This is a genomic window from Aeromonas sp. QDB03 (assembly GCF_027707985.1).
Classification (GTDB): Bacteria; Pseudomonadota; Gammaproteobacteria; order Enterobacterales; family Aeromonadaceae; genus Aeromonas; species Aeromonas hydrophila.
In genome coordinates, this window is record NZ_JAPCJG010000016.1 from 1 (window position 1) to 56124 (window position 56124).

Annotated in this window: 52 protein-coding genes; 30 read left to right on the plus strand and 22 right to left on the minus strand. The window is 62.0% G+C overall.

Annotated features, from left to right (window positions below; translation table 11 throughout):
* Window positions 1-123: 123 nt before the first annotated feature.
* Window positions 124-378, minus strand: coding sequence for a hypothetical protein (locus tag PG900_RS21660; protein ID WP_016348944.1), 255 nt, complete (start codon window positions 376-378; stop codon window positions 124-126).
* A 93-nt stretch (window positions 379-471) separates the two neighbouring features.
* On the opposite strand from PG900_RS21660, the gene PG900_RS21665 reads away from it, so the two are divergent.
* The 13 genes from PG900_RS21665 (at window position 472) to PG900_RS21725 (ending at window position 14539) form a co-directional block, all read left to right on the plus strand.
* Window positions 472-1737 (plus strand): cytosine deaminase, encoded by a 1266-nt coding sequence (locus tag PG900_RS21665; protein ID WP_270802271.1) that lies wholly within the window; start codon window positions 472-474, stop codon window positions 1735-1737.
* Window positions 1738-1824: 87 nt separating this feature from the next.
* Complete coding sequence (gene crcB, locus PG900_RS21670; RefSeq protein WP_016348946.1) at window positions 1825-2202, plus strand: fluoride efflux transporter CrcB; 378 nt, start codon at window positions 1825-1827, stop codon at window positions 2200-2202.
* A gap of 65 nt (window positions 2203-2267) precedes the next feature.
* Window positions 2268-3020 (plus strand): bifunctional demethylmenaquinone methyltransferase/2-methoxy-6-polyprenyl-1,4-benzoquinol methylase UbiE, encoded by a 753-nt coding sequence (gene ubiE, locus PG900_RS21675; protein WP_270802269.1) that lies wholly within the window; start codon window positions 2268-2270, stop codon window positions 3018-3020.
* 8 nt (window positions 3021-3028) lie between these two features.
* Entirely contained in the window at window positions 3029-3637 is a 609-nt protein-coding gene (locus PG900_RS21680; protein WP_270802267.1) for a ubiquinone biosynthesis accessory factor UbiJ, read from the plus strand.
* Window positions 3637-5277: a ubiquinone biosynthesis regulatory protein kinase UbiB gene (ubiB, locus tag PG900_RS21685; RefSeq protein WP_270832260.1), complete on the plus strand. Its 1641-nt coding sequence runs from the start codon at window positions 3637-3639 to the stop codon at window positions 5275-5277. Before PG900_RS21680 ends, ubiB begins: the two co-directional genes overlap by 1 nt.
* Window positions 5278-5317: 40 nt before the next feature.
* Window positions 5318-5566: a Sec-independent protein translocase subunit TatA gene (tatA, locus tag PG900_RS21690; protein ID WP_011704119.1), complete on the plus strand. Its 249-nt coding sequence runs from the start codon at window positions 5318-5320 to the stop codon at window positions 5564-5566.
* Between the two features lie 3 nt (window positions 5567-5569).
* A complete protein-coding gene (tatB, locus tag PG900_RS21695; RefSeq protein ID WP_270832261.1) occupies window positions 5570-6013 on the plus strand; it encodes a Sec-independent protein translocase protein TatB in 444 nt (147 codons plus the stop codon).
* Window positions 6010-6765 carry a twin-arginine translocase subunit TatC gene (gene tatC / locus PG900_RS21700; RefSeq protein WP_011704121.1) on the plus strand — a complete coding sequence of 252 codons (756 nt, stop codon included), beginning with the start codon at window positions 6010-6012 and terminating at the stop codon, window positions 6763-6765. Before tatB ends, tatC begins: the two co-directional genes overlap by 4 nt.
* Before the next feature lie 111 nt (window positions 6766-6876).
* Complete coding sequence (locus tag PG900_RS21705) at window positions 6877-7662, plus strand: TatD family hydrolase (RefSeq protein WP_270832262.1); 786 nt, start codon at window positions 6877-6879, stop codon at window positions 7660-7662.
* Between the two features lie 3 nt (window positions 7663-7665).
* The gene (gene hemB / locus PG900_RS21710; protein WP_270832264.1) at window positions 7666-8685 is read left to right on the plus strand and encodes a porphobilinogen synthase; all 1020 of its coding nucleotides are present in this window, start codon (window positions 7666-7668) and stop codon (window positions 8683-8685) included.
* Window positions 8686-8907: 222 nt separating this feature from the next.
* Window positions 8908-10950: an oligopeptidase A gene (gene prlC / locus PG900_RS21715; RefSeq protein ID WP_270832265.1), complete on the plus strand. Its 2043-nt coding sequence runs from the start codon at window positions 8908-8910 to the stop codon at window positions 10948-10950.
* Window positions 10951-11154: 204 nt separating this feature from the next.
* On the plus strand, window positions 11155-13698 hold the full coding sequence (locus PG900_RS21720; protein WP_044798790.1) for a sensor domain-containing phosphodiesterase: 2544 nt from the start codon (window positions 11155-11157) through the stop codon (window positions 13696-13698).
* 94 nt (window positions 13699-13792) lie between these two features.
* The gene (locus tag PG900_RS21725) at window positions 13793-14539 is read left to right on the plus strand and encodes a class I SAM-dependent methyltransferase (RefSeq protein ID WP_270832266.1); all 747 of its coding nucleotides are present in this window, start codon (window positions 13793-13795) and stop codon (window positions 14537-14539) included.
* Window positions 14540-14598: 59 nt separating this feature from the next.
* Here PG900_RS21725 and PG900_RS21730 read toward each other — a convergent pair whose 3' ends face one another.
* The 4 genes from PG900_RS21730 to rhlB form a co-directional block, all read right to left on the minus strand.
* The gene (locus PG900_RS21730) at window positions 14599-14868 is read right to left on the minus strand and encodes a Rho-binding antiterminator (protein WP_043165731.1); all 270 of its coding nucleotides are present in this window, start codon (window positions 14866-14868) and stop codon (window positions 14599-14601) included.
* A 24-nt stretch (window positions 14869-14892) separates the two neighbouring features.
* Window positions 14893-15867, minus strand: a complete 975-nt coding sequence (locus PG900_RS21735; RefSeq protein WP_270832268.1) for a DUF4382 domain-containing protein — start codon at window positions 15865-15867, stop codon at window positions 14893-14895.
* A 195-nt stretch (window positions 15868-16062) separates the two neighbouring features.
* Window positions 16063-17553, minus strand: coding sequence for a guanosine-5'-triphosphate,3'-diphosphate diphosphatase (gppA, locus tag PG900_RS21740; RefSeq protein WP_270832269.1), 1491 nt, complete (start codon window positions 17551-17553; stop codon window positions 16063-16065).
* A gap of 14 nt (window positions 17554-17567) precedes the next feature.
* Complete coding sequence (gene rhlB, locus PG900_RS21745) at window positions 17568-18857, minus strand: ATP-dependent RNA helicase RhlB (protein ID WP_139706075.1); 1290 nt, start codon at window positions 18855-18857, stop codon at window positions 17568-17570.
* A 113-nt stretch (window positions 18858-18970) separates the two neighbouring features.
* Between rhlB and trxA the strand changes: the two genes are divergently transcribed.
* The 5 genes from trxA (at window position 18971) to fre (ending at window position 24251) form a co-directional block, all read left to right on the plus strand.
* On the plus strand, window positions 18971-19297 hold the full coding sequence (gene trxA, locus PG900_RS21750) for a thioredoxin TrxA (protein WP_005307306.1): 327 nt from the start codon (window positions 18971-18973) through the stop codon (window positions 19295-19297).
* Between the two features lie 207 nt (window positions 19298-19504).
* The gene (gene rho, locus PG900_RS21755) at window positions 19505-20770 is read left to right on the plus strand and encodes a transcription termination factor Rho (RefSeq protein ID WP_005307308.1); all 1266 of its coding nucleotides are present in this window, start codon (window positions 19505-19507) and stop codon (window positions 20768-20770) included.
* Between the two features lie 106 nt (window positions 20771-20876).
* Complete coding sequence (locus tag PG900_RS21760) at window positions 20877-21884, plus strand: hypothetical protein (RefSeq protein WP_270832272.1); 1008 nt, start codon at window positions 20877-20879, stop codon at window positions 21882-21884.
* A 30-nt stretch (window positions 21885-21914) separates the two neighbouring features.
* On the plus strand, window positions 21915-23384 hold the full coding sequence (ubiD, locus tag PG900_RS21765; protein WP_101150834.1) for a 4-hydroxy-3-polyprenylbenzoate decarboxylase: 1470 nt from the start codon (window positions 21915-21917) through the stop codon (window positions 23382-23384).
* A gap of 168 nt (window positions 23385-23552) precedes the next feature.
* A complete protein-coding gene (fre, locus tag PG900_RS21770; RefSeq protein ID WP_016348960.1) occupies window positions 23553-24251 on the plus strand; it encodes an NAD(P)H-flavin reductase in 699 nt (232 codons plus the stop codon).
* A gap of 129 nt (window positions 24252-24380) precedes the next feature.
* Here the strand turns inward: fre and ubiK are convergent, their stop codons facing one another.
* Window positions 24381-24638 carry a ubiquinone biosynthesis accessory factor UbiK gene (gene ubiK / locus PG900_RS21775; RefSeq protein WP_005307315.1) on the minus strand — a complete coding sequence of 86 codons (258 nt, stop codon included), beginning with the start codon at window positions 24636-24638 and terminating at the stop codon, window positions 24381-24383.
* Window positions 24639-24939: 301 nt separating this feature from the next.
* Here ubiK and PG900_RS21780 point away from each other — a divergent pair, with 301 nt between their 5' ends.
* Window positions 24940-27366, plus strand: a complete 2427-nt coding sequence (locus PG900_RS21780) for a VolA/Pla-1 family phospholipase (RefSeq protein ID WP_270832273.1) — start codon at window positions 24940-24942, stop codon at window positions 27364-27366.
* Window positions 27367-27495: 129 nt separating this feature from the next.
* Here the strand turns inward: PG900_RS21780 and glpG are convergent, their stop codons facing one another.
* Together glpG and glpE are read right to left on the minus strand one after the other, a co-directional pair.
* Entirely contained in the window at window positions 27496-28329 is an 834-nt protein-coding gene (gene glpG, locus PG900_RS21785) for a rhomboid family intramembrane serine protease GlpG (RefSeq protein ID WP_011704134.1), read from the minus strand.
* Window positions 28326-28649 (minus strand): thiosulfate sulfurtransferase GlpE, encoded by a 324-nt coding sequence (glpE, locus tag PG900_RS21790; RefSeq protein ID WP_270832275.1) that lies wholly within the window; start codon window positions 28647-28649, stop codon window positions 28326-28328. Before glpE ends, glpG begins: the two co-directional genes overlap by 4 nt.
* Window positions 28650-28719: 70 nt before the next feature.
* Between glpE and PG900_RS21795 the strand changes: the two genes are divergently transcribed.
* Entirely contained in the window at window positions 28720-29406 is a 687-nt protein-coding gene (locus PG900_RS21795; RefSeq protein ID WP_270832277.1) for a LysE family translocator, read from the plus strand.
* Here PG900_RS21795 and PG900_RS21800 read toward each other — a convergent pair.
* From PG900_RS21800 to PG900_RS21825, 6 genes are all read right to left on the minus strand, one after another.
* Window positions 29403-30236, minus strand: a complete 834-nt coding sequence (locus tag PG900_RS21800) for an AraC family transcriptional regulator (protein WP_270832279.1) — start codon at window positions 30234-30236, stop codon at window positions 29403-29405. The genes PG900_RS21795 and PG900_RS21800 overlap by 4 nt on opposite strands.
* Before the next feature lie 3 nt (window positions 30237-30239).
* The gene (locus PG900_RS21805) at window positions 30240-30941 is read right to left on the minus strand and encodes an ABC transporter ATP-binding protein (RefSeq protein WP_011704138.1); all 702 of its coding nucleotides are present in this window, start codon (window positions 30939-30941) and stop codon (window positions 30240-30242) included.
* Window positions 30942-30951: 10 nt separating this feature from the next.
* Window positions 30952-31725 carry a high-affinity branched-chain amino acid ABC transporter ATP-binding protein LivG gene (gene livG / locus PG900_RS21810; protein ID WP_024945484.1) on the minus strand — a complete coding sequence of 258 codons (774 nt, stop codon included), beginning with the start codon at window positions 31723-31725 and terminating at the stop codon, window positions 30952-30954.
* A 204-nt stretch (window positions 31726-31929) separates the two neighbouring features.
* A complete protein-coding gene (locus tag PG900_RS21815) occupies window positions 31930-33198 on the minus strand; it encodes a high-affinity branched-chain amino acid ABC transporter permease LivM (protein WP_270832281.1) in 1269 nt (422 codons plus the stop codon).
* 97 nt (window positions 33199-33295) lie between these two features.
* Entirely contained in the window at window positions 33296-34222 is a 927-nt protein-coding gene (gene livH / locus PG900_RS21820; protein WP_011704141.1) for a high-affinity branched-chain amino acid ABC transporter permease LivH, read from the minus strand.
* 64 nt (window positions 34223-34286) lie between these two features.
* A complete protein-coding gene (locus PG900_RS21825) occupies window positions 34287-35408 on the minus strand; it encodes a branched-chain amino acid ABC transporter substrate-binding protein (RefSeq protein ID WP_016348967.1) in 1122 nt (373 codons plus the stop codon).
* 435 nt (window positions 35409-35843) lie between these two features.
* Here PG900_RS21825 and PG900_RS21830 point away from each other — a divergent pair, with 435 nt between their 5' ends.
* Window positions 35844-36848, plus strand: coding sequence for a substrate-binding domain-containing protein (locus tag PG900_RS21830; protein ID WP_011704143.1), 1005 nt, complete (start codon window positions 35844-35846; stop codon window positions 36846-36848).
* Window positions 36849-36917: 69 nt separating this feature from the next.
* Here the strand turns inward: PG900_RS21830 and PG900_RS21835 are convergent, their stop codons facing one another.
* Window positions 36918-38237: a 6-phospho-alpha-glucosidase gene (locus PG900_RS21835; RefSeq protein ID WP_024945483.1), complete on the minus strand. Its 1320-nt coding sequence runs from the start codon at window positions 38235-38237 to the stop codon at window positions 36918-36920.
* Window positions 38238-38239: 2 nt separating this feature from the next.
* Window positions 38240-39826: an alpha-glucoside-specific PTS transporter subunit IIBC gene (locus tag PG900_RS21840; RefSeq protein ID WP_270832283.1), complete on the minus strand. Its 1587-nt coding sequence runs from the start codon at window positions 39824-39826 to the stop codon at window positions 38240-38242.
* A gap of 284 nt (window positions 39827-40110) precedes the next feature.
* Here PG900_RS21840 and PG900_RS21845 point away from each other — a divergent pair, with 284 nt between their 5' ends.
* A complete protein-coding gene (locus tag PG900_RS21845; protein ID WP_010635556.1) occupies window positions 40111-40818 on the plus strand; it encodes a GntR family transcriptional regulator in 708 nt (235 codons plus the stop codon).
* Window positions 40819-40897: 79 nt separating this feature from the next.
* Here the strand turns inward: PG900_RS21845 and norR are convergent, their stop codons facing one another.
* On the minus strand, window positions 40898-42421 hold the full coding sequence (norR, locus tag PG900_RS21850) for a nitric oxide reductase transcriptional regulator NorR (RefSeq protein WP_270832285.1): 1524 nt from the start codon (window positions 42419-42421) through the stop codon (window positions 40898-40900).
* A 170-nt stretch (window positions 42422-42591) separates the two neighbouring features.
* On the opposite strand from norR, the gene norV reads away from it, so the two are divergent.
* From norV to PG900_RS21875, 5 genes are all read left to right on the plus strand, one after another.
* Window positions 42592-44076: an anaerobic nitric oxide reductase flavorubredoxin gene (norV, locus tag PG900_RS21855; protein WP_017410837.1), complete on the plus strand. Its 1485-nt coding sequence runs from the start codon at window positions 42592-42594 to the stop codon at window positions 44074-44076.
* Entirely contained in the window at window positions 44073-45239 is a 1167-nt protein-coding gene (gene norW / locus PG900_RS21860; RefSeq protein WP_270832286.1) for an NADH:flavorubredoxin reductase NorW, read from the plus strand. Before norV ends, norW begins: the two co-directional genes overlap by 4 nt.
* Before the next feature lie 51 nt (window positions 45240-45290).
* Window positions 45291-45632 carry a DUF1971 domain-containing protein gene (locus PG900_RS21865; RefSeq protein WP_041218431.1) on the plus strand — a complete coding sequence of 114 codons (342 nt, stop codon included), beginning with the start codon at window positions 45291-45293 and terminating at the stop codon, window positions 45630-45632.
* A gap of 120 nt (window positions 45633-45752) precedes the next feature.
* On the plus strand, window positions 45753-46970 hold the full coding sequence (locus PG900_RS21870; RefSeq protein WP_041218430.1) for a 4Fe-4S binding protein: 1218 nt from the start codon (window positions 45753-45755) through the stop codon (window positions 46968-46970).
* 288 nt (window positions 46971-47258) lie between these two features.
* Entirely contained in the window at window positions 47259-48485 is a 1227-nt protein-coding gene (locus PG900_RS21875) for an aromatic amino acid transporter (protein ID WP_041218429.1), read from the plus strand.
* Window positions 48486-48576: 91 nt separating this feature from the next.
* On the opposite strand, the gene PG900_RS21880 is transcribed toward PG900_RS21875, so the two are convergent.
* Window positions 48577-49056 carry a DM13 domain-containing protein gene (locus tag PG900_RS21880; protein WP_270832287.1) on the minus strand — a complete coding sequence of 160 codons (480 nt, stop codon included), beginning with the start codon at window positions 49054-49056 and terminating at the stop codon, window positions 48577-48579.
* A gap of 113 nt (window positions 49057-49169) precedes the next feature.
* A complete protein-coding gene (locus PG900_RS21885) occupies window positions 49170-49574 on the minus strand; it encodes a pre-peptidase C-terminal domain-containing protein (protein WP_041218428.1) in 405 nt (134 codons plus the stop codon).
* Window positions 49575-49802: 228 nt separating this feature from the next.
* On the opposite strand from PG900_RS21885, the gene PG900_RS21890 reads away from it, so the two are divergent.
* Together PG900_RS21890 and PG900_RS21895 are read left to right on the plus strand one after the other, a co-directional pair.
* Window positions 49803-50309: an AAA family ATPase gene (locus PG900_RS21890; RefSeq protein ID WP_041218427.1), complete on the plus strand. Its 507-nt coding sequence runs from the start codon at window positions 49803-49805 to the stop codon at window positions 50307-50309.
* Between the two features lie 792 nt (window positions 50310-51101).
* Entirely contained in the window at window positions 51102-51476 is a 375-nt protein-coding gene (locus tag PG900_RS21895; protein WP_152608384.1) for a hypothetical protein, read from the plus strand.
* Window positions 51477-51677: 201 nt separating this feature from the next.
* On the opposite strand, the gene glyS is transcribed toward PG900_RS21895, so the two are convergent.
* Together glyS and glyQ are read right to left on the minus strand one after the other, a co-directional pair.
* Window positions 51678-53747, minus strand: coding sequence for a glycine--tRNA ligase subunit beta (gene glyS, locus PG900_RS21900; RefSeq protein ID WP_270832290.1), 2070 nt, complete (start codon window positions 53745-53747; stop codon window positions 51678-51680).
* Window positions 53748-53756: 9 nt separating this feature from the next.
* Window positions 53757-54680, minus strand: a complete 924-nt coding sequence (glyQ, locus tag PG900_RS21905) for a glycine--tRNA ligase subunit alpha (protein WP_005339464.1) — start codon at window positions 54678-54680, stop codon at window positions 53757-53759.
* Window positions 54681-54889: 209 nt separating this feature from the next.
* On the opposite strand from glyQ, the gene PG900_RS21910 reads away from it, so the two are divergent.
* Complete coding sequence (locus PG900_RS21910; protein ID WP_270832291.1) at window positions 54890-55471, plus strand: DNA-3-methyladenine glycosylase I; 582 nt, start codon at window positions 54890-54892, stop codon at window positions 55469-55471.
* 62 nt (window positions 55472-55533) lie between these two features.
* Here PG900_RS21910 and PG900_RS21915 read toward each other — a convergent pair whose 3' ends face one another.
* Window positions 55534-56094 (minus strand): cysteine hydrolase family protein, encoded by a 561-nt coding sequence (locus tag PG900_RS21915; RefSeq protein WP_257686158.1) that lies wholly within the window; start codon window positions 56092-56094, stop codon window positions 55534-55536.
* Between the last annotated feature and the right edge of the window lie 30 nt (window positions 56095-56124).

Sequence of the window (56124 nt, forward strand, 5' to 3'; positions counted from 1 at the left end):
TGATATGGCTCAGTTGGTAGAGCGCATCCTTGGTAAGGATGAGGTCCCCAGTTCGACTCTGGGTATCAGCACCATTAAATATTAAAGCCTCCCAATCGGGAGGCTTTTTTGTATCCGCTTTTCTCAGTTTACCGAAATCTGCCTGGCATCGAGATAGAACCGAGCCTGTCCTGAGGCTTCTATCTGAATGGCTGCCACCAGTCGTTCATTGCGGGTGTATTCCCACTGCTTGTCGATCGACGTCAAGGGTGGCTTGTTGATACCCAGTGTCTGCAGATACTCGTGAAACAAGCCTGCGCTGCCGATCTCGGTCAATCCTGCTTTCATCCCAATCAACTCCCTTTTATTGTTGCTGTTTATCAATAGTAACAATCTCATATGTATTCAATATGAACGCTTTTCTATCAAATTGATCCAAGCTAAGTTGTGGATTGAAAAAGCCGTTGGTGTTTGAAAAAAGGAAGCAAAAACATGCTGATAAAGAACCTGCGTCTGGTCGGCAGGGAGGGGATGTGGCAGATCCTCTGCCAGGATGGCCTGATCCGTGCCATCGAACCCATGAGCACCCATCTGCTCGCAGCCCATGAGCTTGATGGTGAGGAGGGGCTCGCCATCGCCCCTTTTATCGAGCCTCACATCCATCTTGATACCACCCAGACGGCCGGTGAGCCGAGCTGGAATCTCTCCGGCACCCTGTTCGAGGGGATCGAACGCTGGGCCGAGCGCAAGGCACTGCTGACCCACGAGGATGTGAAGCAGCGGGCTATCCAGACGCTGAAGTGGCAGATCGCCAACGGCATCCAGTTCGTCCGTACCCACGTGGATGTCTCCGACCCCAACCTGGTCGCCCTGAAGGCGATGCTGGAGGTGCGGGAGGAAATGAAGGAGTGGGTGGATCTGCAGATAGTGGCCTTCCCACAGGAGGGGATCCTCTCCTACCCCAACGGCAAGGTGTTGCTTGAAGAGGCTCTCAAGCTGGGCGCCGACGTGATAGGCGCCATTCCCCATTTCGAGTTCACTCGGGAATACGGGGTCGAAAGTCTGCACTACGTGTTCGATCTTGCCGAGAAGTATCAGGTTCTGGTGGATGTGCACTGCGACGAGATCGATGACGAGCAGTCCCGCTTCATCGAGACGCTGGCGACCCTGGCCTACGAGCGCGGCATGGGCCAGCGGGTGACCGCCAGCCACACTACCGCCATGCACTCCTATAACGGCGCCTATGCGTCGCGCCTGTTCCGGCTGCTGAAGATGGCAGATATCAACTTCGTCGCCAACCCGCTGGTGAACATCCACCTGCAGGGGCGCTTCGACAGCTATCCCAAGCGTCGCGGCATCACCCGGGTGAAAGAGATGCTGGAAGCCAACATCAATGTCTGTTTCGGCCATGACGACGTGTTCGATCCCTGGTATCCCATGGGCACCGCCAACATGCTGCAGGTGCTGCACATGGGGCTGCATGTCTGCCAGATCATGGGCTACGAGCAGATCAACGACAGCCTCAAGCTGATCAGCAGCCACAGTGCACGCACCCTGAACGTGCAGGATCGCTGCGGCATCGAGGTGGGCAAACCGGCCAACCTGCTGATCCTGCCCGCCGAGAACGGCTTTGATGCGGTGCGCCGCCAGGTGGCGGTGCGTTACTCCGTTCGTGGTGGCCGGGTGATTGCGCAAACCACGCCATCCCGCACCTCGATTCATCTCGCTCAGGTCGAGCCGGTCGACTTTCACCGTTGATGCGGGCGATGTCGATTAATTGCCCTGCTGTCCCCCGGGCCTGACATTTTGCATAATGTCGGCCCGATACTATGGAGGCGTGCTCCCATGCAAACCTGGTTATATGTTGCCGCCGGCGGGGCCATCGGCGCCTGTCTGCGCTTTGGTATCGCCGAACTGATGGCGCTGCTGTTGGGACGTCATTTCCCCTATGGCACCCTGATGGTCAACGTGGTCGGCTCCTTCATCATGGGCATTGCCTTTGCGCTGATCAGCCATGGTCATGTGGTGGAGCACCCGCTGAAACCGCTGCTGATGGTGGGTATCCTCGGCGCCCTGACTACCTTCTCCTCCTTTGCGCTGGATACCGTGGTACTGGCCCAGCAGGGGGCCTATCTGAAAGCCGCCCTCAATATCGGCCTCAACCTGTTTCTCTGTCTGGCCATGGTAGTGCTGGGGATGCAGTTGGTCGCCAGCCGGGTTTAAGGTGTCCGCACGCCATTGGCTCTGGTAAACTGGCGGCCATTCTTTGCTCTATGGGTGTTTAAGGGATGTCAGAACAGACTACGACAACGCATTTTGGCTTTAAAACCGTGGCCTCGACCGAGAAGGAAACCCTGGTCGCCGGCGTCTTCCATTCGGTGGCAGCCAAGTATGATCTGATGAACGATCTGATGTCGTTCGGCATCCACCGCCTGTGGAAGCGCTTCACCATCGACTGCTCCGGCGTACGCAAGGGTCAGAAGGTGCTGGATCTGGCCGGTGGTACCGGCGATCTGACCGCCAAGTTCTCCCGCATCGTCGGCGAGACCGGTCAGGTGGTGCTGGCGGACATCAACGACTCCATGCTCAAGGTGGGCCGCGACAAGCTGCGCAATCAGGGAGTGGCCAACAACGTCTCCTACGTACAGGCCAATGCCGAGGCGCTCCCGTTCCCTGACAACCATTTCGACGTCATCACCATCGGCTTCGGCCTGCGCAACGTCACCGACAAGGACAAGGCGCTCGCCTCCATGTTCCGGGTGCTCAAGCCGGGTGGCCGCCTGCTGGTGCTGGAGTTCTCCAAGCCGGTCAGCGAAGTGATCGCCAAGCTGTACGATCTCTACTCCTTCAAACTGCTGCCGAAAATGGGCGAAATCGTTGCGAACGACAGCGAAAGCTACAAATACCTGGCGGAGTCGATCCGCATGCATCCGGATCAGCAGACTCTGGCAGGCATGATGGAGAATGTCGGTTTCGAGCAGGTTGAGTTTTACAACCTGACCCAGGGCGTGGTCGCCCTGCACCGCGGTTACAAGTTTTAAGGTCGCCTATGCCGATGGATGCCATGGTCACCGCGGTGATCGAAACCAGCCTCAACCAGCTGCTGACGCTCGACAAGCAGAGTCCGGAGCGGCTGCGCAAATTGACGGGCAAGGTACTCAAGCTGGAGCTGCGCGAGCTCAAGCCACTCTGGTTTGTCTTCTCCGAGCGCCGGCTGGATGTGCTGGCCAAATTCGAAGGGGAGGCCGATGCGGTGCTGAGCCTCTCCCTGACCGCGCTCGGCCTGCTCAAGGATCCCTCCGCCCTGACCCGCTACATCCGCGAGGAGAAGCTGGATCTGAGCGGCGACCCTCAGCTGGTGCAGGCGTTCAGCGTGTTGTTGGGCGAGCTGAATATCGACTGGGAAGAGGAGCTGTCCCGTTATACCGGCGATGTGCTGGCCCACACCCTGCTGCGCGGTGCCAGTCAGGCACGCCGGCTGCTGGGACGTGAATTGTGCCGCAGCCAGCGTCAGCTGGCCGAATACCTGACCGAAGAGATCCGGCTTGCGCCGGGTCCGCTGGAAGTGGCCAGCTTCAACGACGATGTTGAGTTGCTGGCCCAGCAGATGAAAGCGGTCGAGCTGCGGCTGGCCCGCTTCGAGCAGCAGGTAGCCTGATGACCCCGAAGGAGTTCAAGCGCCTCTATCGCATCATCAGCATCCTGCTGGAGCAAGGCATCGACGAGCTGGTGCCCGCCCGTTACCAGCCCTGGCCCGGCCGGCTGGCCCGTCGCAGCCTGTTCTGGCTCAAGAACAAACGTCAGGGGCTGAATCGCGGTGCCCGCATCCGGCTCGCCTTCGAGGAGCTCGGCCCCATCTTCATCAAATTCGGTCAGATGCTTTCGACCCGGCGCGATCTGCTGCCGCCGGACATCGCCGAGGAGCTGGCACTGCTGCAGGACAGGGTGCCCCCCTTCTGTGGTCAGGCGGCCCGCCGCCAGATCGAGGCGAGCCTGGGTTGCACCATCGAGACCCTGTTTGACGATTTCGACGAGACACCGCTGGCGTCGGCCTCCATCGCCCAGGTGCATACCGCCCGGCTGAAGGAAAACGGCCGCGAGATCGTCATCAAGGTGATCCGTCCCGACATCGAGCCGGTCATCGAGGCCGACCTGCGGCTGATGCAGGCGCTGGCCCGTCTGGTGGCCCGTTTCGTGCCCCAGAGCGGACGACTGCGCCCCATCGAGGTGGTGGAAGAGTATCGCAAGACCATCCTCGACGAGCTCAACCTGATGCGGGAGGCGGCCAACGCCATCCAGCTGCGCCGCAACTTCACCGGCTCCGAGGCGCTCTACGTGCCCGAGGTGTTCACCGAGCACTGCCGCGAGCAGGTGCTGGTGATGGAGCGGATCTACGGCATTCCGGTCTCCGACATTGCGGCGCTGGAGGCCAACGGCACCAACATGAAGCTGCTGGCCGAGCGCGGGGTGGAGGTGTTCTTCACCCAGGTATTCCGCGACAGCTTCTTCCACGCCGACATGCACCCGGGCAACATCTTCGTCTCCTACGAACATCCGGAAAACCCACTCTGGATCGGCATTGACTGCGGTATCGTCGGCACCCTCAACCGGGAAGACAAGCGCTACCTGGCCGAGAACTTCCTCGCCTTCTTCAACCGTGACTACCGCCGGGTGGCCGAGTTGCACGTGGAGTCCGGCTGGGTGCCGCCCGATACCAAGGTGGACGAGTTCGAGTTCGCCATCCGCACCGTGCTGGAGCCCATCTTCGAGAAGCCGCTGTCCGAGATCTCGTTCGGCCACGTGCTGCTCAACCTGTTCAACACCGCGCGCCGCTTCAACATGCAGGTGCAGCCGCAGCTGGTGCTGTTGCAGAAGACCCTGCTCTATGTGGAGGGGCTGGGTCGCCAGCTCTACCCGCAGCTCGATTTATGGCAGACCGCCAAGCCCTATCTGGAAAACTGGATGTACCAGCAGGTGGGACCCAAGGCGGTGTGGAATGCCATCAAGGAGAAGGCGCCATTCTGGGCGGAAAAGCTGCCGGAACTGCCGGAGCTGGTCTACGAGACCCTGCGCCAGACCCGTCATCAGCAGCGCCACTTCGACCAGATGTTTGCCGATTTTCGCCGGCACAGTCGCCGCCAGGGTCAGGCTCGCTACCTCTTAGGGGTTGGAGCCAGCCTGCTATTGGCCGGTGTATTCTTGCTGACCCAAAAACAACACATTGAGTGGGGACAAATCAGCCTCGCCGGCGCCGGGTTATGCTGGCTGTTGGGTTGGTTGCGAACCCGTTCTCATTAAATAAACTGCGCCAGCAGGCGCCTGTTCTGGAGAGAAAGTCATGGGTGGTATCAGTATTTGGCAATTGTTGATCATCGCAGTCATCGTCGTGCTGCTGTTCGGTACCAAGAAACTGCGCGGCATCGGCGGTGATCTGGGCGCCGCGGTCAAGGGCTTCAAGAAGGCGCTGTCCGACGAGCCAGAGACCAAGTCCGAGCAGAAGGATGCCGAATTTCCGCCGAAACAGCTGAACGAAGCGGCCGGTCAGCCTAGCGATGCTGCCAAGCAGAAAGATAAAGATCAGGCCTAAGCCATGTTCGATATCGGTTTCTGGGAGCTGGTTGTCATTGGTGTCGTCGCCCTGGTGGTGCTCGGCCCCGAGCGGCTGCCCGTGGCGATCCGTACCGCCAGCCACTGGATCAGACTGATCCGCAGCACCGCCAACTCGGTCAAGGCCGAGCTGGAGCAGGAGCTCAAGTTGCAGGATCTGCACAACGACCTGAAGAAGGCCGAACAGTTGCAGATGAACAACCTGAGCCCCGAGCTGCAGGAGTCTATCGAGCAGCTGAAAACGGCCGCACAATCGGTGACCCGTCCATACGAACAACAAAATACCATCCAGCCAGCGCCGGCCGCCGCCGAGGTGAAGGAGGAGCCAGTTGCCCCCGTCAGTGTGGCGACACCTGATGAGGAGCCTACCGTGATCCCCGCCGCAATTGCCCAGCCGAGTGCCGAACAAGGGGAGGTGAAGCCATGAGTCAGGCCGAGCAACCCCTGATCAGCCATCTGGTCGAGCTGAGAACGCGCCTGCTGCGCTCCATCTCTGCCATTCTGCTGGTGTTCATCGCGCTGATCTACTTCTCCAACAACATCTACGACTTCGTGGCCCAGCCGCTGCTGAGTCAGTTGCCGGAAGGGACCAGCATGATAGCGACGGATGTGGCGACCCCCTTCCTGACGCCGATCAAGCTGACCCTGGTGGTCTCCTTCTTCGTGGCGATCCCCTATCTGCTCTATCAGGCCTGGGCCTTCATCGCCCCCGGTCTGTACCAGCATGAACGGCGCCTGATCATGCCGCTGGTCGCCTCCAGTGCCGTGCTGTTCTACGCCGGCATGGCGTTCGCCTACTACGTGGTATTCCCGCTGGTGTTCGGTTTCTTCACCAGCACCGCGCCCGCCGGGGTGACGGTGGCGACCGACATCGCCAGCTATCTGGACTTCGTACTGACCCTGTTCTTCGCGTTCGGGGTGGCGTTCGAAATTCCGGTGGCCACCATACTGCTGTGCTGGACCGGGGTGACCAGTCCCAAGAGCCTGCGGGAGAAGCGTCCCTACGTTATCGTCGGGGTGTTCGTGGTCGGCATGCTGTTGACGCCGCCCGATGTCTTTTCCCAGACCCTGCTCGCGATCCCCATGTGGGGTTTGTGGGAGATAGGTCTGTTCTTCGCCCGCTTCTACGTGAAAGAAGAGAGCGAAGAGAAGCAGGAACAGACTGAAGAGGGGAGCTAAGGCTCCCTTCCTCTTTTCATGCTCCCGTTCGAGGCGTATGGTAAGGCCCCATCGAGTAGATGGTTTTCAAATACCTGATATGTCTTCCTTTTGTTCGGACCCGCTGACCCCATGATCGACATAGGTGTAAACCTGACCAGCAGCCAGTTTGCCGATGAACAGGCCGATCTGGTGGCCCGCGCCCGCGCCGCGGGGGTGGAGGCGCTGATCCTGACCGGCACCGATCTGGTCGGCAGCCGCGAGAGCGCCACCCTTGCCGCCCGTTGGCCGGGTTACTGTTTCTCCACCGCCGGGGTCCACCCCCACGATGCCAAAAGCGTCGATGAGGCGACCCTGCCAGCCCTGCGCGAGCTGGCGGCCTTGTCGCAGGTGGTGGCCATCGGCGAGTGCGGTCTCGATTACAATCGCGACTTCTCCCCCCGTCCGGTGCAGGACGCGGTATTCGACGCCCAGCTGGCGCTGGCCGCCGAGCTCGGGATGCCGGTGTTTCTCCACTGCCGCGATGCTCACGCCCGTTTCATCGAGATCCTGCGCCCCTGGCTGCCCAGACTGCCGGGGGCCGTGCTGCACTGCTTCACCGGCTCCGACGAGGAGTTGGACCAGTGTCTGGCGCTGGGGCTGCATATCGGGGTGACCGGCTGGCTCTGCGACGAGCGTCGCGGCCAGTTGCTGCGCGAGCAGGTGGCCCGCATTCCGGCCGGCCGGCTGATGATCGAGACCGATGCCCCCTATCTGGTGCCGCGGGATCTGAAGCCCAGACCAAAACGCAACGAACCCGCTTTTTTGCCGCACATCGCCCAGGTGGTGGCGGCCTGCCGTGGTGAAGCGCCCGAGGCCTTGCTGGCCCACACCCGGGCCACCTCCGCCGCGTTCTTCCAACTTCCTCTTCAGGAGTGATTCATGGCTACAACTCTTCCAGGCGCCTTTCCGGGTCGCCGTCTGCGCCGGGTGCGCAAACATGATTTCAGCCGTCGTCTGGTGCGCGAGAACGTACTGACCGCCAACGATCTCATCTATCCCGTGTTTGTGCTGGAGGGGGAGAACCGTCGTGAGGCCGTCACCTCCATGCCGGGGGTGGACAGGCTCTCCATCGATCTGCTGCTGAAAGAGGCTGCCGAGCTGGTTGCGCTGGGCGTACCGGCCATCGCCCTGTTCCCGGTCACCCCGCTGGAGCAGAAGAGTCTGCTGGCGGAAGAGGCTTACAACCCGGACGGTCTTGCCCAGCGGGCGACGCGCGCCCTCAAGACGAGCTTCCCGGAGCTCGGGGTCATCACCGACGTGGCGCTCGATCCGTTCACCACCCATGGTCAGGACGGCATCATCGATGACGAAGGCTATGTGCTGAACGACATCACCACCGAGATCCTGGTGAAACAGGCGCTCTCCCACGCTGCTGCCGGGGTCGATATCGTGGCACCGTCCGACATGATGGACGGCCGCATCGGCGCCATCCGCGCAGCGCTGGAAGAGAACGGCTTCATCAACACCCAGATCATGGCCTACTCCGCCAAGTACGCCTCCTGCTACTACGGTCCGTTCCGCGACGCGGTGGGCTCTGCCGGCAACCTCGGCAAGAGCAACAAGGCCACCTACCAGATGGATCCGGCCAACAGCAACGAAGCCCTGCACGAGGTGGCGCTGGATATCCAGGAAGGGGCCGACAGCGTGATGGTCAAGCCGGGCATGCCCTATCTGGACGTGATCCGCCAGGTGAAGGATCAGTTCGGCGTACCGACCTTCGCCTATCAGGTGAGCGGCGAGTACGCCATGCACATGGCGGCCATTCAGAACGGCTGGCTGAAGGAGAAGGAGAGCATCATGGAGTCCCTGCTCTGCTTCAAGCGGGCCGGGGCCGATGGCATCCTCACCTACTTTGCCAAGCGGGCTGCCCAGTGGCTGCAGGAAGACGCCAGCCGCTGATGCAGCTTGCCTGATGTCACCGACAATGCCGGCCCCTGGGCCGGCATTGTCGTCTCTGGCATCCGGATCGCTGCTTTAATGAGCAGATCTCGGCGAAAAGTGGACAACAGGCCGCGCTCTGGCAGGCAAAGGCTTGATTAATGAGGTTTCTGCCTACATCTTAGGTAGTCCAAGCAAGCTTCTGGACGGCAGGGGCTGTAGAGAATTTAGAGGTATCGCAGGATGAACAACCCTTTGCTGACAATGGACTCGCTGCCCCCTTTCAGCCAGATCCAGCCCGATCAGGTACAGCCTGCCGTGACGCAGGCCATCGCCGATTGCAAACAGAAGATCAGCGATGTGCTGGCCCAGCGCGACCCCCACACCTGGGACAGCCTGATCGCCCCGCTGGAAGAGGTCAACGACCGCCTGGCGCGGATCTGGTCACCGGTCAGTCACCTCAACTCCGTACTCAACAGCGAAGCGCTGCGCGCGGCCCACGACGCCTGCCTGCCGCTGCTGTCTGAATTCCAGACCTATGTCGGCCAGCACGAGGGGCTCTATCAGGCCTATCGCGAACTGGCCGAGAGCGACGACTTCCCGCTGCTGAGCGGCGCCCAGCGCAAGGAGATCCAGAACACCCTGCGCGATTTTCGCCTGTCCGGTATCGGCCTGCCCGCCGAGGCGCAGCAGCGCTACGGCGAGATCCAGGCCCGCCTCTCCGAGCTGGCCTCCCGTTTCAGCAACAACGTGCTGGATGCGACCCAGGGCTGGAGCAAGCTGGTGACCGACGAGGCCGAGCTGGCCGGTTTGCCGCAGAGCGCACAGGCCGCCGCTCGCCAGCTGGCCGAGCTGAAGGGCAAGGAGGGTTGGCTGTTCACCCTGGACATCCCCTCCTACCTACCGGTGATGATGTATGCCGACAACCGCGCGCTGCGTGCCGAGCTGTATGAGGCCTTCACCACCCGCGCCTCGGATCAGGGCCCCAACGCCGGCAAGTGGGACAACTCCGCCATCATGACCGAGCTGCTTGCCCTGCGCCGCGAGCTGGCCCAGCTGCTCGGCTTTGCCAACTACGCCGAGCTGTCACTCGCCACCAAGATGGCGGACAAGCCCGAGCAGGTGGTGAACTTCCTGACCGATCTGGCGGCCAAGTCCCTGCCGCAGGGCAAGGCCGAGCTCGAAGAGATCCGCGCCTTCGCCGCCGAGCAACACGGTCAGGGCGAGCTGGCCGCCTGGGATCTCGCCTACTACGCCGAGAAGCTCAAGCAGCACAAGTTCTCCATCTCTGACGAGCAACTGCGCCCCTACTTCCCCGCCAGCAAGGTGGTGAAGGGGCTGTTCGAGGTGGTCAAGCGGGTGTTCGGCATGAAGGTGCGCGAGCGCCTCGGCATCGACACCTGGCACCCGGACGTGCGCTTCTACGACATCTTCGACGCCGAGGACGAGCTGCGTGGCAGCTTCTACCTCGACCTCTATGCCCGCGAGCACAAGCAGGGCGGCGCCTGGATGGATGTCTGCCTGGGTCGTCGCTACCGTCAGGATGGATCCTTGCAAAAGCCGGTGGCCTACCTGACCTGCAACTTCAACGGCCCGGTGGACGGCAAACCCGCCCTGTTCACCCACAACGAAGTGGTCACCCTGTTCCATGAATTCGGCCACGGCATTCACCACATGCTGACCCGTATCGACGTGGCCGGCGTGGCCGGTATCAACGGCGTGGCCTGGGACGCGGTGGAGCTGCCGAGCCAGTTCCTCGAGAACTGGTGCTGGGAGTCCGAGGCGCTGGCCTTCATCTCCGGCCATCACGAGACCGGCGAGCCGCTGCCTGCCGATCTGCTGGAGAAGATGCTGACCGCCCGCAACTTCCAGGCGGCGATGCAGATGCTGCGCCAGCTGGAGTTCGCCCTGTTCGACTTCCGTCTGCACCAGGAGTTTGACCCGGCCAGCGCGGATCAGATCCCGACGTTGCTGGATGAGGTGCGCAGCCAGGTGGCGGTGATGACCCCCCCTGCGTTCAACCGCTTCCAGCACAGCTTCTCCCACATCTTCGCCGGTGGTTATGCGGCGGGCTACTACAGCTACAAGTGGGCCGAGGTGCTCTCTGCGGATGCCTTCTCCCGCTTCGAGGAGGAGGGGATCTTCAACCCGGCCACCGGCCAGTCCTTCCTGAAGAACATCCTGGAAAAGGGTGGCTCCAAGGAGCCGATGGAGCTGTTCCGAGCCTTCCGTGGCCGCGAGCCTCAGGTGGATGCGCTGCTCCGCCACAGCGGGATTGCCGCGTGAGTTTGCGGGCCCCGGCTGGCGTGAGCTTCAAGCAGGTACAGTTTTGCCACATAGTGGGATCACAGCGTGATTTTTGAGATAAAAAGGGACCTTTTGGTCCCTTTTCTCAAGGCTTTTTAATATCTTGCGGATAGCATGTTTGCACTGTCCCCGGCTCTTCAGTAGAGTCGGGTCCTACCTTCCAAGGAGAGAAAGAACCTTGCCATGAGGCGAGCACTCGAGTCTGTCTATCAAATCATCTCAAGTCTGTCTCATTCGAGTGGTCAGGGATATTTCGATACCTTTGTGAGTGAAATCGCAGCAGCGGTCGGGGCCGACTTCGTCCTGATTTCAGGCAGGGATCAAGCGGGGCTCTCTTTCAAGGTGCACGCCGCCCACCCCGCCTCTCTCGACATCACCAACTTCAGCTTTCCGGTCAGCGCCACCCTGGGGGAGATCACCCTGCAGGAGGGAGAGACCTGGTTCAGCGATCGGGTACAGCAGCTGTTTCCCCATGCCGCCGTGTTGCAGGCCTGGCACATCCAGGCCTATGCCGGCATCGCCCTCAAGAGTGCCCAGGGCGAGACGGTCGGCATCTGCAGTGTGCTGTTCAAGCGGCCGCTCACCAACATGGACAAGGTGATGGGCCTGTTGCGCCTGCTGGCCCCGCTGGCCGGGCGTGAACTGGCGCTGATGCTGCAACAGCCGGCACCGCCCCAGCCCGAGTACCACGACTTTCTGCACACCATGATGTCCCACGCGCCGGTGGGGATCGGCAAGCTCGATCTGAACGGCAAGATCCTCTGGACCAACCCGGCCATCGAAAAGATGCTGGGCTACAGCCAGAGTGAGCTGCTGCACCGCACCGCCGCCGAGCTCAATCACCCGGAAGACTGGCTGCGCAGCGCCGCCTGTTATGAAGAGCTCAAGCGTGGCGAGCGTACCGCCTTCACCCAGGAGAAGCGCTACCTGCACCGGGATGGTCAGGTGCTATGGGGGCGGGTCACCGTCACCCTGGTGCGGGACGATCAGCTGCAGCCCGACTACCTGATGGTGGTGCTGGAGAACATCGATCCCCTCAAGCGCCACGCCGAACAGCTCAAGCTCTCCCACCGGGTCTATGACAATCTCTCCGAGGCGATCCTGGTGTGCGACGCCGACAGCCGCATCATCTCGGTCAACCCGGCGTTCGAGCAGATCACCGGTTACAGCGAGGAGGAGGTGTGCGGCCAGCGCCCCAGCATGCTCAAGTCCGGGCTGCACGATCAGGCCTTCTACGCCGACATGTACCACGCGCTGGAGCGGGTGGGGGTGTGGCGTGGCGAGGTGTGGAACAAGCGCAAGAACGGCAAGCTCTATCCCCAGCAGCTGATGATCAGCACTCTGCGGGAAGGGGGGCGCATCAGCCAGTACATCGCCATCTTCAGCGACCTCTCCCAGACCAAGCTGGCGGAGCAGAAGATCGCCGCCCAGGCCAACTATGACAACCTCACCGGGCTGCCCAACCGCTGGCTGTTCGGCCGTTGCCTGAGCCGCTTCTGCGAGCGGGGCGAGCGCTTCGCGCTGATGGTGCTCGATCTCAACAACTTCAAGGCGGTCAACAACAGCATGGATCACCACGCCGGTGATGCCCTGCTGCGGGAGGTGTCGGATCGGCTGGTGAGCCGGGTGCGCACCGAGGACCTGGTGGCCCGCATCGGCGGTGACGAGTTCGCCTTCCTGGTGCCCGGCATCGTCAACCGTCGTCAGGCCGAGGTGTTTGCCAAGCAGGTGATTGGCGGCTTCGCCCGCCCCTTCATGCTGGCCAACCAGCACCTCTACGTGACCGCCACCATCGGCATCACCCTCTGCCCGGGCGATGGTCTGGAGAGCGACGAGCTGCTGCGCAACGCCGAGCAGGCACTGTTTGCCGCCAAGCGGCAGGGACGGCTGCTCGGCAGCTATTGCGCCTCCATGCGCGAAGAGGTGCGCCAGCGCCACCAGATGCAGCAGGACTTGGCGGAGGCGATTAAGCTCGAGCAGCTGACCATGGCCTACCAGCCGATCTGGGACAACCGCAGCGGCCGGGTCGCCAAGCTGGAGGCGCTGGTGCGCTGGTATCACCCGCACTGGGGCCAGGTGTCGCCGGCGGACTTCATTCCGCTGGCGGAGGAGGCGGGGCTCATCCAGGGGCTGGGGGCGCTGGTGCTGTGGCAGTCGTGCCGGGATCTGGCGCGGCTGCAGCAATCCGGCTTCCCGGATCTGCAGATGTCGATCAATCGCTCCACCCTGGAGTTCCAGACCATCGATCCGGAGGCGAGCGAGTGGCTCAAGGTGATCCACCACTTCGGGCTGGACCCGGCGGACATCGTTATCGAGATCACCGAGTCTCTGCTGATGGAGACCAGCGATCAGCACAGGGTGCGGATCGATGCCCTGCGCGAGGCGGGCTGCAAGCTGGCCATCGACGACTTCGGCACCGGCTATTCGGCGCTCAACTATCTGCGCAACTTTCCGGTGGATCTGGTCAAGATCGACCGGGCCTTCGTGCGCCACATCCCGTTCAATGAACAGGACCGGCTGCTGCTGGACGGCATCATCAACATAGTGCACAACCTCGGCATGCAGGTGGTGATCGAGGGGGTGGAGACCCGCGAGCAGCTCAACTTCCTCTGCCAGAAGGGGTGTGCCTTCACGCAGGGCTATCTGCTGAGCCGGCCGCTGGCCTACGACGACCTCACCGAGTATCTGCAACTCAACGACAAGAGCATGTTCCTGCAGACCAGCTAGTCTTTCCGCCGCCCTCCTTCGGCCGGAGCCCCTACAGCGACCTTCGGGGGCTGTGGTACACTCCGCCCACTGATACCGCCACACAGTCGATACCATGCAGATCCTCCTCGAAGACCCCGCCAAGGCGCCCCAGGCAGCAGCCCTGGCCAGCCAGCTCGGCCAGACCGACCTTCCCCAGTTTGCCCTGGTGTTCACCGCAACGCGGCTGGAGCTGCGCAAGCTGGACGAGCCCAAGCTGGGGGCGGTCTACGTGGACTTCGTCGAAGGGGCGGTTGCCCATCGCCGCAAGTTCGGCGGCGGCCGTGGCCAATCCATCGCCAAGGCGGTGGGGCTCAAGGCGGGTGCCATGCCGAATGTGGTGGATGCCACCGCCGGGCTGGGGCGCGATGCCTTCGTTCTGGCTTCTCTTGGCTGCAAGGTGACCATGATTGAGCGCAGCCCCGTGGTGGCCGCCCTGTTGCAGGACGGGCTGGCGCGGGCCGCGCTGGATCCCGAGATCGGCCCCTGGGTGCGCGAGCGGATGCAGTTGCTGCACGGCCCGGCGGTGGAGACCTTGTTGGGGCTGAGCGAGCGGCCCGACGTCATCTACCTCGACCCCATGTTCCCCCACAAGCAGAAGTCGGCGCTGGTGAAAAAAGAGATGCGGGTGTTTCAGTCGCTGGTGGGGCCGGATCTTGACGCCGATGCCCTGCTGCCGGCGGCGCTCGCCATGGCGGACAAGCGGGTTGTGGTGAAACGGCCGGACTACGCCGGCTGGCTCAACGAGCACAAGCCGAGCATGGCCATCGAGACCAAGAGCAACCGCTTCGATGTCTACGTGATGGCGGCGCTGGCGGGATAACGCCGCACGCGAGGGGTAAAAGAAGAGGGCCAACCCGGCGGGGTTGGCCCTCTTGCCATCTATTGGCCGTCGGCTGGGGCCGGCGGAGCAAAGCGGATGAGCTTTTCCTCCCCCTGCCAGCTGAGCGCCATGGTGGCCAGCTCCGCCAGGCTCAGTCGCTCGCCACCGTGCAGCAGCAGGTACTCGACCCCTGCTCTGGCCTCGATGGTGCGGATCCTGTCCGCCCACTGGCGGCCATCTCGGCCGGTGAGGGTGACCGGCAGCTGCCAGCTGGCGGCGATCTCCAGCCAGTCGTAAAGATCGCAACTGATGGGTTGATAGGTGCTCATGTGCGGGTGCCCTCTGGTCGACGGTTACTGGAAGTTGATGCTGGTGGTGGGCGCCACCACCGCCTGGGCTTTCTGCACCTGTTCCAGTTGCAGCGGGTCGCCGGCCAGCGCCGGATCGTCCTCGTTGCCATTGCAGACCAGCGCCAGATCGTAGCTGCCGAGATTAACAAATCCCAGTTCGTAACCAAAGCCGCCACCGCTTTGCGGCAACACGGGCGCGCTGGCATAGAAGCCGTTGTCGTTGTCTGCCATGTCGGGGTAGTTGTCATCGCTTCTGGGCTGGTAGAAGTAGACGAAGGCCTTGTCGGTCAGCTGGCCGCCGCACAGCCCGGCCGCGACCGTGCCCTTGACGGTGGTGACCTGGGTGTTGTTCACCAGCCGCACCCCTCTGGGCTTGAGCTTGTAGTACTGCTCGTGGCCCGGCAGCACCATGGCCTGGCGCAGGTCGAACTCGGTGGTGAAGGCGCTGAGGCCGTTGGCGGCGATAGTAAAGGCATCCAGCTTGAGTTCGCTGCTGGGCACCTCCAGCGGCTTGATCACCCCATCATCCCGTTTGACGTAGGAGTAGGGGGTGCCGTCCAGAAACTGGTTGGCAACCTCCCATCCGTCCAGCACCCGCAGCCGCATCTGGCTGTAGTCGCCGGGCACCACGCTCTGGCTGGCCAGCAGCGGGCGGCTGACGGAACCCTGGTAGTGCAGCAGGTCGATGTAGGTGAACAGCGGCCGGCCCGCACTGTCGAGCGGGATAGTCTCGCCGCTCGGGGTGCAGCCATCGTCCTGGGCCGAGGTGAGAAAACTGGCAGTGGTCCAGCTCTGCTCGGTGCCGGCGACGGGGTGGATGCTGATGTTGGCGACGGCGATGCAGACCTTGCTGACGGCATCCACCGGGGCATCGGAGAAGGCCAGCGACAGCTGGGCCTGTTGCGGGCTGTTGCTGTCGCCGCCGCCTCCACAGGCGGTGAGCAGGGCGGTCAGGCCGATCAGGGTCAAGGGTTTCATGGCGTCCATTCCGGTTGTGAAGACAACCCTACTCTAGTCGAGCGGCGCTAATGGCGCAGGTGGCAGCCAGCGGGAAAAGGACGAGGTCGGTGCGCCAGCCCAATGAAATCAAGGGTCAGCTTTGAACGGCGCCAGTCATGGCTGCGAAAGAGATTGTCGGAGCGGCAGGGTAGGCACTGATTGGGCGAGGCCCAATCAGGCTTCCAGCAGCCGGGTGGGCCAGCCCATCTTCTGCTGGCGTTCCACCTCGAAGCGCAGCTCGCTGGCGCGCAGGTAGTGCTCGTCCAGCCAGCCGCTCGGCAGGGTCAGGGTCAGTGCATCCTCATCGGCTTCGAGGGTGAAGCGGGGCACTGTGCCCTGGGTGCGGCGCATGCAGAGGATCAGGGCGATGCGCAGGATGCGGGCCAGCCGGATCGCCTGGCGACCGGTGACGGCGCCCTGTTTCTCCAGCGGTTCCAGCTTGAATTCGTCCCGCTGGTTGAACAGCAGGGCCGACAACAGCTTCTTCTGGGCCGGGGTGAAGCCAGGCATGTCGATGTTGTCGATGATGTAGGCGGCGTGTTGCGGCGCCTTCTTGTACTCGATGCAGAGGCCGATCTCGTGCAGCAGGGCCGCGTAGCGCAGGATCGGGCGACCGTAGCGTTTCGAGAGTCGCCAGGCCGGCTGCAGCTGGTTGAACGCCTCGACGGCGGTGTCGCGCACCCGTTCGGCGTGCTCCTTGTCCAGCTGGTAGCGGTTGATCAGGCTGTCGGCGGTGCGATCGCGGGCATCACAGTCGTGATTGTTGCCGAGCAGGCCGTAGATCAGCCCCTCGCGCAGGGCGCCACCCGCCAGGGTCATACTCTCGATGTTCAGGGTTTCGAAGATGGCGATCAGGATGGAGAGACCGGAGGGGAACACGGTCAGCCGTTCGGCCGCCAGTCCTTCCAGTTGCAGCTGGTCGAGCTTGCCGCAGGCGATGGCCTGACCCATCAGCTCCTGGAGCTTGGGCAGGGTGACCCGCTCGCTCTTCCCCTGCGCCAGCATGATCTCTTGCAATGCCTGCACCGTGCCGGAGGCGCCGACACAGGTACGCCAGCCGAGCACGCGGTAATCTTCCGCCACCTTCTCCAGCACCGCCTTGGCGGCGGCGATGGCCTGCTTGAAGCGGGCCTCGGAGAGCTCGCCGTCACCGAAGTGGTTGTTGAGCCAGGTGACGCAGCCCATGTGCAGGCTGTTGAGCAGTTTCGCTTCGCTGTGCTCGCCGATCACCAGCTCGGTGCTGGCGCCGCCGATGTCGATCACCAGCCGGTTGCCTTCCCCGGCCGAGGTCCAGGAGACCCCCTCATAGATGGTCTTGGCCTCTTCCTCGCCCGAGATGATCTCGATGCTGTGGTTGAGCACCCGTTCCGCTTCGCTGAGGAACTCGTCGACGTTGGTGGCAAGGCGCAGGGTGGCGGTGCCCACTACCCGGATGTTGTCGGCCGGAATGTCCTGCAACTGTTCGGAAAACAGGCGCAGGCAGTCCCAGCCCCGCTCCATGGCGGCACGGCTGAGACGAAACTCCGGATCGAGCCCGGCGGCGAGGCGAACCTTGCGCTTGACCTTGGTGACGGTGCGCAGGGCACCGGCGACCTCGCGCACCACCAGCATATGAAAGCTGTTGGAGCCGAGGTCGATGGCGGCATAGAGCGGCGAGTTGTGCAACTGGGCCAGTCCTTTCAGCTCTTGCGGGGCGGACGACGGCGGTTGTTGCTGTTGCCACCGCCCTGGCGATCGCGCATGTTGCGGTTCACCGGCTGACGGTTGCGGAACACCCGCTTCGGTGCGGTCACGTCATCCAGCAGCGCCTCGCGGTCATACTTGCTGACCGGGATCGGGTGGTGAATGTACTCCTCGATGGCCGGCAGATTGAAGGCATAGTCTTCACAGGCCAGGCTGATGGAGTGACCGCTCTTGCCGGCACGACCGGTACGACCGATGCGGTGTACGTAGTCTTCGGCGTCGTCGGGCAGGTCATAGTTGAAGACGTGGGTCACGTCCGGGATGTGCAGACCGCGGGCGGCCACGTCGGTGGCAACCAGGATGTCGACTGCACCCTTGGTGAACTCTTCCAGGATCTTCATCCGCTTCTTCTGCGGTACGTCACCGGTCAGCAGGCCGACGCGGTGGCCGTCATTCTCCAGCCAGGCATGAACGTCTTCACAGACGTGCTTGGTGTTGGCGAAGACGATGGCTTTTTCCGGCCACTCCTCTTCCATCAGGGAGAGCAGCAGCAACATCTTGTCTTCGTTGGAGGGGTAGAACAGCTCCTCCTTGATCCGCACGCCGGTCATCTGCTCCGGCTCGATCTGCACATGTTCCGGGTGGTTCATGTGTTCGTAGGCCAGCTCCTGCACCCGCAGGGAGAGGGTGGCGGAGAACAGCATGCTCAGACGCTCGGTAGCGGGCGGCATGCGGCGGAACAGGAAACGGATGTCCTTGATGAAGCCGAGATCGAACATGCGATCCGCTTCGTCCAGTACCACGACCTGGATGTTGCCGAGATCGATGACCTTGGACTTGAAGTAGTCGATGATGCGGCCGGTGGTGCCGATCAGAATGTCGACCCCTTGCTCCAGCACGGCCAGCTGCTTGTCGTACCCTTCACCACCGTAGGCGAGGCCGAGCTTGAGGCCGGTCGAGGCGGACATGCTCTCCGCATCGTTGTAGATCTGGACCGCCAGCTCCCGGGTCGGGGCCATGATGATGGCGCGCGGCTGGTTGATGAGGCGCGGCTTGGTCAGCGGATGGGTCAACAAATAGTTGAAGGTGGCTGCCAGGAAGGCAAGGGTTTTGCCGGTCCCTGTCTGGGCCTGACCGGCGAGGTCATGACCTTCTACCAGCAGTGGCAGAGACAGTGCCTGGATGGGGGTGCAATAGTGAAATCCCTTTGATTCCAGACCAGCCAGAACTTCGGGTTCGAGGCCCATTTGGGCGAATTTGTCGGTCGTTAAATGTGTTTTGCTCATGGCGGTAGGTTATCAGGTTAGGCTTGCAATAATAAACAGGATCATTTCAAATAGGGCAACTATTGCCTTTGTTGATACGTCAATAAAGCCTTAATTACTGACTGGAGTTGGAGATGAGTGACAAGATTGTTCAGCTGAGCGATGCCAGCTTCGAGGCAGATGTAATCAAAGCCGATGGCGCCGTTCTGGTCGACTTCTGGGCCGAATGGTGTGGTCCGTGCAAGATGATTGCCCCGATCCTGAACGAAGTCGCCCAAGAGTATGCCGGTCGCGTGACCGTGGCGAAATTGAACATCGACCATAACGCCGACACTCCGCCCAAGTATGGCATTCGTGGTATTCCGACCCTCTTGCTGTTCAAGAATGGCGAAGTGGCAGCGACCAAGGTCGGTGCCCTGTCCAAGACTCAGCTGAAAGAGTTCCTGGACGGTAACCTGTAATAATCAAAGAGGAGCGCATTGCAATAATGCGCTCCTTCTGTTTTATCACCTAGACGCTCACCCCGATTGGTGCTAATTTATCGCTCGTTTGCTAACCTTTTTGCCTGACTCTTTGCTCACACATCAGCCTGGCAAATCAAATCCGATCAGCATCAATCCAGCAGACTGTCTCCTCATTTCAATCCTTGCTTACAGACTTTCACCACTATGAATCTGACTGAATTAAAGAACACTCCTGTGTCCGAGCTGGTACAGCTTGGCGAATCCATGGGGTTGGAAAATCTGGCTCGGGCGCACAAGAAAGACATTATTTTCGCGATCCTCAAGGCGCACGCCAAGGGTGGCGAGGATATCTTTGGCGACGGTGTGCTGGAAATCCTGACCGATGGTTTCGGCTTCCTGCGTAGTGCAGACGGCTCCTACCTGGCCGGCCCGGACGACATCTATGTCTCCCCGAGCCAGATCCGCCGTTTCAACCTGCGTACCGGCGATACCATCTCCGGCAAGATCCGGCCGCCAAAAGAGGGCGAGCGCTACTTCGCTCTGCTCAAGGTCAACGAGGTCAACTACGACCGTCCGGAAAACTCCCGCAACAAGATCCTGTTTGAAAACCTCACTCCGCTGCACGCCAACGAGCGTCTGCGCATGGAGCGTGGCAACGGTTCCACCGAAGACATCACTGCCCGCGTACTGGATCTGGCTTCCCCGATCGGTAAAGGCCAGCGCGGCCTCATCGTCGCACCGCCCAAGGCCGGTAAGACCATGCTGCTGCAGAACATCGCCCAGAGCATCGCCTACAACCACCCTGACTGTGAACTGATCGTCCTGCTGATCGACGAGCGTCCGGAAGAAGTGACCGAGATGCAGCGCATGGTGAAGGGTGAAGTGATCGCCTCCACCTTCGACGAGCCGGCTTCCCGTCACGTCCAGGTCGCCGAGATGGTGATCGAGAAGGCCAAGCGCCTGGTCGAGCACAAGAAGGACGTGGTGATCCTGCTGGATTCCATCACCCGTCTGGCCCGTGCCTACAACACCGTCATCCCGTCATCCGGCAAGGTTCTGACCGGTGGTGTGGACGCCAACGCCCTGCATCGTCCGAAGCGCTTCTTCGGTGCCGCGCGCAATGTTGAAGAGGGCGGCAGCCTGACCATCATCGCCACCGCGCTGATCGATACCGGCTCCAAGATGGATGAAGTCATCTACGAAGAGTTCAAGGGTACCGGCAACATGGAACTGCACCTCTCGCGCAAGATTGCCGAGAAGCGCGTCTACCCGGCCATCGACATCACTCGCTCCGGCACCCGCAAGGAAGAGCTGCTGACCACCGGCGACGAGCTGCAGAAGATGTGGATCCTGCGCAAGATTGTGCACCCGATGGGCGAGATCGACGGCATCGAGTTCCTGATCGACAAGTTGGCCATGACCAAGACCAACGACGAGTTCTTCGACGCCATGCGGCGCCAGCAGAAGTAACCGACTCGAAAATCATCAAACCGCGGCCCAGGTCGCGGTTTTTGTTTATCTATTTTACGGTCGCCTGAGTAGTATGAAACCTCGATGTCACAAGGATAGGGACGTCATGAAGCATGTACTCCTGATAATGCTGAGCTGGCTGCTGGTGCTGCCGGTCGGGGCTGCCGAGACGCAGCCGCCCCGGACGGCACTGGTGGCCGACGAGGGGCTGCAGGGTCACCTCGACTATCTGACTGGCCGGCTGCAGCTGGGGCAGTTTGCCGCCATCGACACCCTGCTGGACTCCCTGGCGGTGGGGCAGCGGGAGTATCTGTTGTGCCAGCTGCTGGCCACCCTCAATAGCCAGCCCAGAGCCACCAGTCCACAACTGCTGGCCTGGGTGCGCGCCCAGTCGTTCAAGGCCCCCAGCTGGCTGGTGGAAAAAGAGGTGGACGGCTTTCTGGTGCAGCAACCCGCCTATGACTTTGCCGCCGCCGCGCGGCAGGTGTTGAGCCGCTGGCAGCAGCAGGCCTGGCAGGACAACTATCGCCAGCAGCTGGAAGAGGGCACGTTCGAGTTCAAGCAGATCTACAACAGCCGCAATCCTGATCTGGCCCAGCAGCAGCAGGCGCTGCTGACCGTACTCGATCGGCAGCCGCTCCCGCTCCTGGAACGGGAGGCGCACACGCTGGCCACCATGAGCATCTTCCTGCCCGACAACCGGCTGCTGCGGCTGCTGGCCGAGCGTACCGGTGACAGCGCCCTCTATCAGAAGCTGTGGCATCAACCGGTGGATCACGACAGCGTGGCCGCGCTCGCCAGCGTGAGCCGTTTTCATCAGGGCCAGGCGGCCAGCGATCTGCTGATTGCCGCCAGTCGCAATGCCCGTCTCAAGCTGCCCGCTCTGCAGCAACTCAGTCAACTTTCGCCGCTGCCGGACACGGCCCAGCAGTTCCTGCTGGCGGAGCTGGGCAATCGCCAATACAGCGGTCAGGTGGCCAGCCTGCTGCTGCAGATGGACGAACCCAGGCTGCTGGCCCAGCTTGCCGATCGGCTGACCCGGCAGGAAAAGCGCCATGCAAGTCCGGTGATGCTGCCCGATTCGGGTACACCCGCCGCCCGCCCAGGGTTATAATGCGGCATCGCCTGAACACAGGGTACCTGCATGAAATACAAGGATTTGCGTGATTTCATCGCGCAGCTGGAACAAAGCGGACAACTCAAGCGCATCAGCCGCGAGATAGACCCCTATCTGGAGATGACCGAGATCAGCGACCGCACCCTGCGGGCGGGCGGGCCTGCCCTGCTGTTTGAAAATCCCAAGGGTTACACCATGCCGGTGCTGACCAACCTGTTTGGCACCCCGGATCGGGTCGCCATGGGCATGGGCCAGCCCAACGTGGCCGCCCTGCGCCAGGTGGGGATCTGGCTCTCCTACCTGAAGGAGCCGGAGCCGCCCCGCGGCTTCAAGGAGCTGATGGAGAAGCTGCCGATCTTCAAGCAGGTGCTCAACATGCCGACCAAGCGGCTCTCCTCTGCCCCCTGTCAGCAGCGGGTGCTGGAGGGAGAGGCGGTCGATCTGGACCAGATCCCGATCCAGCACTGCTGGCCCGGAGACGTGGCCCCGCTGGTGACCTGGGGTCTGACCATCACCCGCGGCCCCTACAAGAAGCGGCAGAACCTCGGCATCTATCGCCAGCAGAAGATCGGCAAGAACAAGCTGATCATGCGCTGGCTGGATCACCGCGGCGGTGCCATCGATTTTCGCGAGTGGCAGGAGGCCCACCCGGGTGAGCGCTTCCCGGTGGTGGTGGCGCTCGGTGCCGATCCGGCGACCATCCTCGGCGCGGTGACGCCGGTGCCGGATACCCTCTCCGAATACGCCTTTGCCGGTCTGCTGCGCGGCAGCCGCACCGAGGTTGTAAAAGCCATCAGCTGCGATCTGGAGGTGCCGGCCAGCGCCGAGATCGTGCTGGAAGGCTATCTGGAGCCGGGCGAGATGGCCCCCGAAGGGCCTTATGGCGATCACACTGGCTACTACAACGAGGTGGATGAGTTCCCGGTTTTTACCATCACCCACATGACGATGCGCAAGGATGCCATCTATCACAGCACCTACACCGGTCGTCCGCCCGATGAGCCGGCTGTGCTCGGGGTGGCGCTCAACGAGGTGTTCGTGCCGCTGTTGCAGAAGCAGTTCCCCGAGATCGTGGACTTCTACCTGCCGCCGGAGGGGTGCTCCTACCGGATGGCGGTGGTGACCATCAAGAAGCGCTACCCTGGTCACGCCAAGCGGGTGATGCTGGGGGTCTGGTCCTTCCTGCGCCAGTTCATGTACACCAAGTTCGTGATCGTCTGTGACGACGACATCAATGCCCGCGACTGGAAGGACGTGATCTGGGCCATCACCACCCGGATGGACCCGGCTCGCGACACCACCCTGATCGAGCACACCCCGATCGACTACCTGGACTTCGCCTCGCCGGTCTCCGGCCTCGGCTCCAAGATGGGGCTGGATGCCACCAACAAGTGGCCGGGGGAGACCAATCGCGAGTGGGGCCAGCCCATCGTGCAGGACGAGGCGGTGAAGCAGAAGATCGATGCCCTCTGGGACGAGCTGAACATTCTCGGCTGATGAGCGGCGGCAGGCCCGACGGGCCGTGCCGCCTGGCCGGGATGCAAAAGATTGATGCCATTTGAGCTGAATTGGGTATGCTCGACTGACCTGACCACTTTGCTGGTCGCCAGTCCACAGTGAATCAAGAGCGAAAGCGGGCCGAGCGAGCCCGTCACAAGGATAAGAATGCAACGTATCAAGTGCCGCGTAGAGGAACTGCGCGAATATGTCGACACCATCTGGCACGTGGCTCTGACGCCGCTGCAAGAGGTCAGCTTCAAGCCGGGCCAGTATCTGCTGGTGGTGATGAGCGATTCGGACAAGCGTCCCTTCTCCATCGCCAACTCGCCGACCCGTCCGGGCATGCTGGAGCTGCAGATCGGCGCCACCCCGGAAAACGCCTATGCCGGCCAGGTGCTGGCCCGCATGCGCGAGCAGGGGGAGATCGAGATTGAACTGGCGGCGGGCAAGGCCTTCCTGCGGGAAGAGTCACCCCGGCCGCTGATCCTGATGGCGGGTGGCACCGGTTTCTCCTATGCCCGCTCCATTCTGGAATACCTGATCGATACCGGCAGCAAGCGCCCGGTGTTCTTCTACTGGGGCGTGCGCCAGGCGCACTGGCTCTACGAGCAGGAGCAGATGCAGCAGTGGGAGCGTGACTATGCCCCGCTCACCTTCATTCCGGTGGTGCAGGAGCCGGAAGCGGACTGGACCGGCAAGACCGGGCTGGTGCACAAGGCCATCATGGATGACTTCGTCAGCCTGCATGACTACGACATCTATGTCGCCGGCCGTTTCGAGATGGCGGGCGCGGCGCGGGAGGAGTTCAAGATCCTGGGCGCCGAGCCAGAACGCATCTTCGGCGACGCCTACGAATTCATCTGAGTTCGGCATGAGGCCGGCCACATAGCGTGACCGAGGAATACTCGCTGAATCAGCCTGCTGCTTGCCTTGCGGCAGGCCAGAAACAACAAACCCCAGCCTGGCTGGGGTTTGCTTTATGGGCGACCTGCGTTATTCGCCCTTGGCGCCGAGCTGCTGCTCGAGCTGGGCCAGCTTGGCCTCGAGCGCGGTCAGCTTCTCGCGGGTGCGCAGTAACACCTTGGTCTGCACGTCAAACTCTTCGCGACTGACCAGATCCAGCTTGCCCAGCTGGGACTGCAGCACCTGACGGATCTTCTTCTCCACCTCTTCACCCATGCTGCGAATGCCGGGCGGCAGGGAGTTGTGCACCTGTTTGGCGATCTCTTCCAGTTTCTTCGGGTCGATCATGTGGTTCTCCTTAAGCAATGCGCCATTCTACCGGCAATTGATCCGCTTTGCCGAGATCGAGGGTCGCTTTTTGCCAGCTGCCATACGGGCCGTCGCTGGTCGGGTCTGGTATTCGGGATGAAGCTGTTAACCTATCGAGTCCCGTTTCTATTCCAATTCCTTGATGCTGTACACAAAAAAAGCAGATCAGATGACCGACCAGAGGCTTAATAATTGTTGCGTTGCTGTTAAGATGTACCGGTCGGGTTCTCACCCAACTCAGTCAGCATTTCATGGATAACAACTAAAAAGAGATAAGGATATGAAAAAGAAGCTAATTTACGCCGCGGTTGTCAGTGCTATGCTGGCTGGCTGTGGTGGCAGTGACGATAACAAAGGCGACACCTCCAGCTATCTCGACTATCTGTTGACCGGTTCCAACGCCGTGCGCCCCAGTGCTCTGGCAGCCCGGGCCAGCGATGGCACCCTGAAATTCTCCACCGAAACGGCAGATCTCTCCAACCCGGTCTCGGCCATGTCGACCCTGGATGGCTGGTCCACGACCCAGGCTATCCAGATCGTGCCCGTGACCTCATCCGGCATCCAGGTGCAGGCCCCGGCCGCGGCGGAGTTTGCCGCCTCGGTCGCGCCGCTCTACCTGCTGGAACTGAGCTTTGACAGTGCCGCCCTGCGTCCGAACGGCGTGAAGAAGGTGCTGACCTACGGAGTGGACTTCGTGGTGGCCGCTTCGGCCGGCAAGCTGAACCTGGTGCCGCTCAAGCCGCTGAATCCCTCCTCCTACTACATGATCGTGGCCACCGACTCCCTCAAGGACAGCAGCGGCAATGCGGTCAAGGCCGGCAACGACTACGGCAACTACAAGAACAACGTCGGCAGCAATGCCCAGGAGCAGACCATCAACGGTCTGATCGCCCTGCAGGAAGGGCTGTTCAAGGCTGCCACCGGCGTCTCCACCGATCACGTCATCTTCTCCGACTGGTTCGGTACCCAGTCCGGTGCCGACGTGCTGGTGGCGGTGAAAGGGGCAGCGGCGTCCGTGCTGAAGAGCCCGACCCTGGATGCGGCCGCCCTGTGGAAGCTGGATGCCAAGGGCAACACCAGCCTGCCGGGTACCTATACCCTGAGCGTGACCGGCAGCAATGCCTTCCTGACCCAGCTGGACGCCGAGCAGTTCCTGCCGCAAGAGCAGAAAGATGCGATTGCCGCTGCTGTTTCCGCCAACCCAACCTTGAACTATGTTGCCGGCATCACCAATGTCTATACCGGTACCGTCAAGCTGCCTTACTTCCTCTCCTCGCCGGCCACCGCCGGTTCCTGGGACAAGGCCAAGACCCAGTCCTGGCACGGTGCCATCCCCAGCCTGTACGCCATCGCCAATGCCCTGAAAGCGTCCGACAGCGAAGTGATCGCCGGGCTGGTGGGTGCGGGTGTGGACCCGGCCCTGCTGGCGACGCTGATTGCCGATCCGACCCGTCAGGCCGAGCTGCTGGCCGAGGCGAGCAAGCTGATCGGGGTGACTCTCACCTCCGGCGGCAAGCCGCTGGATGCCGAGCAGAACATCGGTCGCTTCAACCCGCTGCCCAAGCTGGAAGAGGTACAGTCGGTGCCGATGCGGATCTTCGCTGCGACAGCAGACTTGAAGACCATCACGGATGTCATCATCTATCAACACGGCGTCACCTCGGTGAAAGAGAACGCCTATGCGCTGGCGCTGGGTCAGATTGGTGCAGGGTTGCAGGCCCCAACACCTAAGAATGTTGCCGTTGTGGTGATCGATCACCCGCTGCACGGTGAGCGCGGCTTCGCCCTGAGCGGCAGCATGGCGACCGTGACTACCTCCGACAACCCGACCCCGTATCTGAACCTGAGCTACCTGACCGTGGCCCGCGACAACCTGAAACAGAGCGTGGCGGATCTGCTGGGCCTGCGTCTGGCGGTCGGTCTGGCCAATGCCAAGGGTGCCATCGGCACCGCCGGCAGCCTCAAGGTGCACTTCCTGGGCCACTCCCTGGGTGCCATCTCCGGTACCAACCTGCTGGCGGTTGCCAACCAGCCCATCGGCAATGCGCAGGCGGATGCTCTGTTCAAGTTCGACACCGGCGGCCTGGCCATGCCGGGTGGCGGCATCGCGCCGCTGCTGCTGAACTCGCCGACCTTCGGTCCGACCATCAAGATGGGCGTGCTGACCAGCGGCAGTGCCGAGCTGAAAGCGGGCTTCACCGCCTACGCGCCCAACTGCAAGACCGCGGTGCCTACCTGCTTCGTCAACGAGTTCCTGCCAAGCCTGAGCACCACCCAGCAGGCGGCGGCGGCCAGCACGTTGCAGAGCTACAGCTTCGCGGCCCAGTCGGTGCTGGATTCGGCTGACCCGATCAACCTCGGCCGCGGCATCCAGAGCAGCTTCCCGCTGTTCGCCACCGAGATCGTCGGCGATGGCGCGCTGAGCCTGTCTGACCAGGTGATCCCGAACAGCATCGCCTCCGCCCCGCTGGGTGGTACCGAGCCGCTGTTCAAGGTGCTGGCACTGCAGCCGCTGACCGCCACCGGTGCGGCCAGCCACAACGCGGCCCGCTTCGTGGCCGGTGGCCACAGCTCGCTGCTGGCGCCGGACGAGAACTTCGACCCGAGCGGCGATGTGACCACCGAGATGCAGTCCCAGTTCGCCAGCTTCTTCATGAGCGGCGGTACTGCGGTCAAGGTGACCAACGGCAGCCTGCTCAAGCAGTAAGCCAGTCGGCCAATAAAAACGCCGCCCCTCGGGGCGGCGTTTTGTTTTCCGGCATCGCGCTTGTCGCCGGTTCAGGCTGGCCTGGTTGGTGGCCGCTCTGGCTGGCAAGCTCTCGATGACCACTACCACTCAGGCGGGCTGATGATGTCTGTCCAGCCAGCCCTGCAGCAGCCCGACCAGCAGACCGGCCAGGTGGGCCATGTTGGCGGTGCGGGTGCCGAGCAGATCGAAGAAGCCGAGTGCCAGCCAGAACAGCATGAAGCCCATCAGCGCCGGTGGCAGGGTGAGGCCGCAGGCTGGCTGCAACTTGCTGCGCAGCCAGCAGTAGCCGAGCAGGGCATAGACCACCCCGGAGAGGCCGCCAAACAGCGGGCCGCTGGCGAAGAACTCGGCCAGGTTGGGCAGGGCGGCGCCTACCAGCAGCAGGATCAACAGCTTGCCGCTGCCGAGCCGTTGTTCGATCTGGCCCCCCAGATACCACCACCACAGCAGGTTGAACACCAGGTGCAGCACCGAGAAGTGGATGAAGGCCGGGGTGAAGTAGCGCCACGCCTGCCAGTCGGTGAACTGGGCCAGGGTCGGATGGAAGGCCAGCTCATCGAAGATCGGCAGACCGATGGCATCGAGCCCGTAGATGGCCAGACAGGCGATGATCACCACCAGGGTCAGCGGCCCGGCCTGATGCAGGAAGTCGGTGACCGGGTCGGTCATCCCCTTGCTGTAGTCGATGCGGGCATCGGCTCGGCCGGATTGCCAGGAGGCTTCCATGTAGCGGGGGTGGGTCGGCTCGGCCAGGAAGCGTTTCACCTCCAGCTGGGCCTGGGCGAGGCGCTGTTCGTCCGCCAGCCAGACCGAGACGCCAAGCTCGGACTGGGTCAGCTCGCACGAGATGCCGAGGGTGGAGAGATAGTCCACCAGCGCCTGGGCCATGCGGGCATTGTCGAGCACCAGCAGCTGGATCATGCGTCGCCCGCCTGGATCGGGAACTCCCTGCGCCATGCCTCGAAGCCGCCATCCAGGCTGTAGACCTCATCGTACCCCTGTTGCAGCAGGTACTGGGCGGCGCCCTGGCTGCTGTTGCCGTGATAGCACATCACGATCACCGGGGTATCGAAGTCCACCTCGTTCATGAAATGCACCAGGGTGCCGTTGGTGAGGTGGAAGGCGCCGACCGCGTGGGCCGTCTCGAACGACTGGGGGTCGCGAATATCCACGAGGCGGGCTGCACCGGCGGCAAGCTTCTGGTGGGCATCATGGGCACTGATATGGGCAAACTGGTCCATTAACATGTCCTGCGAATAGGTGATTGAGGGTCAGTTTACCGCAAGCGGGGGCCGGCGCTAAGCCCGCAATGTGTCCGGTTATTGTCGTGACCGATCGCAATTTCCTTCAATACCGGGGGCGGGGTGCCGGCTAGGCTGGGGGCTCCTTTTACCGATACGAGCGTTATTCATGGAGACGAGTCTGCTGTTATCCATGGCCGGGTTTGCCCTGGCCATGTCCATCACCCCGGGGCCGGTCAATCTGATCGCCCTCGGCAGCGGCGCCAGGCACGGCTTTGCGGCCAGCCTGCGCCACGTGGTCGGGGCCACCCTGGGGTTCATTCTGTTGCTGCTGTTGATGGGACTTGGGCTGGGCGCCGCCCTGCTGCAATGGCCGCTGGCGGTGGATGCACTGCGCTGGGCCGGGGTGATCTTTCTCGGCTGGATGGCCTGGCAGCTGCTGGTGGACAGCGGCCGGGTGGAAGGGGTCGACGGGGTGGCGCCCTCCTTCTGGTACGGGGCACTGATGCAGTGGCTCAACCCCAAGGCCTGGCTCGCCGCCAGCATGGGGATGGGGGCCTATGGCAGTGCGGGCGGGGTGGGGCAGGTGGCCCTGTTCAGCGGCCTCTACCTGGTCATCTGTCTGTGCTCCATCGCTTGCTGGGCCTATGCCGGCAGTCGATTGCAGGGGTTGCTGCTCGCGCCGCAGCGGCTGCGCTGGTTCAACCGGGCGATGGCGCTGTTGTTGCTGCTCTGCGCCGCCTATCTGGTGCGCTAGCCCAGCCGGGTCAGCTGACTGCGGTAGTGACCCGGGGTGGCAGCCACCCGCCGCTTGAACTGGCGCTGGAAGTGGGCCTGATCGGCAAAACCGCTGGCCAGCGCCACCTCCGCCAGCGGTTCTCCCCGCCTGAGCAGGGTGCGGGCATGGCGGATGCGCTGATCGAGCAGGTAGGCGTGGGGCGTCATGCCGTAATGGCGGCTGAAGCTGCGAACGAAGTGAGAGGGGGTGAGCCCGGCCACCGCGCTCAATTGCGCGAGGGTGAGGGGGCTGCTGCAGTCGTCCTGCATCAGTTCGGCGGCCCGCTGCAGGTGCTGCGGCGGCCGATCGTCCCAGCTGGCCGGGGTGAGCCTGGCCAGCAGCTGGCGACTGAACTGGTGACAGGCCACCTCGCGCGCGAGCGGCTCCTGCTCCTGCCACAGCTGCCGATGGAGCCGGCACAGCCCCTGATAGAGCAGGGGATCCCGGCTTGCGGTCATGTCGAAGGGACGAAACGCATCGCCCAGCCCCGCCTCTTCCTGCTGGCGCTGCAGCCAGCCGGTATCGAGATAGAACATCAGATAGGACCAGGGCTCATCCGCAATCGGGTTGCAGGCGTGCACCTCTTCCGGGTTCATCAGCACCAGGTGGCCGTGGCCGACCTCCTGCCGGCTGCGCTGGTTGAGGTAGTGGCTGTGGCCGCCGGTGATGGCGCCGATGGAGAAGTGGGGGTGGCTGTGCTTGTCATAGCAGACGCGGCGGCCATCCTGCACCGCCCGCGCCTCGATGAAAGGCAGGGTCGGATCGTGCCAGAAACTGTGGTGATCCGGCGCCGTGTCGGCCCTGCTCATGGGTCAGCCGCCGAGATAGGCCTGGCGGACGGCCGGGTTGGCCAACAGGGCCGCCCCCGTGTCCTGCAGTACCACGTGGCCGTTCTCCAACACATAGCCGCGATCGGCCAGCTTGAGCGCCTGGTTGGCGTTCTGCTCCACCAGGAAGATGGTCATGCCGTCGCGGCGCAGCTGCTCTATGGTGTCGAAGATCTGCTGGATGACGATGGGGGCCAGCCCCAGCGAGGGTTCATCCAGCAGCAACAGGCGCGGTTTGCTCATCAGGGCGCGGCCGATGGCCAGCATCTGCTGTTCGCCGCCGGACATGGTGCCGGCGCGCTGCTCCAGTCGCTCGTGCAGGCGGGGGAACAGGGTGAAAATCTGATCCAGCAGGCCGCGCTGCTCGGCCTTGTCGACGAAGAAGGCCCCCATCAGCAGGTTCTCCTCCACAGTCAGGCGAGCGAAGATGCGGCGCCCCTCCGGCACCACGGCGATGTCCTTGCGCATGATGCGGGCGGTGGAGAGCGAGTCTATCTGCTCTCCCTCGAACCAGATGGAGCCGCTGCTGGGCTTGGGTTCGCCGCACAGGGTCATCAGCAAGGTGGTCTTGCCGGCGCCGTTGGCGCCGATCAGGGTGACGATTTCCCCCTCTTTTACCTGGACGCTGACGTCGTGCAGCGCCTGAATTTTGCCGTAGTGGGTCGATACGTTGCGAAGTTCTAACATCTTTTTGTCCTTACGACTCGCCCAGATAGGCCTTGATCACTGCCGGATTGCTGCGGATTTCGTCCGGCTTGCCGTGGGCCAGCGGGGTGCCCTGGTTGACCACGAAGATGCGGTTGGAGATCTCCATCACCAGCTTCATGTCGTGCTCGATCAGCAGCACCGAGACCCCGAACTCGTCCCGCAGGTTGGAGATGAGCTCGTTCAGCTCGTCGGTCTCGTGGGGGTTGAGACCGGCGGCCGGCTCGTCCAGCATCAGCAGCTCGGGCCGGGTCGCCATGCAGCGGGCAATCTCGAGCCGGCGCTGCTGGCCATAGGCCAGGTTGCCGGCGGCGCGGTTGGCGAGATCCTTGAGCCCCACCTTCTCCAGCCAGAAGGCGGACTGCTCCAGCCCCTCCCGCTCGGCGCGGCGGAAGGCCGGGGTCTTGAACAGCCCGGCCAGAAAGCCGGTGTTGAGGTGCCTGTGCTGGGCCACCAGCAGGTTTTCCACCGCCGTCATGTCCTTGAACAGTCGCACGTGCTGAAAGGTGCGCACTATGCCCTTGCGGGCGATGAGGTGACCGGGCAGCCCCTGGATCTCCTCGCCCTTGTAGCGGATGATGCCGCCGCTCGGACGGTAGAAGCCGGTCAGGCAGTTGAAGACGGTGGTCTTGCCCGCCCCGTTGGGGCCTATGATGGAGATCACCTCCCCCTTGTCCACGTCCAGCTTGACGCCGTTGACCGCCAGCAGGCCCCCGAAGCGCATCGACAGATCAGAAACTTCCATTAACTTCTGATGAGTACTCATTTTCTCAGCTCCCGGGTCAGAGTGGAGTGAGCCAGCGCCAACAGCCCACCCATGTGGCGCATCGACAGATCAGAGACTTCCAATAACTTCTGATGAGTACTCATTTTCTCAGCTCCCGGGTCAGAGTGGAGTGAGCTAGCGCCAACAGTCCACCCATGTGGCGCATCGACAGATCAGAGACTTCCATTAACTTCTGATTGGAACTCATTTTTTCAACTCCAGATGCGGACGGGTCATCGGCAGCAATCCCTGTGGTCGCCAGATCATCATGAACACCATCAAGAGGCCGAACATCAGCATGCGGTACTCGTTGAACTCGCGCGCCAGCTCAGGCAGCACTGTCATCACGATGGCGGCCAGTACCACCCCGATCTGGGAGCCCATGCCGCCCAGCACCACGATGGCGAGCACGATGGCAGACTCGATGAAGACGAAAGACTCCGGACTGATGAAGCCTTGGCGCGAGGCGAAGAAGCTGCCGGCGAAGCCCGCGAAGCAGGCACCAATGGTGAAGGCGGTCAGCTTGATGATGGTGGGGTTGAGCCCCAGCGACTTGCAGGCGATCTCGTCTTCCCGCAATGCCTCCCAGGCGCGGCCGAGCGGCATGCGCAGCAGGCGGTTGATGACGAACAGGGTGGCGATCACCAGCACCAGCGCCATCAGGTAGAGGAAGATCACCTTGTGGTTGGCGTTGTAGGCGATGCCGAAGAACTCGTGGAAGGTCTCGAAGCCGCCATCCTTGACGGTGCGGTTGAACTCCAGACCGCCCAGGGTCGGCTTGGGAATGCCGGAGATGCCGTTCGGGCCGCCGGTCAGGCTGGTCATGTTGTTGAGCAGGATGCGGATGATCTCGCCAAAGCCCAGGGTGACGATGGCCAGATAATCCCCTCGCAGCCGCAGTACCGGGAAGCCGAGCAGAAAGCCGAAGGTGGCCGCTGTCAGCCCGGCGATGGGCAGGCACTCCCAGAAGCTGAGCCCGAAGTAGGTGTTGAGCAGGGCATAGCTGTAGGCGCCGACCGCGTAGAAGCCGACGTAGCCGAGATCCAGCAGGCCGGCGAGGCCGACCACCACGTTCAGACCCAGCCCCAGCATGATGTAGATGAGGGCCAGGGTGGCCAGATCGATGGCACCGCGCGAGGCCATGAAGGGCCAGCTCACCGCGAACAGCAGCACCAGCACGGCGGTGAGGTTATAGAGCTTGGGGGCCTCTTCGGGGCTCGGCAGCACCAGCTTGGTGAAGCCGACCGAGAAGCCGCTGATGGAGGCCTGAAACAGCCGGGCGATCTGGCCGCGCAGCAGTTGGAACCAGAACACCAGGGTGGCGCCGCCCAGCAGCCAGGCCAGCGACACGTCGAGTCGGCTGGTCACCAGCAGTTTGGTGCCATCGGTTTCGAGCTTGAAGCCGAGCAACCAGAAGGAAAGCACCAGCAGCACCAGGCTGGCGATGCAGGCATGAACCAATTGACGTTTCATCATACCTTCTCGACCTCCGGGCAACCCAGGATCTCGCTGTCGGCCATGCTCGACGGCATCAGGTAGGGGGCAACTGCATGAATGAAGTGGCGTTTCATCATACCTTTTCGACCTCCGGGCGACCCAGAATGCCGGTGGGCATAAACAGCAGCACGCCGATCAGCAGGGCAAAGGCCATCACGTCCTTGTACTCGGTGCTGAGGTAGCCGGCGGTGAGCGCCTCGACCACGCCGAGCAGCAGGCCGCCCAGCACGGCGCCGGGAATGCTGCCGATGCCGCCCAAGACCGCCGCCGTAAAGGCCTTCAAGCCGGCCATGAAGCCGAGGTAGGGGTTGATGACGCCGTAATACATGCCGAGCAGCACGCCGGCGACGGCGGCCAGGGTAGCCCCCAGCACGAAGGTAATGGAGATGACCACGTGGGTATCGATACCCAGCAGGTTGGCCATCTTGATGTCTTCTGAACAGGCGCGGCAGGCGCGGCCCATGCGGGAGCGACCGATGAACTGGGTCAGTGCCAGCATGGTGATGAAGGTCACCACGAAGATGATGAGCTGCATCCAGGAGAGGCTGGCCTGGAAGCCGTCGGCTTCACCCAGAGTCCAGCCGCCGGAGATCAGGGTGGGCATGGCGATGTCGCGCGAGCCCTGGGCCATCCGCATCATGTTCTGCAGGAAGATCGACATGCCGATGGCGGAGATGAGGGGGATCAGCCGGTTGCCGCCCCGCAGCGGGCGGTAGGCGACCCGCTCTATGGTCCAGCCATAGGTGCCGGTGATGACGATGCTGACCAGGAAGGCGCCCCCCAGCAGCAGGAAGGTGCTGTCGATGCCCATCATCATGAGCCCCGCCATCACCATGAAAGCGACATAGGAGCCGATCATGTAGACCTCGCCGTGGGCGAAGTTGATCATGCCGATGATGCCATAGACCATGGTGTAGCCGATGGCGATCAACGCATAGGTGCTGCCTATGGTTAACCCGTTCAGCAACTGCTGAACCAGGTAAAGGAAGTGTTCGGACATACTGCGTTCCCTGTACTTGCCCGCAAAGAAAGGAGGGGTGACTCATGTCACCCCGACCGGCAGATTATTTGACTTGAGTGGAGGTACCGTCGGCGTGCCACTGGAACACACCGAATTCAAAGCCTTTCAGGTCGCCACTCGGAGCCCAGCTCAGGGTGCCCATGACGGTATCGATCGGTGCGGCCTTGATGGCGGCGGCAACGGCAGCCGGGTCATCCTCACCCGCCTTGGCGATACCGGCAGCCAGGGTTTGCACCGCGGCATAGGTGGTCCACACGAACGGACCGGAGGAGTCCTGGCCCTTGGCTTTGAACGCGGCCACCAGCGGGGCGTTGGCCGGCACCAGGTCATATTTGTTCGGCAGGGTCACCAGCAGGCCTTCGGAGGCCGGACCGCCGATGGCGGAAATGTCCTTGTTGCCGACCCCTTCCGGACCCATGAACTTGGCCTTGAGGCCCTTCTCGCCAGCCTGACGCAGGATCAGGCCCAGCTCGGGGTGATAGCCGCCGTAGTAGACGAAGTCGACGTTCTCTTTCTGCAGCTTGGCGATCAGGGCGGAGAAGTCCTTGTCGCCGGCGGTGATGCCTTCAAACGCCACCACCTTGACGCCGGCCTTGTCCAGCGCCGCTTTCACGCTGGAGGCGATGCCTTCGCCGTACTGTTTCTTGTCGTGGATGACGGCCACGCGCTTGGGTTTGACCTGCTCGATGATGTACTTGGCGGCGGTCGGACCCTGGTCGCTGTCCAGGCCGATGGTACGCAGTACCAGCTGATAGCCGCGCTCGGTGATCTTGGGGTTGGTGGAGGCCGGAGTGACCATCAGCACGCCTTCATCTTCATAGATGTCGGAAGCGGGCAGGGTGTTGTCGGAGCAAAGGTGGCCGACCACGAACTTGACGCCGTCGTTGATCACCTTGTTGGCGACCGCCACGGCCTGCTTGGGATCGCAGGCGTCGTCATAGATGACGGCTTCGATCTGCTTGCCCTTGATGCCACCGGCCTTGTTGATCTGCTCGACCGCCATCTTGCCGCCGGTGAACTGCATGTCGCCGTACTGGGCGACCGGGCCGGTGACCGGACCGGCGATGCCGATCTTGATGGTGTCCGCCGCGTGGACCAGTGATACCGATCCGAACAGGGCCATAGAAACCGCTGTCCTGACTGCCATTTTGCTCAACTTATTCATCGATTCGTCCCTTAATCAGTGGATTGTTTCATTTTCCGTGTGCCATTCCGAACCGTGATCCCGCCAGTCCGGCAATAGGTATGGTTCTATCATTCCTCGCTGGGCAATAACAAGCTGTTAAAGATACTAACCAGAGAGGGTGGAATAGTGCTTTTTTGAAACAAATAACCAATATTGAAATCTGATTTAGATATTGATGCTAAAGGTGTTGATTAACATCTTCTCAGCAAGGTGTGCTTTCGATAAATGATAGATGAAAAAACTGACGATATTTTACCCTGACACTGCTCCCATTTTGACCAAAATCCGTTTGCGCAAATAGAAATGAGCGCCTAGATTAGCCAGCATTGACAATTCATTGGCAGTGCTCGTTAAAACCAAGCCTTTATTCGGGAAATCTGCTAATGTTCCGCCTTTGATCTTCAGGAGACAGAGATGGCCACTATCAAGGATGTCGCCTCCCGCGCAGGCGTATCCATCTCCACCGTCTCACATGTACTCAATCACACCCGTCGGGTCAGCGAAGACGCAACCCAAAAAGTGCTTGAGGCGGTGGCAGAACTCAACTACGCGCCCAACTCGGTAGCGCGCAGCCTCAAGATAAACTCGACCAAGACCATCGGCATGCTGGTGACCACCAGTGCCAACCCCTTCTTTGCGGAAGTGGTGCAAGGGGTGGAGGCGTACTGCTTCGAGCAGGGCTACAGCCTGATCCTCTGCAATACCGAGAACCAGCCGCCCCGTCAGCAGCACTACCTGCGCATGCTGATGGAGAAGCGGGTCGACGGTCTGCTGGTGTTGGGAACCGACATCGATACCCCGCTGCGCGACATGCTGCGCATCCACAAGAACGTGCCGCAAGTGGTACTGGACTGGGGTACCGAGTGTGACTTTGCCAACGTCATCAACGACAACGCCCGCATCGGTGCGCGCCTGGCAGTGCGCCATCTGCTGGAGCAGGGTCACCGCGACATCGTCTGCATCACGGGTCAGCTGGCCAAGCCGACCACCCAGCAGCGGCTGGACGGGGTGCGCGATGCCCTGGGCGAGCAGGGACTAACCCTGAAAGACGAGCAGATCTTCGAAGGGGATTACGAGAGCCAGAGCGGATTCGATGCCATGCAGCGGATCCTGGCCCTCAAGCCGCGGCCGACCGCGGTGTTTGCCTTCGACGATCCCATGGCGATCGGCGCCATCTGCGCCGCCTGGGAAGCCGGGGTCAAGGTGCCGGACGACATCTCCATGATCGGTTATGACGACGTGGAGATGGCGCGCTTCTCCAGCCCGCCGCTGACCACCATCCGCCACCCCAAGGCCGAGCTCGGCCTGCTGGCGGTGCAGCAGCTGGTGAGCCGGATCCGCAACAAGGAGCTGGAAGTCGAGTCGATGACGGTCCAGCCGGAGCTGATCGTCCGCCGCTCGGTCAAGTCCCTGCGCTGAGCGCGCCACGGCAGAGCCATCAACAAGAAAACCCCCTCGCCAGCGAGGGGGTTTTTGTTTGGCCCGGGTTTATTGCAAGGGCGGCCAGTACTCCTTGTTGGCAGCGATCAGGTCGTCCAGGATGGCTTTGGCCACCGAGGCGCTCGGCACCGTCTTGGAGAGAGTGATCGCCTGCCACAGCTTCTGATAGGAGCGCTCGATCCACGCCTCCACCACCAGCTTCTCGACGGCCACCTGCTGGCCCATCATGCCCTGCTGGAACAGCGGGATGTTGCCCACCTGCAGCGGCTCGGGGCCGCTGCTGCCCACCAGGCAGGGGATCTCGACCATGGCCTCCGGGTCGAAGTTGGGGATGGCGCCCCGGTTCGGCACGATCAGCAGCATCCGCTCCTGGGTGTTGAAGGCGATGGCGGTGGCCAGATCCACTATGTAGGAGGCGTGCTCGTCGATCTCCAGCTCGCCGGCCGCGGCGTTGCCGGCCGCCACGATGGCGCGGCAGGCGCTGAACACATGTTTCTCGCGGTGCTCCATCACCTCGTTGGCGCGGGTGTGCTCCGGATTGGAGTGGGCAACCACATAGTCCGGGTAGAGGTAGTACTTCAGATAGGTGTTGGGCAGGGTGTCCGGATCAAGGGCCCACACGTCCCTGGCCTTGGCGAAGGTGTCGTTCCAGCTGGCCTCGGCGTGGCCGGCCTGCTTGGGCACATAGCCGTGCTTGGCCACGTGGGCCTTGATGGCCGGCATCAGGTCGTTGCCCGCCAGATCCTCGATGCGGGTCCACCAGCCGAAGTGGTTGAGACCGTAGTAGCGTACCCGCATCTCCTTGCGTGACGGCAGGCCGGCGATCTGGGCCATCCGTCCCTCGATGCCGATGGGCATGTCGCAGATGTTGAGGATCCTGGCGTGGGGGCGCAGGCGACGGGTCGCCTCGGCCACGATGGCGGCCGGGTTGGAGTAGTTCAGCATCCAGGCATCGGGCGAGTACTGCTCCATGTAGTCGACCAGCTCCAGCACGCCGCCGATGGAGCGCATGCCGTAGGCGATGCCGCCCGGGCCGCAGGTCTCCTGGCCGACCACGCCATGGCGCAGCGGGATCTTCTCGTCCAGCTCGCGCATGGGGTACTTGCCGACCCGGATATGGGCCATCACGAAGTCCACCCCGCTGAAGGCTGCCTTGGGGTCGGTGCCATAGCTGAAGGCGATGTCCGGAGCCTGCTCCCGCAGCAGGATGCGGCAGGCTTCGGCGATCACCTCCTGGCGGGCGCCATCGTTGTCGTAGAACTTGATCTCCCGCAGCGGGAAGCGGTGCTGGTTCTCCAGCAGCATGAGAACGATGCCCGGGGTAAAGGTGCTGCCACCGCCGGCAATGACGACAGAGAATTTTTTCATGATCATGACTCCGTTACGAAAGAAGAGGAGGAGGGGGTGTTCATCAGGCTCTCCATGTTTTCCCTTAGCTGGGGCACATGCAGACCGATAATGATCTGGATGCTGTCACCGTGGCGGACCACGCCGTGGGCACCCAATTGTTTGAAAGCATCATCCGGTGCCGCCAGGCTCGCATCACGCAGCGATATGCGCAGCCGGGTGGCGCAGTTGTTTAGGCTGTTGATATTTTCAGCGCCACCGAGCGCCGCCAGAATATGGCCGGCAATATCATGGCCGCGCTGTTTTTTGGCAGCCTGATAATCGGCCTTGGAATACAGTTTTATTTCGCTTTCATCCCGCCCAGGGGTTTTCAAATTGAATTTCAGAATGAGCGTGCGGAATATCAGGAACCAGATCCCGGTAAAGGTCAGCCCGATGGCAATCTGGGTAAACATCATGCCGGCGTGATTGTGGAACATGGGGATCCAGTTCTGCGGCAGGAACTGGTCGAGCAGACCGCCGCCCATGTTGCCGACGACCCCGAACAGGTACATCACGGTCGCCATGGTGGCAGCCAGCAGGGCATGAATGGCGAACAGCAGGGGCGAGATGAAGAGGAAGGTGAACTCGAGCGGCTCGGTGATCCCCACCAGCATGGCGGTCAGGGTGGCCGGGATCAGCAGGCCGGCCACCTTGGCTTTGTTCTCCCTGGCGGCGGTGGCGTAGATGGCGAGCGCAATCCCCATGGCCCCGAAGATCTTGGAGTTGCCGTGCAGGGCGAAGCCACCCTGGGGGAACAGCTCGATCAGCGGTCGGGTACTCTGGCTGAACTCCAGCATGTGCTGGGCCCAGTAGAGCTGGATGCCGCCTTCCACCGCGGCCGGGCCGAAGATGAAGGGGCCGTAGATGAAGTGGTGCAGGCCGGTCGGGATCAGGATCCGCTCGAGGAAGGTGTAAACCCAGACGCCGAGCGGGCCGGAGACCAGCATGAACTCCTGCAGGGAGGCGATGCCCATCTGTACCTTGGGCCAGCCCAGCAGGGTCAGCCAGGCGCAGGGGATCATCACGAAGAAGGCGACGATGGTGACGAATGAGCTGCCCTGGAAGATGCCAAGAAAGACCGGCAGCTGCCGGTCGAACAGCCGGTTGTGCAGGGCGGTGACGATGCCGGAGATGGCGATGGCACCTATGATGCTGGTGTCCAGGGTCTTGATGCCGGCCACCATGGCCAGCCCGCTCTCGCCACCCACCGCCTGGTTGAAGTCGACCCCGAAATAGTCGCCCCAGGTCATCCCCATGGCATTGATGAAGTAGTTCCAGGTCATGAAGCTGACCAGCACGGAGAGGCAGGCGCGGGCCTGAGCCTTGTTTGCCAGCCCGATCGGCAGGCCGATGGCAAATATCAGCGGCATATTTCGAAATACCGTCCAGCCACCCTCTTCAATAATATGAACTATTTGAAAAAACAGTCCCTGAGGATTGGCCAGCGTCTCTCCCACGAACATGGGATTTTTCAGCATGATTGCAATGCCTACCACCATACCTGCGAATGGAAACAGTAATACAGGCGTAAACATTGCCCCGCCAAAACGTTTAATTTGACTGAGCATATAGCGTCCCTTTTTATTAGAGAATTGTCTGACTGCTGTTGTCGTGTTGCTGAATTGAACCTAACAACAAGCGATCAGGCCCTCATGAAATATGTGGTGGTTATGTGATCCGGCGCATGCACTTATTTAGACAAAGAGATCTAAATTTTGCGATATTGTTGTACGTCTTGTTTTTGTGACGTTTTTATCGGGTTATTTGAATTTAAAGTTGTTTATTTTCAGATGGTTGAAATAAAGGCGAGCAAATGGGTCGCCACCTCGGTTGGGTGAAGAGAGGTCTAGCAGTGATCTACAAATCGGTGGCGGATCGGTTGCGTATCCGGGTCAACGGGGCGGATTGCCGGGTGGGGGATGTCCTGCCGAGCGAGAAAACCCTGGCGAGTCAGTTCGGGGTATCGCGGATGACGGTGCGCAAGGCGGTGGACATGCTGATCGAGTGGGGGCTGGTGGAGCGGCGCCACGGCAGCGGCACCTACGTGACCAAGAAGGATGTACAGCACGAGACAAAGGGGTTGAGCGGTTTCACCGAGCTGATGCGTGAACAGGGCCGCAGCCTGACCAGCGAGGTGCTGGAGTTTCGCACCATGCCGGCCCCACCCGCCATCGCCAGCCAGCTCAGGATAAAGGTGAACGAGCCGGTCTACTTCTCCAACCGGGTGCGCTCGGTGGACGGCCGGGCCCTGCTGGTGGAGGAGAGCTACATGCCGGTGCGGCTGTTTCGCACCCTCTCGGTGGCCCATCTGGAGGGATCCAAGTTCGCCTACATCGAGAACGAGTGCCAGCTTCCCATCGCCGGCAACTACGAGAGCTTCAGCGCCGTGCTGGCCGACCGGCGCATGGCCGAGCTGTTGCATATCGAGCAGGGGGCGCCCATCCTGCGGCTCACCTCGCTCTCATACGGTGAGAACGGCGAGTTTCTCAACTACTCCATCATGTTCCGCAATGCCAACGACTATCACGTCGACTACCACCTGCGCCGCGCCCGCGGCTAGCCTGACCTGCATCTTGCTGCGTATGCAGACCCCCTCGCTAGCGAGGGGGTTTTTGTTTGATGGGCCCTGGATGGACGCCTCAGGCCTTGAGGCCGAGCCGTTTGGCGAGCCGGTGCAGGTTGCCGCTGTCGAGCTCCAGCACGCGGGCGGTGGCGGCCCAGTTGCCGTCGTGGGCGGCCAGGGTCTGCTCGATCAGCGCAAGCTGGAAGGCGTCGGTGGCGGCGCGCAGGCCTAGGCCGGCGGCGACGTGCGGGGCAGGCGTGATCGCGTTGGCAGGCAGGGCGGATCCCGTTGCCCCCAGATTGAAGTGGTGGACGTCCAGGGCCGGGGACTGGCTGCCCTGCTCGGCCCGGGCCAGCACGGCGGCGCGGTGGATGGCGTGCTCCAGCTCGCGCACGTTGCCGGGCCAGTCGTGGTGCTCGAGCAGTTGCAGCGCCTGGGGCTGGATGCGCAGCCGCTCCAGCCCCAGGCTGAGCCGGCAGCGTTCGCAAAAGTAACCGGCCAGCAGGGGTATGTCGCCGGGGCGCTCGCGCAGCGCCGGGGCCTGGATCGGGAACACGCTCAGGCGGTGATAGAGGTCGGCCCGAAACTGCCCCTCCACCACCGCCTGTTTCAGATCCCGGTTGGTGGCCGCCAGGATGCGCACATTGACCTTGAGTGGGGTATCGTCGCCGATCCGCTGCAGATCGCCGTATTGCAGCACCCGCAGCAGCTTGGCCTGCAGTGCCAGCGACAGCTCGCCGATCTCGTCGAGGAAGAGAGTGCCTCTGTCCGCCAGCTCGAACTTGCCCGCCCGGTTGTGGATAGCGCCGGTAAAGGCCCCCTTCACGTGGCCGAACAGCTCGCTCTCGGCCACCGACTCCGGCAGGGCGGCGCAGTTGAGATAGACCAGGGGCGCGCCGGCGCGGGGTGAGCCGCTATGCACTGCCTTGGCGATCAGCTCCTTGCCGACCCCGGTCTCCCCCAGGATCAGCACGTTCAGCTCCGAGCTCGCCACCACGTCTATCTCGTGGCGCAACCGGGCCATGGCGAGGGAGTGGCCTATCATCTCCGGCTGCTCAGGGCCGGGCCGGGTGCCGGGGACCAGCGGCTCGCTGCTCTGGCGGGCGAGCCGCTCCAGCAGCAGGGCGTTGTTGAGGGCGGCGGCGGCCAGGGCGCCCACCAGCCGCAGCTCCTCGTCGCTGATGGCGTCGAACTGGGTGGGGTTCATGCCGTCTATGGTCAGCGCGCCGATCAGCGCCTGATCCGAGAACAGCGGCAGACCGACGCAGGCGTGCACCTTGAAGTCGTCGTGATCCGGCAGCAGGCCGTCATAGGGGTCTGGCAGGCTGCTGTCGGCAGGGAAGCGCACCACGTCGCCGGCACGGGCGATGGCCTCCATGCGCGGGTGATCCTTGAGGGCGAAGCGGCGCCCCAGCACGTCCTGCATCAGGCCGTCGATGGCCAGCGGGATGAACTGGCCCCCCTCGTAGCGCAGCAGGGCCGAGGCATCCGAGTTCAGCAGGCTGCGCACGCTCTGGATCAGGCGGTGGAAGCGGTCCTGATGGGAGATGCCGAGTTGCAGGTCGAGGGCGATGCGCGCCAGGCTGTCGGTCGAGATCACGATAATTGTCCAAATGACAGTGTGTTTGTGTTTTTGACTATAAATAGAGGGTGTCTAAATGACAATGATAGATATATGTGTCCATTTAAAACAATGAGTTACATATTGGCACGTCCGCTGCAATAGCTGGTTCAGTCGAACATACACTATTGCATTCGAGGAACTGCCTGATGAGCATTCACGTCAAGAACAACATCCACTGGGTCGGCCAACGGGACTGGGAGGTACGCGACTTCCACGGTACCGAGTACAAGACCCACAAGGGCACCAGCTACAACAGCTATCTCATCCGCGAAGGGAAGAACGTGCTGATCGACACCGTCGATCACAAGTTCAGCCGCGAGTTCGTGCAGAACCTGGCGGCCGAGATCGATCTCGCCACCATCGACTATGTGGTGATCAACCACGCCGAAGAGGATCACGCCGGCGCCCTGACCGAGCTGATGGCCCGCATCCCCGGCACCCCCATCTACTGCACCCACAACGCCATCGACTCCATCACCGGCCATCATCATCACCCGGAGTGGAACTTCCACCCGGTCAAGACAGGTGACAGCCTGGACATCGGCAACGGCAAGCAGCTGGTATTCATCGAGACCCCCATGCTGCACTGGCCCGACAGCATGATGACCTACATGACCGAGGATGCGGTGCTCTTCTCCAACGACGCCTTCGGCCAGCACTACTGCGACGAGCACCTGTTCAACGACGAGGTGGATCAGACCGAGCTGATGGAGCAGTGCCAGCGCTACTACGCCAACATCCTCACCCCCTTCAGCCCGCTGGTGACCGCCAAGATCAAGGAGGTACTCGGTTTCAACCTGCCGGTGAGCATGGTGGCCACCTCCCACGGCATCGTCTGGCGTGAGGACCCCACCCAGATCATCCTGAAATACCTGGAGTGGGCTGACCACTATCAGGAAGATCGCATCACCCTCTTCTACGACTCCATGTCCAACAACACCCGCATGATGGCCGACGCCATCGCCCAGGGCATCCACGAGGTGGACCCCGGTGTGGCGGTGAAGATCTACAACGTGGCCCGCCACGACAAGAACGAGATCCTGACCCAGGTATTCCGCTCCAAGGGGATACTGGTGGGTTCCTCCACCATGAACAACGTCATGATGCCCAAGGTGGCGGGCATGCTCGAAGAGATCACCGGCCTGCGTTTTCGCAACAAGCGCGCCTCGGCCTTCGGCAGCTACGGCTGGACCGGTGGCGCGGTGGACCGGATCCAGACCCGGCTGATGGATGCGGGTTTCGACATCAGCATCTCCCTCAAGGCCAAGTGGCGGCCGGATGGCTCGGCGCTGGCCGAATGCCGCGAGCACGGCCGCCAGCTCGCCCGCCAATGGGCATTGCACCCGCTGGACGCACCCCGCCCGATCACCCCCACTCCGGCGGCGGTGACCCCCGTCCCTGCGATGCCCGCTGTTGAGCCGAAAGCCGCAGCGGCTGCCGCCGAATGGGATGACGACCAGGCCATGCTCTGCACCGTCTGCCAGTGGGTCTACGACCCGGCCCAGGGAGAGCCGGATCAGCTGGTGGCGCCGGGCACCCCCTGGGCCCAGGTACCTGACAGCTTCCTCTGCCCGGGTTGCGGCATCGGCAAGGAGGTATTCGAACCCTGCTCCGTGGAGGCCTGTGTATGAGCACAACAACGCAGAGTGACGCCGGCATCAGCCGGGAGATAGTGGTGATCGGCAGCGGCTTCGCCGCCCAGCAGCTGGTCAAGAGCCTGCGCAAGCTGGACGCCGAGCAGCCCATCCGCCTCATCACCGCCGACAGCGGCGACGAGTACAACAAGCCCGACTTGAGCCACGTGGTGAGCCGAGGCTGCGCCGCCGCAGCCATGACCCGCCAGAGTGGCAGCGACTTTGCCGAGCAGCAGCGCATTGCGTTGTTGCCCCACTGCCCGGTGCTCGGCATCGACCCAGCCCGGCGGTTGGTGCTGACCGAGCAGGGGGAATTCCCCTATGGCCAGCTGGTGCTGGCCACCGGCGCCAGTGCGGTACGCCCCGAGCTGCCGGGCAGCGAGCATCTGGTCACCCTCAACAGCCAGCAGGAGTATGCCGCCGCCGAGGGGGCAATCCAGCAGGCCCGCCGCATTCTGGTGCTGGGGGCCGGCCTCATCGGCTGCGAGCTGGCGATGGACATGGCGAGCGATGGCCGCGAGGTCACCCTGCTGGATCTGGCCGATAGCCCGCTCAGCGCCCTGCTGCCCGCCACCCTGACCCAGCCGCTGCAACAGGCGCTGCGCAGCCAGGGGGTCAGCCTGCAGTTCGGGACAGGTCTCGCCAGGATAGATGGCCAGCCGGGGGATGGCTGGCGCGTCACCCTGAGTGATGGGAGCATCAGCGAGCAGGATCTGGTGATCGCCGCGATCGGCCTGCGGCCGAATCTGGCCCTGGCCCGCGGGGCCGGGCTGGCAGTGGAGCGCGGCATCCTGGTCGACGATCGGCTGCAGACCAGCGATCCCCATATCTTCGCGCTGGGGGATTGCGTGCAGTGGCAGGGCCAGCTGCTCCCCTTCCTGCAACCCATAGTGCTGGGGGCCAATGCGCTGGCGCGCACCCTGCTCGGCACGCCGACCCCGCTGACCCTGCTGCCCATGCTGGTGAAGGTGAAGACGCCGCGCTACCCGCTGCAACTGGCGGGCCGCACCCAGGGTGAAGATCTCGCCTGGCAGTGCCGCTGGAACAGCCACGGCATGGTGGCCGAGGCGCGCGACCAAGCCGGCGAGATGTGCGGTTTCGTGGTGGGGGGCGACCAGATGAGCGCCGCCTTCCCGCTGCTGCGTCAGCTGCCCCGTTAACCCCTTTCATTGCACCGGCCGGGTCGACCCGGCCACTCGAGGAGAACCGATATGGCCATGCAACTGATTCCGTCCCACTGGGTAGTGCGCCGCTCCACCCCCTTCTTCACCCGCCAGAATGTGCCCCAGGCCCTGCTCACCCACCACAACACCGCGGCCGGGGTGTTCGGCCAGCTCTGCGTGATGGAGGGCACCGTCACCTATCACGGCTTTGCCAACGAGCAGGCCGAGGAACCGGAGGTGAGCCTGGTGATCCGGGCCGGGGAGTTTGCCACCAGCCCGCCCCAGTACTGGCACAGAGTCGAGCTGTCAGAGGATGCCCGTTTCAACATCCACTTCTGGGCCGAGCAGGCAGAATCCGACCAGCCGCTGTTCAACAGCCGCAAGGCATAGATTCAACTATGGGGAGGGGCATTGGGCGCAAATGTCCCCCTCTGCCCATGCAGATCAAAATAATCAATTCAGATGTCCGTTATCCTTGCCGCCAGTGGTGGATGAGGCAGTGAGGGAAACATGAGCGTGATCGAAGCCGTGACCATGGCCGCCGGCCTGGCCTATCTGGTGCTGCTGGCGTGGCAGGCGAGATCGGGCTGGCAGTGGCGTCTTGCCCTCGGCCTGCTGCTCATGCTCTGGTTGCTGGCGGCAGACAACCTGCTCTGGCTCGGCGTCGGGCTGGTGGCTGGCGCGCTTGCCCTCTGGCACCAACGGCGGCCGCTGCCCGCCCTCGAGGCGCTCGACAGCCAGTGGCTGCGGACGCGCACACGCCAGCTGCTGCTGCTCTGCTGGGGGCTGGTGACGCTGCAGTACGGCCTGCATGTCTGGCAGCTGGGGCAGGGGATGAGCCCCTGGCTGGTACGCCCTGACGTGGTGGACGGCTTCCTGCCCATCGCCGGCGGGCTCGGGCTGCGGGCCTGGCTCGGGCAGGGGCTGGTGGATCCGCACCATCCGGCGGCCACCGTGACTGTGTTGGTGCTCTCGCTGTCGGCCCTGCTGCTGGGGCGGGCGTTCTGTGCCTGGTTCTGCCCGCTCGGGCTGGTGGGTGAGTGGCTGCACGGTTTACGCAGCCGATGGCTGGTGGGGGAGTGGACGCCGCCGCGCTGGCTTGATGTCGTGTTGCGTGGCCAGAAGTTTCTGGTGCTAGCCTTTCTGCTGTTTATCGTGCTGATAGCGGTGCCAAGCGCCGCCCTGCCCGGCTACTTCACCAGCCCCTACCATCAGGCGGCGGACATGAAGATGGGGGCCTTCTTCTTCAACCTGACTCTGATCTCGGGCCTGTGCCTTGGCTGGGTGCTGCTGCTCACCGCCACCTTCCGGCAAGGGTTCTGCCGCTACCTCTGCCCCTATGGCGCCTGGCTGGCCCTGCTCGGCCTGCTGACCCCATTGCGCATTCGCCGTGACCCGGCCCGTTGCCTGCGCAGTGCGGGCCACGACTGCGACAAGTGCAGCCGGGCCTGCCCGTCGCGCATTCAGGTGCACCAGCTCATCGCGGTGCGCAGTCTCGAGTGCACCAGCTGCCTGAGCTGCGTGGCCGCCTGCCCCAAGCGGGCCGATGCGCTGCACTTGGGCACGCAGGGGCACCGGCTTGCGCCTCGCCAGCTGCTGGGGCTGCTCTGCCTGTTGCTGCTGGTGCTGCCGCTGCTCGCTTACGGCCTGCTGGGTATCTGGGTCAGCCAGACGCCGCTGGCAGATCGCGCCCACCTGCTGCAACTGTTGCCGCAACTCACTCATTGAGTGACAAGGAGCCAGTTGCAGGCTGTCTGCAAAGGGCCCGTTGGGTAGCCTGAACATGCACCCGCATTTGATACCTGAGGGGTAGCAGGGTAAAGTCCCTTCCCCGACCTGGCGGCTCTGCTGCCGTGTCGGGCCGGTAGCCCGCCTTGAGCGCACCTTGCTTCCCACGCGAAGCAGCCAGCGTCGGGCTCCGGCACCTAGATGAGCGCGATCTACCATGACAACCGGCGTAGCACATGCAACGGTCCGCGGTCGCGATCGGATCCACAATCGTCTTTGGAGAAGTAAATGGGACAGAAACCATCGTTGGTGGGCGGGGCATGCATCATTGCCGGCGTCTGTGTAGGGGCCGGCATGCTGGGCTTGCCGAGTGCCGGGGCGGGCGCCTGGACCATCTGGTCGGTGCTGGCCATCACCCTGACCATGATCGTGATGACGCTCTCCGGCTGGATGCTGCTGGAGTCCTATCAGGGCTATCCGCTACGCGTGTCGTTCGATACCGTTACCCGCGAACTGCTGGGGGAGAAGCTCAACGCCCTCAACAACCTTACCGTCTATTTCGTCGGCGGCATCCTGCTCTATGCCTACATCACCTCGGCCGGCCTCATCATTGACGGCATGACCGGCATCGGCAGCCAGTTGGGCTCAGTCCTGTTTACCCTGGGCTTCTCCGGCCTGGTGTGGCACTCCACCCGGGCGGTGGATCGCATCTCAGTGGTGCTGGTCATCGCCATGGGGCTGAGCTTCGTGTTCGGCATCTCGGGCCTGTCGCTCAACATCAAGCCGACCCTGCTGTTCGATACCCTGAGCGAGCACGCCAGTTATGCCCCCTATGCGCTGGCCATGCTGCCAGTGGCACTCACCTCGTTCGGCTATCACCATTCGGTGTCGTCCATGCGCGCCTACTACGGTGAGGAGCGTCGCGCCCGTTACGCCATCCTCGGCGGCACCGCCATCGCGCTGCTGTTCTACCTCATCTGGCTGGTGAGCGTGTTCGGCAACCTGCCGCGCAGCGAGTTCGGGCCGGTGGTGGCCCAGGGCGGCAACGTCGACGTGCTGCTCAAGGCGCTGGCCTCGGTGATAGAGTCGGAGGCGGTCGCCAGCGCCCTCAACCTCTTCTCTATGGCCGCCATCCTTTCTTCCTTCATCGGGGTGGGGCTGGGGGTGTTCGACTATCTGGCAGATCTGTTCAAGTTCGACAACGGCCGTGGCGGCCGCGCCAAGTCGTGGGCGGCCACCTTCCTGCCGCCGCTGCTGCTCTCCCTGCTGTTCCCGTTCGGCTTCCTGATGGCCATCGGCTACGCGGGCGCCGTGGCCACCCTGTGGACCTGCATCATCCCGGCCCTGCTGGCCTGGAAGGTGCGCGCCGGCAAGGGCAAGCAAGGGGACAAACAGGAGGGCTTCCGGGCGCCGGGCGGCATGCCGATGATCGCCGGTGTCTTCCTGTTCGGGGTGCTGACCGCGGCGTTCCACCTGCTCAACATGGCGGGCATGCTGCCCGTCTACACCGGCTGACCACCCCGACCTGCCCCGGCAGATTGCGACAAAAAACGGCGCCTGATGGCGCCGTTTTTTTATGATGCAGCACTGACGGTCACCTGTGGTGCTACTGCCGGTAGCGGGCGGCGGTGATGAACTGGCCGAAGGTCTCGCACCAGATGATCACGCTGTCGTAGTCGGCCGGGTTCACATCGGCAGGCAGGGGGACGATGAAGTTGTCGAAGGTCTTCACCGGCCCGATTTTCACCATCTTCTCCTTCAGGCGGGCAAAGTCGGCCTCGGTCTCGACGAAGGTGGGCGACAGGTAGAGTTGGTAGTCGGGGCCCGGCGCCAGTTTGCCCATCAGGCTGATGGCATCGGGTCCGATGCTGACCCGCCCCTCACCCCAGTGCAGCCGGTCGCTGTCTTGCAGATCCCGGCGAAAGGTACCGTGAAAGCTGGCCTGAGCCTGCCGGGCGGCAACCTGCTCGTTGGCGGGGGCGGGTGGGGCGATCAGGATCGGCAGGGCATAGATGCCGGCCGCAAAGCCGGCGGCGCCCACCAGCAGATGGCTGGCCAGCAGCAGGGCCAGGGTTTTGCGTTGCATGGCTGTCTCGGTCGTTGATTAATTGATGGCACCACCCTACCAGCAGGCCGCCGTCATGCCCACCCCGGGATGGGGGCATGACGGTGGTTGCACGGGCATCGCGCAGGCGGGGTTTACTGGATGCTGACCGCCAGGGTGTGGGGCACCTGCTCGCCGCGACGGGCGGAGGCACGCATCTGATAGACCTGGATCAGGTACTTGCCGGAGGCGGGCAGGGCGCCTTGCCACTGACCATCGCCATCGTTGCGACCGATCGCCTCGGCCTGGCCGGGTTGGGCGCCGGGGGCGAAGACATTGAAGTTGGCGTTGCTGCTGCCGCCGATCTTGACCGTTATGGTCTGGCCCGCCTTGGCCACCAGCGTGTAATGGATGCTGTCATAGCCGGTGAAGCTGCCCTTGAGCTGGGCGCTGTGGGCCCCCTTGGCAAACTGCACCGGGACAGTGGTGACCTTGTCGGCGGCCTGCGCACCGGCGACCATGGTGACGGCCAGCAGGGCGGCCTGGATTGCTCGTTTCATCGTTGCACCTCGTGAAGGGGCCCTGTCACCCTGGCAGGGCCGCCCCGACAAGATATGCCCAAATCGGCGGGTTGCCTATCCGAGTCAGCGATATCGTCCTAGCCGAGTTGGCATGAATAGGTGAGATACCTGGCGGATATATCCGTGCAACCTTGAACAAGGCGCTGTGGGTGCGGTGACAATCCGATACCCTATGGCTCGGGTCTTCTTTTATCACGGGAATGGAACATGCTGATCATCTTCAGTGGTTTGCCGGGCAGCGGAAAAAGCACCATCGCGCGGGCCCTGGCCCAGCGGTTGGGCGCCGTCTACCTGCGCATTGATACCATAGAGCAGGCCATTCGTGCCGCTGAGCAGGCGGATAACGAGATGGGGCCGGCCGGTTATTTCGTCGCCTATGGGCTGGCCAGAGAGAACCTGGCACTTGGCTCGATCGTCATCACGGATTCTGTTAATCCCATCCAGCTCACCCGGGATGCTTACCACGACATCGCCCGCTCGGTCGGGGTGCCCTGTCTCGATGTCGAGATGGTCTGCTCCAATCCGAAGCTGCACCGCGAGCGGGTCGAAAACCGGACGGTGGATATCGAGGGGCTGGCATTGCCGGATTGGCAGGCGGTGATCGATCGCGACTATCAACCCTGGGACAGGGAGCGTCTGGTGCTGGATAGCGCCACCCTGTCGGTCACCCAGAGCGTGGAGCAGATCATTGCCGCATTGGCACAGGAATCGTAGGTTCGATTGACGCAGCATAATCGGACGAACGAGAGGTTTTTGTTGAGGTTGTTGCCGTGCAACAGAGGCGGCCAGCCGCAGGGGAAATTTTGGCTTGCTGTCATGGCGGGAGAATCTATTTACGCGAACGTCCGATTATGCCTGACTGCTAATCGAACCTACGAGCTATTGGCGTGCTGGTGGAAGGTTCGATTTATACAGCTAGGAGGAAAAATAGTGAATTTTAATATAATAAATATGATTAATATCAATAAAGTGTTGAAAATATCAACTTGATTATCATCGAAGTCTCCAAAAAGATAATAAAAGCTGGTAAGGTTAATATCTTGATAGTTCAACACCTAATTACAAAAGCATTTTTTAAAATTTCGCATGGAGTCATTTATAATTTAAATCGGAGTTGCTTTTGTATCAGCATATATTATAAATGCTTGCCAAACAAATAAATCATGAAGTGTTATAAGAAATGAAAAAATTAATTTTAATTCTCTCGTTATGTATCTCTGGCTGTATGAGTCCATATTATTGCAGTAAGGAGAAATATGCTGCAGAAAAGGTGAAATATAACTATTTGAAGTGTGGTGGGGCTGTGAGTGCAGATGTTGTTCTGGGTACTCTAGCAATAGTTGGTGTAGTTGCAGCTGCGCAGGGAGGAGGGGGAAGTAGTTCCAACAGCTATGAGGGTAATTGTGCTTGTCCGGCAGACTTGGATGCTCAGGGTAACCGTTGTGGCTTAAGAAGTGCGTATAGTAGAGAAGGTGGGGCATCACCTAGTTGTATCGGACGCTTGTAATGAACATGAAATTTATATTTACTATATATATCATGGCCTTGTTTGGCTGTGCAAAGCCAGAGCCAGCAACATTTTCAAATTATTATGTTAATAATGCAGGCGATGCCTCATTATTAATTACACTCGAGTGTTCTGACTACATAAATGCGGTTAACTGCAAGAAAAGGCAAGATGAAATATTACCTTTGGTAATGCTGTCACTTCAAAAAGTTTCAGAGAAAAATAAATCTAAGGCATCTTGTATTTTCAATGAGCTAACATCATCTAAAAACATTGAAAATAGATTCTATGATTACGTTCATTCAAATAAACTAACTGAAGATGGTACTGTTTACGCACTTCTTTTGTGGTTTGACGAACTATCTTGCAATTAAATAGAGTCTAATCTGATAGAATAGAATGAATTAATGGGGCTGCGGTTGTTATTTTTTTGAATTTTTACCTATTTTACCAGAAAAAGGATAGGTTGAATTTACAGGGTGAATTTGATACATCCTTTTTCAAACTATGAAGAATGCTTTATAAAAAAACGACGCCTTTCGGCGCCGTTTTTTATATCACTTACCCAACCAAGATCACTGCAGCAGGGAGATATCCGCCACTTGCAGGAACAGGTTGCGCAGGTTGTTCAGCAGTGCCAGACGGTTGGCCTTGAGGGCTTCGTCGTCGGCCATCACCATGACTTCGTTGAAGAAGGTGTCGACCGGTTTGCGCAGGGCGGCCAGACGGGTGAGGGCAGCCTGATAGTCACCGGCGGCGAACAGCGGGGCCAGTTCGGCTTGCAGTGAGGCAACCTGGGTGGCCAGCGCCTTCTCGGCGGCATCGACCAGCAGTTCCGGTTTGACGGCAGTCGGCAATTCGCCTTCGACCTTGGCCAGGATGTTGCTCACGCGCTTGTTGGCGGCAGCCAGTGCCAGTGCGGCATCCAGGGTGCGGAAGTGGCTGACGGCCTTGACCCGACGATCGAAGTCGAGCGGGCGGGTCGGGCGGCGGGCCAGCACGGCCAGCACCACGTCGGCACCGATGCCTTCGTCCTGATAGGCGGCGCGAAAGCGCCCCAGCATAAAGTCGACCACGTCGGTGACGACGGTTTTGTTGGTCAGCTTGTCGCCGTAGACGCGTACCGCTTCTTCAACCAGTTCAACCAGATCCAGATCCAGCTGTTTCTCGGTCATGATGCGCAGGGCACCGATGGCGGCGCGACGCAGGGCGAACGGATCTTTGTCACCCTTCGGCAGCATGCCGATGCCGAAGATACCGGCCAGGGTGTCGAACTTGTCGGCCAGCGCGACGGCGCAGGCAACCAGACCGGACGGCAGGGCATCGCCGGCAAAGCGCGGCATGTACTGCTCGTTGAGGGCCACGGCAACCGCTTCGTCTTCGCCATCGTGACGGGCGTAGTGCATCCCCATGACACCCTGGGTGTCGGTGAACTCGCCGACCATGTTGGTCATCAGGTCACACTTGGAGAGCAGACCGGCACGTTTGGCCTGAGCCACGTCGGCGCCGATACGCTCGGCGATAAAGCCGGCGACGGTCTCGATACGCTCGACCTTGGCCTTGACGGTGCCCAGCTGTTGCTGGAACAGCACGGTTTCAAGGCGCGGCAGGCGGGAGGCCAGGGTCTGCTTGAGGTCGGTCTTGAAGAAGAACTCGGCGTCAGAGAGACGGGGGCGAACCACCTTCTCGTTGCCGCTGATGATCTGGCTCGGGTCTTTCGACTCGATGTTGGTGACGAAGATGAACTTCGGCAGCAGCTTGCCGTTCTTGTCGTAGACCGGGAAGTACTTCTGGTCACCCTTCATGGTGTGTACCAGCGCCTCGGCCGGAACGGCCAGGAACTTCTCTTCAAAGTTGGCGGTCAGCACCACCGGCCACTCGACCAGTGCGGTCACTTCTTCCAGCAGGGCATCGTCCAGATCGGCCACGCCACCGAAGGCGGCAGCGGCCGCTTCGGCGTCAGCCTTGATCTTGGCTTTGCGTGCCATAAAGTCGGCTACTACCTTGCCTTTTTCCAGCAGGATCTGCGGGTACTGGCTGGCGTTGTCGATGGTGAACTCGCTCTCGCCCATAAAGCGGTGACCGCGGATGGTACGGGCAGAGTCGATACCCAGAATGTGAGCGGGAACCAGCTCCCCATCCAGCAGCAGGGTCACGGTGAAGACCGGACGCACGAACTGGATGGTCTTGTCGCCCCAGCGCATCATTTTCGGGATCGGCAGCTTGGCCAGCGCTTGGCTAACCAGTTCGCCCAGCAGATCTTTGGCCGGACGGCCTTCAACCTTGGCGGTGTGAACCAGCCACTCGCCCTTGTCGGTGACCAGACGCTCGGCCTGCTCAACGGTGATGCCGTTGCCACGGGCCCAGCCTTCGGCAGCCTTGGTCGGCTTGCCTTCGGCATCGAACGCCTGAGCCACGGCCGGGCCGCGCTTCTCGACGCTCTTGCTCGGCTGTTCGCCAGCCAGCTCGCTTACCTTCAGCGCCAGACGGCGCGGAGAGGCAAACCACTCGACGTCGCCAAAGGCCAGATCGGCCTTGGTCAGTTCGGCTTTGAAGTTGTCGGCAAAGGCTTCGGCCAGGGAGCGCAGGGCTTTGGGCGGCAGCTCAGCAGTACCGATCTCTACCAGAAATGTATGTTGTGCCATGTCCGTTCCTTAACCTTGCTTGTTCTCACTGCGCTGACACATAGGGAAGCCCAGCGCTTCGCGGGAGGCGTAGTATGCCTCTGCCACGGCCTTGGTCAGGGTGCGGATGCGCAGGATGTAGCGCTGACGCTCGGTGACCGAGATGGCCTTGCGGGCATCCAGCAGGTTGAAGGAGTGAGCGGCTTTGAGGATGCGCTCGTAGGCTGGCAGCGGCAGCGGTTTTTCCAGTGCCAGCAGGTTCTGGGCTTCCTTCTCGTACTGCTCGAAGCAGTGGAACAGGAACTCCACATCGGCGTGTTCGAAGTTGTAGGTGGATTGCTCCACTTCGTTCTGGTGGAACACGTCGCCGTAGGTGGTCTTGCCCAGCGGGCCGTCAGACCAGACCAGATCGTAGACGCTGTCTACGCCCTGAATGTACATGGCCAGACGCTCGAGACCGTAGGTGATCTCGCCGGTGACCGGCTTGCACTCGAGGCCGCCAACCTGCTGGAAGTAGGTGAACTGGGTCACTTCCATACCGTTCAGCCACACTTCCCAGCCCAGACCCCAGGCACCCAGCGTCGGGTTTTCCCAGTTGTCTTCCACGAAGCGGATGTCGTGGATTTCAGGATCCATGCCCAGCTCTTTCAGGGAGCCCAGATAGAGTTCCTGAATGTTGTCGGGAGAAGGCTTGATGATCACCTGGAACTGGTAGTAGTGCTGCAGGCGGTTGGGGTTTTCACCGTAGCGGCCGTCAGTCGGACGGCGGGACGGTTGCACGTAGGCGCAGGCGATGGGCTCGGGGCCCAGGGCGCGCAGGCAGGTCATGGGGTGAGAAGTACCGGCACCCACTTCCATATCCAGCGGCTGAATGATGGTACAGCCCTGGCGGGACCAATAGTCCTGCAGCTGCAGGATCAGGCCCTGAAAGGTTTTGACATCGAATTTTTGCATAATTTTTTTCGCGCGAAATGAAATCAGAGCAAGATTTGCTGAATGTGAACCGAAGGAGTATACCGTCTGGCATGGTCGGATAATAGGCGAAATTACAGCGGATTAATGTGATGGCGCTGCGCCGGGCCTGGGCGGGAGGGGTTGTCGGCACTCCCACGCCCGGGTTGGCATCGACCCCGGGGATTGGATGAAATGACAGGAGAGAGGGAATGGAGTTGCGTTGCGCCTGGGTGACCAAGGACCCGGAATATATCGAATACCATGACAAGCAGTGGGGGCGACCGGTGCGGGATCCCCTCGAGCTGTTTGCCAAGCTCTGCCTCGATGGCCAGCAGGCGGGGCTGTCGTGGATCACCATTCTGAAACGAACGGACAGCTATCATCGCGCCTATGCCGACTTCGACCCGGTGCGCATTGCGGCCTTCGACGAGCAGGACGTGGAGCGGCTGATGCAGGATACCGGCATCATCCGCAACCGGCTCAAGGTGCAATCGATCATCAAAAATGCCCGCGCCTATCTGGCGCTGGAGGCCGAAGGCATCGACTTTGTCGATTATATGTGGGGCTTCGTGGGCGGCGCCCCCATCGTCAACCAGCGTCAGGGCAACGGCGACATCCCGGCGACCTCAGCGGAGTCGGATGCCATGTCCAAGGCGCTCAAGAAACGCGGCTTCACCTTCGTCGGCAGCACCATCTGCTACGCCTTCATGCAGGCGGTGGGGATGGTGAACGATCATCTGGTGACCTGCCCCTGCCACGCCGAGTGCCAGCAGGGGCCTGCGCGCCAATAAACCGGGTGCAAGGTAAAAGAGAAGGGAGGCTGATGCCTCCCTCTTGCATCTTGAGCCCAGCATTATCCGGGCTGAAGGGGGTGAGTCAGCGCCTCGCACACCTCGTCGCTGCTCATCAGCTGGACGAAGGGGCCGGCCAGGGTGGTGTTGTGGTGAGCGATGATCTGGGTTGCGGCAAGTGTCTGGGTATCCATGCAGGTGTGGGCATCGCTGACCAGTACCACGGAGTAACCGAGATCCGCTGCCGCCCGGCAGGTGGTATCTATGCAGTACTGGGTCTTCATGCCGGTGACGAGCAGGGTCTGTACCCCGCGCTGCTGCAGCCAACTATCGAGGGCGGTGCCGTGAAAGGCACTTGGTCGCTGTTTGTCGAACACGAGGTCGGCTGCGGTCACGGCCAGCTCGGGCACCAGTTGCCAGAGGGGGCTGCCCGCAGCGATGGGGCTGCCGGTCGGGCCCGTGTGGCGTACCGCCAGTACGGGGATGCCGGCACTATGGGCGGCATCGGCAAGCCGGTTGATGTTGGCCAGTAGCTGTGGGCCGGCATGGGGCGCCTCCGGGCCATGCAGCAGGCCGACCTGCATGTCGATGATGAGCAGGGCGGAATGGGCGAGTGAAGACATGGGCTGGCTCCGTTGTGGGGGAGCCCCACT

What these genes read in the sequence shown, in the direction of transcription:
- PG900_RS21840 (WP_270832283.1), bottom strand. Translation starts at nt 39,826, where the DNA reads ATGCTCAGTCAAATTAAACGTTTTGGCGGGGCAATGTTTACGCCTGTA.
- PG900_RS21680 (WP_270802267.1), top strand. Translation starts at nt 3,029, where the DNA reads ATGCCGATGGATGCCATGGTCACCGCGGTGATCGAAACCAGCCTCAAC.
- PG900_RS21830 (WP_011704143.1), top strand. Translation starts at nt 35,844, where the DNA reads ATGGCCACTATCAAGGATGTCGCCTCCCGCGCAGGCGTATCCATCTCC.
- PG900_RS21895 (WP_152608384.1), top strand. Translation starts at nt 51,102, where the DNA reads ATGAACATGAAATTTATATTTACTATATATATCATGGCCTTGTTTGGC.
- livH (WP_011704141.1), bottom strand. Translation starts at nt 34,222, where the DNA reads ATGTCCGAACACTTCCTTTACCTGGTTCAGCAGTTGCTGAACGGGTTA.
- PG900_RS21880 (WP_270832287.1), bottom strand. Translation starts at nt 49,056, where the DNA reads ATGCAACGCAAAACCCTGGCCCTGCTGCTGGCCAGCCATCTGCTGGTG.
- PG900_RS21805 (WP_011704138.1), bottom strand. Translation starts at nt 30,941, where the DNA reads ATGTTAGAACTTCGCAACGTATCGACCCACTACGGCAAAATTCAGGCG.
- PG900_RS21865 (WP_041218431.1), top strand. Translation starts at nt 45,291, where the DNA reads ATGGCCATGCAACTGATTCCGTCCCACTGGGTAGTGCGCCGCTCCACC.
- rho (WP_005307308.1), top strand. Translation starts at nt 19,505, where the DNA reads ATGAATCTGACTGAATTAAAGAACACTCCTGTGTCCGAGCTGGTACAG.
- hemB (WP_270832264.1), top strand. Translation starts at nt 7,666, where the DNA reads ATGGCTACAACTCTTCCAGGCGCCTTTCCGGGTCGCCGTCTGCGCCGG.
- glyS (WP_270832290.1), bottom strand. Translation starts at nt 53,747, where the DNA reads ATGGCACAACATACATTTCTGGTAGAGATCGGTACTGCTGAGCTGCCG.
- PG900_RS21875 (WP_041218429.1), top strand. Translation starts at nt 47,259, where the DNA reads ATGGGACAGAAACCATCGTTGGTGGGCGGGGCATGCATCATTGCCGGC.
- PG900_RS21730 (WP_043165731.1), bottom strand. Translation starts at nt 14,868, where the DNA reads ATGAGCACCTATCAACCCATCAGTTGCGATCTTTACGACTGGCTGGAG.
- norW (WP_270832286.1), top strand. Translation starts at nt 44,073, where the DNA reads ATGAGCACAACAACGCAGAGTGACGCCGGCATCAGCCGGGAGATAGTG.
- tatB (WP_270832261.1), top strand. Translation starts at nt 5,570, where the DNA reads ATGTTCGATATCGGTTTCTGGGAGCTGGTTGTCATTGGTGTCGTCGCC.
- norV (WP_017410837.1), top strand. Translation starts at nt 42,592, where the DNA reads ATGAGCATTCACGTCAAGAACAACATCCACTGGGTCGGCCAACGGGAC.
- ubiK (WP_005307315.1), bottom strand. Translation starts at nt 24,638, where the DNA reads ATGATCGACCCGAAGAAACTGGAAGAGATCGCCAAACAGGTGCACAAC.
- PG900_RS21760 (WP_270832272.1), top strand. Translation starts at nt 20,877, where the DNA reads ATGAAGCATGTACTCCTGATAATGCTGAGCTGGCTGCTGGTGCTGCCG.
- tatA (WP_011704119.1), top strand. Translation starts at nt 5,318, where the DNA reads ATGGGTGGTATCAGTATTTGGCAATTGTTGATCATCGCAGTCATCGTC.
- glpE (WP_270832275.1), bottom strand. Translation starts at nt 28,649, where the DNA reads ATGGACCAGTTTGCCCATATCAGTGCCCATGATGCCCACCAGAAGCTT.
- ubiE (WP_270802269.1), top strand. Translation starts at nt 2,268, where the DNA reads ATGTCAGAACAGACTACGACAACGCATTTTGGCTTTAAAACCGTGGCC.
- PG900_RS21890 (WP_041218427.1), top strand. Translation starts at nt 49,803, where the DNA reads ATGCTGATCATCTTCAGTGGTTTGCCGGGCAGCGGAAAAAGCACCATC.
- PG900_RS21720 (WP_044798790.1), top strand. Translation starts at nt 11,155, where the DNA reads ATGAGGCGAGCACTCGAGTCTGTCTATCAAATCATCTCAAGTCTGTCT.
- PG900_RS21910 (WP_270832291.1), top strand. Translation starts at nt 54,890, where the DNA reads ATGGAGTTGCGTTGCGCCTGGGTGACCAAGGACCCGGAATATATCGAA.
- tatC (WP_011704121.1), top strand. Translation starts at nt 6,010, where the DNA reads ATGAGTCAGGCCGAGCAACCCCTGATCAGCCATCTGGTCGAGCTGAGA.
- fre (WP_016348960.1), top strand. Translation starts at nt 23,553, where the DNA reads ATGCAACGTATCAAGTGCCGCGTAGAGGAACTGCGCGAATATGTCGAC.
- PG900_RS21915 (WP_257686158.1), bottom strand. Translation starts at nt 56,094, where the DNA reads ATGTCTTCACTCGCCCATTCCGCCCTGCTCATCATCGACATGCAGGTC.
- PG900_RS21725 (WP_270832266.1), top strand. Translation starts at nt 13,793, where the DNA reads ATGCAGATCCTCCTCGAAGACCCCGCCAAGGCGCCCCAGGCAGCAGCC.
- rhlB (WP_139706075.1), bottom strand. Translation starts at nt 18,857, where the DNA reads ATGAGCAAAACACATTTAACGACCGACAAATTCGCCCAAATGGGCCTC.
- PG900_RS21870 (WP_041218430.1), top strand. Translation starts at nt 45,753, where the DNA reads ATGAGCGTGATCGAAGCCGTGACCATGGCCGCCGGCCTGGCCTATCTG.
- PG900_RS21800 (WP_270832279.1), bottom strand. Translation starts at nt 30,236, where the DNA reads ATGAGCAGGGCCGACACGGCGCCGGATCACCACAGTTTCTGGCACGAT.
- PG900_RS21825 (WP_016348967.1), bottom strand. Translation starts at nt 35,408, where the DNA reads ATGAATAAGTTGAGCAAAATGGCAGTCAGGACAGCGGTTTCTATGGCC.
- crcB (WP_016348946.1), top strand. Translation starts at nt 1,825, where the DNA reads ATGCAAACCTGGTTATATGTTGCCGCCGGCGGGGCCATCGGCGCCTGT.
- ubiB (WP_270832260.1), top strand. Translation starts at nt 3,637, where the DNA reads ATGACCCCGAAGGAGTTCAAGCGCCTCTATCGCATCATCAGCATCCTG.
- PG900_RS21885 (WP_041218428.1), bottom strand. Translation starts at nt 49,574, where the DNA reads ATGAAACGAGCAATCCAGGCCGCCCTGCTGGCCGTCACCATGGTCGCC.
- prlC (WP_270832265.1), top strand. Translation starts at nt 8,908, where the DNA reads ATGAACAACCCTTTGCTGACAATGGACTCGCTGCCCCCTTTCAGCCAG.
- PG900_RS21835 (WP_024945483.1), bottom strand. Translation starts at nt 38,237, where the DNA reads ATGAAAAAATTCTCTGTCGTCATTGCCGGCGGTGGCAGCACCTTTACC.
- PG900_RS21735 (WP_270832268.1), bottom strand. Translation starts at nt 15,867, where the DNA reads ATGAAACCCTTGACCCTGATCGGCCTGACCGCCCTGCTCACCGCCTGT.
- glyQ (WP_005339464.1), bottom strand. Translation starts at nt 54,680, where the DNA reads ATGCAAAAATTCGATGTCAAAACCTTTCAGGGCCTGATCCTGCAGCTG.
- glpG (WP_011704134.1), bottom strand. Translation starts at nt 28,329, where the DNA reads ATGATCCAGCTGCTGGTGCTCGACAATGCCCGCATGGCCCAGGCGCTG.
- PG900_RS21780 (WP_270832273.1), top strand. Translation starts at nt 24,940, where the DNA reads ATGAAAAAGAAGCTAATTTACGCCGCGGTTGTCAGTGCTATGCTGGCT.
- ubiD (WP_101150834.1), top strand. Translation starts at nt 21,915, where the DNA reads ATGAAATACAAGGATTTGCGTGATTTCATCGCGCAGCTGGAACAAAGC.
- PG900_RS21705 (WP_270832262.1), top strand. Translation starts at nt 6,877, where the DNA reads ATGATCGACATAGGTGTAAACCTGACCAGCAGCCAGTTTGCCGATGAA.
- PG900_RS21665 (WP_270802271.1), top strand. Translation starts at nt 472, where the DNA reads ATGCTGATAAAGAACCTGCGTCTGGTCGGCAGGGAGGGGATGTGGCAG.
- trxA (WP_005307306.1), top strand. Translation starts at nt 18,971, where the DNA reads ATGAGTGACAAGATTGTTCAGCTGAGCGATGCCAGCTTCGAGGCAGAT.
- PG900_RS21660 (WP_016348944.1), bottom strand. Translation starts at nt 378, where the DNA reads ATGAGATTGTTACTATTGATAAACAGCAACAATAAAAGGGAGTTGATT.
- livG (WP_024945484.1), bottom strand. Translation starts at nt 31,725, where the DNA reads ATGAGTACTCATCAGAAGTTAATGGAAGTTTCTGATCTGTCGATGCGC.
- PG900_RS21815 (WP_270832281.1), bottom strand. Translation starts at nt 33,198, where the DNA reads ATGAAACGTCAATTGGTTCATGCCTGCATCGCCAGCCTGGTGCTGCTG.